This window comes from Streptomyces sp. NPDC111507 (assembly GCF_055638955.1).
This window is the reverse complement of the sequence record NZ_JBVKBU010000009.1, coordinates 304902-362154: the sequence shown is the minus strand read 5'-3', so window position 1 is coordinate 362154 and position 57253 is coordinate 304902. Positions and strand designations below refer to the sequence as shown.

Annotated in this window: 51 protein-coding genes and 1 tRNA gene (1 of these 52 running past the window's edge); 23 read left to right on the top strand and 29 right to left on the bottom strand. The window is 68.8% G+C overall.

From position 1 onward, the window contains the following. Nucleotides 1-705 precede the first annotated feature (705 nt). Nucleotides 706-1983 carry a serine--tRNA ligase gene (serS, locus tag ACZ7M2_RS32930; protein ID WP_452974499.1) on the top strand — a complete coding sequence of 426 codons (1278 nt, stop codon included), beginning with the start codon at nt 706-708 and terminating at the stop codon, nt 1981-1983. Continuing rightward, complete coding sequence (locus ACZ7M2_RS32925) at nt 1980-2831, top strand: HAD family hydrolase (protein WP_471598387.1); 852 nt, start codon at nt 1980-1982, stop codon at nt 2829-2831. The genes serS and ACZ7M2_RS32925 overlap by 4 nt, the downstream gene beginning before the upstream one ends. Before the next feature lie 14 nt (nt 2832-2845). Here the strand turns inward: ACZ7M2_RS32925 and ACZ7M2_RS32920 are convergent. The 6 genes from ACZ7M2_RS32920 to ACZ7M2_RS32895 form a co-directional block, all read right to left on the bottom strand. Continuing rightward, nucleotides 2846-2930: transfer RNA gene (locus tag ACZ7M2_RS32920), tRNA-Ser, on the bottom strand. A 283-nt stretch (nt 2931-3213) separates the two neighbouring features. Further along, on the bottom strand, nt 3214-3447 hold the full coding sequence (locus ACZ7M2_RS32915; protein WP_471598386.1) for an SGM_3592 family protein: 234 nt from the start codon (nt 3445-3447) through the stop codon (nt 3214-3216). Nucleotides 3448-3580: 133 nt separating this feature from the next. Next, entirely contained in the window at nt 3581-4300 is a 720-nt protein-coding gene (locus ACZ7M2_RS32910) for an ABC transporter permease (RefSeq protein WP_054236936.1), read from the bottom strand. A 9-nt stretch (nt 4301-4309) separates the two neighbouring features. Then, nucleotides 4310-5221 carry an ABC transporter ATP-binding protein gene (locus ACZ7M2_RS32905; protein ID WP_054236923.1) on the bottom strand — a complete coding sequence of 304 codons (912 nt, stop codon included), beginning with the start codon at nt 5219-5221 and terminating at the stop codon, nt 4310-4312. Next, the gene (locus ACZ7M2_RS32900) at nt 5218-6123 is read right to left on the bottom strand and encodes an ABC transporter permease subunit (protein WP_403700250.1); all 906 of its coding nucleotides are present in this window, start codon (nt 6121-6123) and stop codon (nt 5218-5220) included. The genes ACZ7M2_RS32905 and ACZ7M2_RS32900 overlap by 4 nt, the downstream gene beginning before the upstream one ends. Beyond that, complete coding sequence (locus ACZ7M2_RS32895; protein WP_352053063.1) at nt 6113-7096, bottom strand: ABC transporter ATP-binding protein; 984 nt, start codon at nt 7094-7096, stop codon at nt 6113-6115. Before ACZ7M2_RS32895 ends, ACZ7M2_RS32900 begins: the two co-directional genes overlap by 11 nt. Nucleotides 7097-7354: 258 nt before the next feature. On the opposite strand from ACZ7M2_RS32895, the gene ACZ7M2_RS32890 reads away from it, so the two are divergent. The 5 genes from ACZ7M2_RS32890 to ACZ7M2_RS32870 all read left to right on the top strand — a co-directional run bounded on the left by ACZ7M2_RS32890 (nt 7355) and on the right by ACZ7M2_RS32870 (nt 12897). After that, entirely contained in the window at nt 7355-9115 is a 1761-nt protein-coding gene (locus tag ACZ7M2_RS32890; protein WP_471598385.1) for an SDR family oxidoreductase, read from the top strand. A 167-nt stretch (nt 9116-9282) separates the two neighbouring features. Next, nucleotides 9283-10227 carry a MerR family transcriptional regulator gene (locus tag ACZ7M2_RS32885; RefSeq protein WP_471598384.1) on the top strand — a complete coding sequence of 315 codons (945 nt, stop codon included), beginning with the start codon at nt 9283-9285 and terminating at the stop codon, nt 10225-10227. A 134-nt stretch (nt 10228-10361) separates the two neighbouring features. Further along, entirely contained in the window at nt 10362-10910 is a 549-nt protein-coding gene (locus ACZ7M2_RS32880; protein WP_471598383.1) for an RNA 2'-phosphotransferase, read from the top strand. Nucleotides 10911-10998: 88 nt separating this feature from the next. Continuing rightward, complete coding sequence (locus ACZ7M2_RS32875; protein WP_351705942.1) at nt 10999-11910, top strand: LLM class flavin-dependent oxidoreductase; 912 nt, start codon at nt 10999-11001, stop codon at nt 11908-11910. A gap of 99 nt (nt 11911-12009) precedes the next feature. Beyond that, nucleotides 12010-12897 carry a Cof-type HAD-IIB family hydrolase gene (locus ACZ7M2_RS32870; RefSeq protein ID WP_471598382.1) on the top strand — a complete coding sequence of 296 codons (888 nt, stop codon included), beginning with the start codon at nt 12010-12012 and terminating at the stop codon, nt 12895-12897. 43 nt (nt 12898-12940) lie between these two features. On the opposite strand, the gene ACZ7M2_RS32865 is transcribed toward ACZ7M2_RS32870, so the two are convergent. From ACZ7M2_RS32865 to hisC, 5 genes are all read right to left on the bottom strand, one after another. Beyond that, on the bottom strand, nt 12941-14623 hold the full coding sequence (locus ACZ7M2_RS32865) for a sensor histidine kinase (RefSeq protein ID WP_471598381.1): 1683 nt from the start codon (nt 14621-14623) through the stop codon (nt 12941-12943). Between the two features lie 59 nt (nt 14624-14682). Continuing rightward, nucleotides 14683-18189, bottom strand: a complete 3507-nt coding sequence (gene cydD / locus ACZ7M2_RS32860; RefSeq protein WP_471598380.1) for a thiol reductant ABC exporter subunit CydD — start codon at nt 18187-18189, stop codon at nt 14683-14685. 98 nt (nt 18190-18287) lie between these two features. Beyond that, nucleotides 18288-19295, bottom strand: coding sequence for a cytochrome d ubiquinol oxidase subunit II (gene cydB, locus ACZ7M2_RS32855; RefSeq protein ID WP_471598379.1), 1008 nt, complete (start codon nt 19293-19295; stop codon nt 18288-18290). 20 nt (nt 19296-19315) lie between these two features. Beyond that, complete coding sequence (locus ACZ7M2_RS32850; protein ID WP_471598378.1) at nt 19316-20833, bottom strand: cytochrome ubiquinol oxidase subunit I; 1518 nt, start codon at nt 20831-20833, stop codon at nt 19316-19318. A gap of 296 nt (nt 20834-21129) precedes the next feature. Beyond that, on the bottom strand, nt 21130-22206 hold the full coding sequence (hisC, locus tag ACZ7M2_RS32845; RefSeq protein WP_471598377.1) for a histidinol-phosphate transaminase: 1077 nt from the start codon (nt 22204-22206) through the stop codon (nt 21130-21132). Nucleotides 22207-22694: 488 nt separating this feature from the next. Between hisC and ACZ7M2_RS32840 the strand changes: the two genes are divergently transcribed. The 3 genes from ACZ7M2_RS32840 to ACZ7M2_RS32830 all read left to right on the top strand — a co-directional run bounded on the left by ACZ7M2_RS32840 (nt 22695) and on the right by ACZ7M2_RS32830 (nt 26188). Continuing rightward, the gene (locus ACZ7M2_RS32840; RefSeq protein ID WP_403700219.1) at nt 22695-23807 is read left to right on the top strand and encodes a LacI family DNA-binding transcriptional regulator; all 1113 of its coding nucleotides are present in this window, start codon (nt 22695-22697) and stop codon (nt 23805-23807) included. A 259-nt stretch (nt 23808-24066) separates the two neighbouring features. After that, nucleotides 24067-25137 (top strand): metallophosphoesterase, encoded by a 1071-nt coding sequence (locus ACZ7M2_RS32835; protein WP_471598376.1) that lies wholly within the window; start codon nt 24067-24069, stop codon nt 25135-25137. Nucleotides 25138-25318: 181 nt separating this feature from the next. Continuing rightward, complete coding sequence (locus ACZ7M2_RS32830; RefSeq protein WP_471598375.1) at nt 25319-26188, top strand: hypothetical protein; 870 nt, start codon at nt 25319-25321, stop codon at nt 26186-26188. Between the two features lie 134 nt (nt 26189-26322). On the opposite strand, the gene ACZ7M2_RS32825 is transcribed toward ACZ7M2_RS32830, so the two are convergent. Further along, complete coding sequence (locus ACZ7M2_RS32825) at nt 26323-27792, bottom strand: VWA domain-containing protein (RefSeq protein WP_471598374.1); 1470 nt, start codon at nt 27790-27792, stop codon at nt 26323-26325. 96 nt (nt 27793-27888) lie between these two features. Beyond that, nucleotides 27889-29718, bottom strand: a complete 1830-nt coding sequence (gene thiC / locus ACZ7M2_RS32820; RefSeq protein ID WP_471598373.1) for a phosphomethylpyrimidine synthase ThiC — start codon at nt 29716-29718, stop codon at nt 27889-27891. Nucleotides 29719-29959: 241 nt separating this feature from the next. Between thiC and ACZ7M2_RS32815 the strand changes: the two genes are divergently transcribed. Then, nucleotides 29960-31564: a YibE/F family protein gene (locus tag ACZ7M2_RS32815; RefSeq protein ID WP_471598372.1), complete on the top strand. Its 1605-nt coding sequence runs from the start codon at nt 29960-29962 to the stop codon at nt 31562-31564. Between the two features lie 62 nt (nt 31565-31626). Here the strand turns inward: ACZ7M2_RS32815 and ACZ7M2_RS32810 are convergent, their stop codons facing one another. From ACZ7M2_RS32810 to ACZ7M2_RS32795, 4 genes are all read right to left on the bottom strand, one after another. After that, the gene (locus ACZ7M2_RS32810) at nt 31627-32064 is read right to left on the bottom strand and encodes an SsgA family sporulation/cell division regulator (protein ID WP_067376783.1); all 438 of its coding nucleotides are present in this window, start codon (nt 32062-32064) and stop codon (nt 31627-31629) included. Nucleotides 32065-32163: 99 nt separating this feature from the next. Beyond that, the gene (locus ACZ7M2_RS32805) at nt 32164-32928 is read right to left on the bottom strand and encodes an IclR family transcriptional regulator (protein WP_352052911.1); all 765 of its coding nucleotides are present in this window, start codon (nt 32926-32928) and stop codon (nt 32164-32166) included. 374 nt (nt 32929-33302) lie between these two features. Then, nucleotides 33303-33515, bottom strand: a complete 213-nt coding sequence (locus ACZ7M2_RS32800; RefSeq protein WP_054236469.1) for a DUF5326 family protein — start codon at nt 33513-33515, stop codon at nt 33303-33305. A 165-nt stretch (nt 33516-33680) separates the two neighbouring features. Beyond that, entirely contained in the window at nt 33681-33998 is a 318-nt protein-coding gene (locus ACZ7M2_RS32795) for a cupin domain-containing protein (RefSeq protein ID WP_266432725.1), read from the bottom strand. A gap of 81 nt (nt 33999-34079) precedes the next feature. Between ACZ7M2_RS32795 and ACZ7M2_RS32790 the strand changes: the two genes are divergently transcribed. From ACZ7M2_RS32790 to ACZ7M2_RS32770, 5 genes are all read left to right on the top strand, one after another. Then, complete coding sequence (locus ACZ7M2_RS32790; RefSeq protein ID WP_352052910.1) at nt 34080-34460, top strand: phage holin family protein; 381 nt, start codon at nt 34080-34082, stop codon at nt 34458-34460. 9 nt (nt 34461-34469) lie between these two features. Beyond that, complete coding sequence (locus tag ACZ7M2_RS32785) at nt 34470-34961, top strand: low molecular weight protein-tyrosine-phosphatase (protein ID WP_471598371.1); 492 nt, start codon at nt 34470-34472, stop codon at nt 34959-34961. Further along, nucleotides 34958-36103, top strand: a complete 1146-nt coding sequence (locus ACZ7M2_RS32780; protein ID WP_471598370.1) for a cystathionine gamma-lyase — start codon at nt 34958-34960, stop codon at nt 36101-36103. The genes ACZ7M2_RS32785 and ACZ7M2_RS32780 overlap by 4 nt, the downstream gene beginning before the upstream one ends. Nucleotides 36104-36352: 249 nt before the next feature. After that, nucleotides 36353-37258: a LysR family transcriptional regulator gene (locus ACZ7M2_RS32775; protein WP_352052907.1), complete on the top strand. Its 906-nt coding sequence runs from the start codon at nt 36353-36355 to the stop codon at nt 37256-37258. Between the two features lie 116 nt (nt 37259-37374). Then, the gene (locus ACZ7M2_RS32770) at nt 37375-37857 is read left to right on the top strand and encodes an NUDIX domain-containing protein (RefSeq protein WP_054236463.1); all 483 of its coding nucleotides are present in this window, start codon (nt 37375-37377) and stop codon (nt 37855-37857) included. A 46-nt stretch (nt 37858-37903) separates the two neighbouring features. Here ACZ7M2_RS32770 and ACZ7M2_RS32765 read toward each other — a convergent pair whose 3' ends face one another. Both ACZ7M2_RS32765 and ACZ7M2_RS32760 read right to left on the bottom strand, forming a co-directional pair. Further along, nucleotides 37904-39505 carry a globin domain-containing protein gene (locus tag ACZ7M2_RS32765; protein WP_471598369.1) on the bottom strand — a complete coding sequence of 534 codons (1602 nt, stop codon included), beginning with the start codon at nt 39503-39505 and terminating at the stop codon, nt 37904-37906. Between the two features lie 622 nt (nt 39506-40127). Beyond that, entirely contained in the window at nt 40128-40760 is a 633-nt protein-coding gene (locus ACZ7M2_RS32760) for an HAD family hydrolase (protein WP_471598368.1), read from the bottom strand. 179 nt (nt 40761-40939) lie between these two features. On the opposite strand from ACZ7M2_RS32760, the gene ACZ7M2_RS32755 reads away from it, so the two are divergent. Beyond that, on the top strand, nt 40940-41806 hold the full coding sequence (locus tag ACZ7M2_RS32755) for a GNAT family N-acetyltransferase (RefSeq protein ID WP_471598367.1): 867 nt from the start codon (nt 40940-40942) through the stop codon (nt 41804-41806). A 109-nt stretch (nt 41807-41915) separates the two neighbouring features. Here the strand turns inward: ACZ7M2_RS32755 and ACZ7M2_RS32750 are convergent, their stop codons facing one another. Further along, nucleotides 41916-42338, bottom strand: coding sequence for a GlcG/HbpS family heme-binding protein (locus ACZ7M2_RS32750; RefSeq protein ID WP_471598366.1), 423 nt, complete (start codon nt 42336-42338; stop codon nt 41916-41918). A gap of 94 nt (nt 42339-42432) precedes the next feature. Next, a complete protein-coding gene (locus tag ACZ7M2_RS32745) occupies nt 42433-43641 on the bottom strand; it encodes an MFS transporter (protein WP_471598365.1) in 1209 nt (402 codons plus the stop codon). Nucleotides 43642-43782: 141 nt separating this feature from the next. On the opposite strand from ACZ7M2_RS32745, the gene ACZ7M2_RS32740 reads away from it, so the two are divergent. Both ACZ7M2_RS32740 and ACZ7M2_RS32735 read left to right on the top strand, forming a co-directional pair. After that, nucleotides 43783-44241 (top strand): MarR family winged helix-turn-helix transcriptional regulator, encoded by a 459-nt coding sequence (locus ACZ7M2_RS32740; protein WP_060901667.1) that lies wholly within the window; start codon nt 43783-43785, stop codon nt 44239-44241. Nucleotides 44242-44312: 71 nt separating this feature from the next. Next, the gene (locus tag ACZ7M2_RS32735) at nt 44313-44765 is read left to right on the top strand and encodes a GNAT family N-acetyltransferase (protein WP_352052902.1); all 453 of its coding nucleotides are present in this window, start codon (nt 44313-44315) and stop codon (nt 44763-44765) included. A gap of 58 nt (nt 44766-44823) precedes the next feature. On the opposite strand, the gene ACZ7M2_RS32730 is transcribed toward ACZ7M2_RS32735, so the two are convergent. Both ACZ7M2_RS32730 and dnaB read right to left on the bottom strand, forming a co-directional pair. Beyond that, nucleotides 44824-46209, bottom strand: coding sequence for a serine hydrolase domain-containing protein (locus tag ACZ7M2_RS32730; protein WP_471598364.1), 1386 nt, complete (start codon nt 46207-46209; stop codon nt 44824-44826). A 93-nt stretch (nt 46210-46302) separates the two neighbouring features. Then, complete coding sequence (gene dnaB, locus ACZ7M2_RS32725) at nt 46303-47778, bottom strand: replicative DNA helicase (protein WP_054236456.1); 1476 nt, start codon at nt 47776-47778, stop codon at nt 46303-46305. A gap of 459 nt (nt 47779-48237) precedes the next feature. On the opposite strand from dnaB, the gene ACZ7M2_RS32720 reads away from it, so the two are divergent. Then, nucleotides 48238-49575 carry an MATE family efflux transporter gene (locus ACZ7M2_RS32720; protein ID WP_471598363.1) on the top strand — a complete coding sequence of 446 codons (1338 nt, stop codon included), beginning with the start codon at nt 48238-48240 and terminating at the stop codon, nt 49573-49575. Between the two features lie 260 nt (nt 49576-49835). Here the strand turns inward: ACZ7M2_RS32720 and rplI are convergent, their stop codons facing one another. The 4 genes from rplI to rpsF all read right to left on the bottom strand — a co-directional run bounded on the left by rplI (nt 49836) and on the right by rpsF (nt 51562). Then, entirely contained in the window at nt 49836-50282 is a 447-nt protein-coding gene (gene rplI / locus ACZ7M2_RS32715) for a 50S ribosomal protein L9 (RefSeq protein ID WP_054236454.1), read from the bottom strand. An 18-nt stretch (nt 50283-50300) separates the two neighbouring features. Further along, complete coding sequence (gene rpsR, locus ACZ7M2_RS32710) at nt 50301-50537, bottom strand: 30S ribosomal protein S18 (RefSeq protein WP_003949403.1); 237 nt, start codon at nt 50535-50537, stop codon at nt 50301-50303. Between the two features lie 57 nt (nt 50538-50594). Next, the gene (locus ACZ7M2_RS32705; RefSeq protein ID WP_403700167.1) at nt 50595-51194 is read right to left on the bottom strand and encodes a single-stranded DNA-binding protein; all 600 of its coding nucleotides are present in this window, start codon (nt 51192-51194) and stop codon (nt 50595-50597) included. 77 nt (nt 51195-51271) lie between these two features. Beyond that, nucleotides 51272-51562, bottom strand: coding sequence for a 30S ribosomal protein S6 (rpsF, locus tag ACZ7M2_RS32700; protein WP_004950685.1), 291 nt, complete (start codon nt 51560-51562; stop codon nt 51272-51274). A 312-nt stretch (nt 51563-51874) separates the two neighbouring features. Here rpsF and ACZ7M2_RS32695 point away from each other — a divergent pair, with 312 nt between their 5' ends. From ACZ7M2_RS32695 to ACZ7M2_RS32685, 3 genes are all read left to right on the top strand, one after another. Beyond that, on the top strand, nt 51875-52186 hold the full coding sequence (locus ACZ7M2_RS32695) for a hypothetical protein (protein ID WP_054236452.1): 312 nt from the start codon (nt 51875-51877) through the stop codon (nt 52184-52186). Nucleotides 52187-52424: 238 nt separating this feature from the next. After that, the gene (gene femX, locus ACZ7M2_RS32690) at nt 52425-53546 is read left to right on the top strand and encodes a peptidoglycan bridge formation glycyltransferase FemX (protein ID WP_266432684.1); all 1122 of its coding nucleotides are present in this window, start codon (nt 52425-52427) and stop codon (nt 53544-53546) included. A 147-nt stretch (nt 53547-53693) separates the two neighbouring features. Then, nucleotides 53694-54725 (top strand): alanine racemase, encoded by a 1032-nt coding sequence (locus tag ACZ7M2_RS32685; RefSeq protein ID WP_067376727.1) that lies wholly within the window; start codon nt 53694-53696, stop codon nt 54723-54725. Between the two features lie 114 nt (nt 54726-54839). On the opposite strand, the gene ACZ7M2_RS32680 is transcribed toward ACZ7M2_RS32685, so the two are convergent. Further along, on the bottom strand, nt 54840-56351 hold the full coding sequence (locus ACZ7M2_RS32680; protein ID WP_471598362.1) for a glycosyltransferase family 87 protein: 1512 nt from the start codon (nt 56349-56351) through the stop codon (nt 54840-54842). A 106-nt stretch (nt 56352-56457) separates the two neighbouring features. Beyond that, nucleotides 56458-57253, bottom strand: partial view of a transglycosylase domain-containing protein gene (locus ACZ7M2_RS32675; RefSeq protein WP_471598361.1) — the final stretch only. It continues 1820 nt past the right edge of the window; the window shows 796 of its 2616 coding nt (coding positions 1821-2616); the start codon falls outside the window, past its right edge; its stop codon occupies nt 56458-56460.

Genomic DNA, 57253 nt, shown 5'->3' with positions numbered 1-57253 from the left:
GGGACGGACAGTTCCAGGCCGGTTCCAGGCCAGATTCAGAACCAGAGCCTGATCCAGGCCGAATCCAGGCCGGATCAGGCCCGTTCGGGTTCCCGCGTCGGCGGCTCATCGGCCTGGGCTTTTCCACTGCCCTTCTCCGCATTCCATCAGTCCTACCTGCCGATTTTCGTCATCCACAGATGTTATCCACAGGTGTGCTTCTCGACCTGGGGACAAGTCGACAAGGAAGCACTACATCGTCGACAAATCGGCCCACAGGGCCCAAGTTCGTCCACAGCCCCGCACGTCACCCCTCGTCCACTCTTTTCCCTTGATCAATCCTTTGGAGCGAAGCATTTCCACTCGAACGTGGGTGTACAGATGGTTTGACCCGGGAATTCTTCGCCCCACATGCGGCTTTCGGAACGATCACCTCCGAAGTCCACAGATCTTCCGCACAGCCTGTGGATAACTCTGCGGAGGGGTGGATCCCTGTGGACAACCCTTCTCAAGTACCGCTCTCCACAAGGGAATCCAGTCAACCACCTGATTACCGTCTGCCCCGTTTCAGGGAGTACCGTCCCTTTTATTGACGCGGACCGGCACGCATGGGTGATCATTGGCGATCAAGGAATATCGATACGGCATTTCACTCATAACGTCACAGAAGTGACGGAGCGGAATATCGAGTCGATGGCCGGAAGCGCGCACCGGTAGCCTTGAGGGGTGATTGACCTTCGCCTGCTCCGTGAGGACCCCGACCGTGTTCGCGCCTCCCAGCGCGCCCGTGGAGAGGACGTCGCCCTCGTCGACTCCCTCCTCTCCGCCGACGAGCGGCGCAGGTCGTCCGGCGTCCGCTTCGACGAGCTCCGATCCGAGCAGAAGTCGCTCGGAAAGCTGATCCCCAAGGCGTCCGGCGACGAGAAGGCCGAGCTGCTGAAGAAGGCCGGGGAGCTCGCCGCCGCCGTCAAGACCGCCGACGCCGAACAGCACGAGGCGGACGAGGAGACCAAGCGTCTGCTCCTCCAGCTCGGCAACCTGGTCCACCCGGACGTCCCGGTCGGCGGCGAGGAGGACTTCGTCGTCCTGGAGACGCACGGCACGATCCGCGACTTCGGCGCCGAGGGCTTCGAGCCCAAGGACCACCTGGAGCTCGGCGAGGCGCTCGGCGCCATCGACGTCGAGCGGGGCGCCAAGGTCTCCGGCTCGCGCTTCTACTACCTGACGGGTGTCGGCGCACTCCTGGAGCTCGCCCTCGTCAACGCGGCGATCGCGCAGGCCACCGAGGCCGGCTTCACGCCGATGCTGACCCCGGCCCTGGTCCGCCCGCGCGCCATGGAGGGCACCGGCTTCCTCGGCCAGGCCGCGGAGAACGTGTACCACCTGGAGAAGGACGACTACTACCTGGTCGGCACCTCCGAGGTCCCCCTCGCGGCGTACCACATGGACGAGATCCTCGACGCCGACCAGCTGCCGATGCGCTACGCAGGCTTCTCGCCGTGCTTCCGCCGCGAGGCCGGCACCTACGGCAAGGACACCCGCGGCATCTTCCGTGTGCACCAGTTCGACAAGGTCGAGATGTTCTCGTACGTCGACCCCGCGGACGCGGAGAACGAGCACAAGCGGCTCCTGGACTGGGAGAAGCAGTGGCTGACCGGGCTCGAGCTGCCCTTCCAGGTCATCGACGTGGCCTCGGGCGACCTCGGTTCCTCCGCGTCCCGCAAGTTCGACTGCGAGGCGTGGATCCCGACCCAGGGCAAGTACCGCGAGCTGACCTCGGCCTCGAACTGTGACGGCTTCCAGGCCCGCCGCCTGTCCGTGCGCATGCGCGACGGCAAGAAGGTCCAGCCGCTCGCCACGCTGAACGGCACGCTGTGCGCCGTCCCGCGCACGATCGTGGCGATCCTGGAGAACCACCAGCTGGCCGACGGCTCCGTGCGGGTGCCCGAGGTGCTGCGTCCGTACCTGGGCGGCCGTGAGGTTCTGGAGCCGATCTCCAAGTGAGCGCCGCCGCCGGGTCGACCGGTCCGACCGGATCCACGGGTCCGACCGAATCGTTCCCCTACAGGCTCGTCGCGACCGATCTCGACGGCACGCTGCTGCGTTCCGACGAGACGGTCTCGGAGCGCACGCGTGAGGCACTCGCCGCGGTGACCACGGCGGGCGCCGCGCACATCGTCGTCACCGGGCGCGCGGTGCCCTGGACCCGGCACATCCTCGACGACCTCGGCTACGAGGGCCTCGCGGTGTGCGGACAGGGCGCGCAGGTGTACGACGCGGGGGAGCACCGGCTGCTCACCTCGGTGACGCTGGACCGGCAGCTGGCCGGGCTCGCGCTCGCCAAGATCGAGGCGGAGGTCGGACCGCTGCTGCTGGCCGCGAGCCGCGACGGGCTCGACGGCGAGGTACTGGTCGGCCCCGGCTACCGCAGGCAGGACGGCTCGCTCCCGGTCGTCCCGATCAGGGACGCGACGGACCTCTGGTCGGCCCCTCTGAACAAGGTGTACGTGCAGCACCCCACGCTCTCCGACGACGAACTGGCCGCGGTGGCTGCCAAGGTCGCGGGCGGCCTGGTCGGCGTCACCATGGCGGGCGCGGGGATAGTGGAACTCCTCCCCCTCGGCCTCTCCAAGGCCACGGGGCTGTCCCTCGCCGCCCGTCGGCTCGGTGTGAAGGCCGCGGACACGATCGCCTTCGGTGACATGCCCAACGACATCCCGATGTTCGCCTGGGCGGCCCACAGCGTGGCCATGGCGAACGCCCACGACGAGCTCAAGGCTGTCGCGGACGAGGTGACGTCCTCGAACGAGGAGGACGGCATCGCGGTGGTGCTGGAGCGGTTGCTGGGTTAGCGGGTGAGCGCTCGCGGAGGATGCGCGGATCGAACGCGCGCGGGGTTGACCCCGACCACGGCTTAGCAAGCCGGTGCCTTGCCTCTCGGCCAATCCTCCGGGTGGGCGGCCCGCGCGACGTACGCGCGCTCGAAGCGGCCGCCCCGGGCAGCCCCCCGTGCGGGCGGGCTCCACGGAGGGGTAACTACTCCTGAGCCTGCCGCGGGCTGCCCTGTAGGGAGCTCGACGGACTGCTACTCATGGGCATCGTCGCGCTCCTCTCCCAGAACGTGGCGCCGACTCGATGCGGCGACGTGGACATAACTACTGTGCCCGTACGCCGACTTGGACGCCACTGAATAAAGCCGCCCCTCAAAGGGGGTTGTCGACGGCTCGAAGAGGGTTACCGGCGGCGCCACTTGCGCCGACGCGCCTTGCTGAAGAACCACCCCGCGGGCGGCTCCTCGGAGCGCCAGGGCTGCGGGTCCGGTCCCCCCTCGCGCCAGCGGGCGGCGAGCATACGGGCGCGGGCGGACGGCTCGGTCGTCTCCGCCGACCGTATGAAGCTCTCGTCAAGTACGAGGCCGTCCCAGACGTCCTCGCTCTCCCTCTGTCCCTCACCTTGCGCTTCCGCCATCCCCGTTCCTCCTAGCCGCGCGTCCCCTCTGCCCAGTCTGCCGGGACAGAGGTGAAGCCACTGTCAAGAAAAAAAGGGGGCGCCACGCGCGCGTGCATGGCGACAACCGGCACGCGCGCGTGGAACCCCCGGCTCACTCCTCGCCGGCCAGCGTCAGCGACCGCAGCCGCTGCCCGGCGTACCAGGTGGCGAGCACGGTGACCACGACCAGGAGCACCGTGGCGGTGGGCAGGCCCACGTCCGAAGTGACGAGGTCGCCGCCGGTGACCTTGTGGCCCACGGCGAGCGCCCACTGCTGGACGCTGAGCGTGCGCGCGCCGGACACCAGTGACCCGAACAGGGCCTCCCAGACCAGCGCGTAGACGAGCCCGAACACCACCGCGTGCCGGGTGACCGTCCCCAGCAGCAGGAACAGCGCGGCGTACGCGATCGAGGCGACCAGCGCCGCCACGGTGTAGGCGACGGCCACCTGCTGGCCGTTGCCGTTCAGGATCATGCCCGCGATGAACGTCGGCAGGGCGGAGAACGCCATGGTGACGGCGATCGCGACGATCAGCTTGGTGAAGATGATCGTCGGCCGCTTCAGGGGCTTGGCCAGCAGATACACCACCGAGCCGTCGTCGATCTCGGGGCCGATCGCGCCGGTGCCGGCGATGACGCCGATGATCGGCACCATCGTGGCGAGCGCGAAGCCGCCGAGCAGGTCCGATGCCACCTGGTCGTCGGCTCCGGCGAAGCTGCGTACGGCCGCGGAGATCACGATGAGCAGGACGGGCAGCGCACAGAGGATGAGGGCCCGGCGGCGGCCGAGCAGGGCTCGATAGGTGAGCCGGGCGACTGTGGGGTCGTACATCTTGGCCTCCTACGCCGCGACGAGATACGAGAAGACGGACTCGAGGGACTCGTCGGACGGCGAGACCGTGAGCAGCCTGATGCCGTGCTCGCGCGCGACGCGCGGCAGCAGCGCCGTGAACCGGCCGAAGTCGACCGCCTGGATGCGCAACGCGCCCTCGGCCAGGTCCACTTCGATGCCGGACGTCGACGGATCGGCGATCAGCGCGGCGGCCAGTACCCGGTCGTCGCTGGAGCGCACCAGGTAGCGATGCGGGCGGTCGGTCATCAGGCGCCGGATGCGGCGGAAGTCGCCGCTGGCCGCGTGCCGTCCGGCGACGATCACCTCGATGTGGGCGGCGAGCTGTTCGACCTCTTCGAGGATGTGGGACGAGAACAGCACCGTGCGGCCCTCGTCGCCCATGCGGCGCAGCAGGTCCATGAGCTGCATGCGCTGGCGCGGGTCCATGCCGTTGAAGGGCTCGTCGAGCAGCAGCAGGGACGGGTCGTGGACGAGGGCGGAGGCCATCTTCACGCGCTGCCGCATGCCCTTGGAGTACGTGGAGATCTTGCGGTCCTGCGCGTACTCCATCTCGACCGTGGCGAGCGCCCGCTGGGCGGCCTTCGCTCCGAGGCCGTGCAACTCGGCGTTGGCGACGACGAATTCCTGGCCCGTGAGGAAGTCGTACATCGCCTCGCGCTCCGGGACGATGCCAATGTGCTTGTAGATCTGTTCGTTGCGCCAGACCTGCCGGCCGTCGAGGGTGACGGTGCCGGTGGAGGGGGCGAGGAAGCCGCCCATCATGTTGATGAGGGTGGACTTCCCGGCGCCGTTCGGGCCGAGCAGGCCGGTGACTCCGGGGCCGATCGTCATCGTGATGTCGTTGACCGCCACCACGTTGCCGAACCAGCGCGAGACATGGTCGATGTTGAGCGTGGTCACAGCCCGACCTTTCGGTAGCGGCGCAGCAGGAGGCCGTAGGAGCCCGCGATGAGCCCCAGGACGACGACGAGGTAGACGACTCCCTGCCCGGACGAGGGGCCCTCCCCGCCGGGGAAGGCGGAGGTGGCGCCGAGGAAGGCCGTCTGCACCCCGTCGATGAGCGTGATGGGAGAGAAGAGGCCGAGCCAGGGCACGGCCGAGGAGCTGGACTGCTCGAAGGCGATGGCCTGGACGGTCGACACGGCTCCGTAGGAGATGGTCAGCGCTGCGATGACGGCCGCGATGCCGAAGCCGCGGCGCGGGGTCACCGACGAGATGACCAGGCCGATCCCGGCGAAGAGAAGCGACAGCAGCGCCACGGAGACCAGCCCCTGTCCGAAGCCCTTCGTCTGGTCGGAGAAGTCGAGCTTCGCCAAAAGCGCCCCTACGTAGAGCACGATCAGCGGCGCGGCCGTCAGGACGAACAGCGCCGAGGCCAGCGCCGCGTACTTGGCGCGTACGTAGTCGACGGTCTCGATGGGACGTGAGAAGTACAGCGGCACGGTCTTGAAGCGCAGGTCGCGGGAGACGGACTGCGGTCCCTGGGAGGCGACGTACAGGCCGATGACGGCCTGCATGATGACCGCGTAGCGCGTGTAGTCGACCGGCAGGGCCTTCGCCTTGGTGGCGACCGCGACGGCCACCATGATGAGTGCGGGGACGCACATCACCACGAAGAGCAGCATCGGCAGCACCTTGGACTTGACCGAGCGGCCCAGGCCGTAGGAGCCGCGCAGGGACTGCGAGTACAGCGAGCGGCGGGCGTAGGCGCGGCCCAGGCGCGGGCCGTCGTAGTGGCGGTAGCCGATGTCGTGGATCCGGGTCTGCTCACCGCGGGGGGTGAGGGACTGCTCAACTGCCATGGCCCACTGCCTCCTTCCGTACGCCCTGCACGTCCGTCCCGTCCGTCTGTTCCTCGCGGAAGACCTCCGCGATGTGGTGGCGGCGCTGTTCCATCCGGATCAGGCCGAGGCCGAGGTCGGCGACGACGTCGCGGACGAGGTCGTAGGTCTCCTCGCCGTCGGCGGTCAGCAGCAGGATGTGGCCGGCGCCCGGCAGCCCGCTGCCGTCGTGGGTCTCGACCCCGCGCGCGTGGAGCGCCTCGCGGACCGCGCCGGTGCCGTCCGGGTGCTCGTCGGTGTCGGTGACCTCGATGGCGAGGGTCGTCGTGGTCTGGGTGAAGTCCGTGGTGGAGCTGGACCGCAGCAGCTTGCCGCCGTCGACGACCACGACGTGGTCGCAGGTGCGCTCCAGCTCGCCCAGCAGGTGCGAGGTGACCAGGACCGAGATCCCGAACTCGGTGTGGATACGTCGGATCAGGCCGAGCATCTCGTCGCGGCCGACCGGGTCGAGGCCGTTGGTCGGCTCGTCGAGGAAGACCAGCTGGGGGTCGTGGACGAGGGCCTGCGCGAGCTTGACGCGCTGCTTCATGCCCGTCGAGTAGCCACCGATGGGGCGGTAGCGCTCCTCGTACAGTCCGACGTGGCGCAGGGTGTCCGCGGTGCGCTCGCGGGCCGCGGCGGGCGGGAGCCCGGACATGCGCGCCATGTGGACGACGAACTCGGTGGCCGAGACGTCGGGGGGCAGGCAGTCGTGCTCGGGCATGTACCCGACCCGCTCGCGGATGGCGCCGCCTTGGGTGGCGACATCGAGTCCGAGCACTTCGGCGCGGCCCTCGGTGGCGGGGGAGAGACCCAGCAGGATCTTGATCAGTGTGGACTTGCCGGCTCCGTTGGCTCCGACGAGTCCGGTCACACCGGGTCCGACGTCCACGGAGAGCCGGTCAAGAGCGGTCACCCGGGGGTACCGCTTGCTCAGGCTTTCGGTCGCGATCACAGTCACGTTGTCGAAGGTAGTGGCGCACGCCACAGCGGTCGTCAACCCACGGAGCTGTATCCGCGTCAGACTCCAGTCGTACGGGCCCGTAGGGGTCCCCCTGAAGTCGAACAACCGGCGGGGATTTATCCACATCGGACCGGTTGTCCACAGGTGCCGCGCAGGCCTATTGACGCAGCCTCTAACAACTGTCACATTCGCCAGTGTCAAGTTACGGACACGTACCGTGCGGCGCTGGGCGAAGGAGAAGTGACTCTCGTGACTCTCGAAGGCGCGCGCGAGCGCCGGGTGCGGACGGGCGGGATCGATCTGTGCGTCGCCGAGCTGGGCGATCCGGCAAGGCCCACGGTGATGCTCGTGCACGGCTATCCGGACTCCAAGGAGGTGTGGTCCGAGGTCGCGACCCGCCTGGCGGAGCATTTCCACGTGGTGCTGTACGACGTCCGTGGCCACGGCGGATCGACGGCCCCGCGGCCACTGCGGGGCGGGTTCACCCTGGAGAAGCTGACGGACGACTTCCTGGCCGTCGTCGACGCGGTGAGCCCCGACCGTCCGGTGCACCTGGTGGGGCACGACTGGGGTTCGGTGCAGTCATGGGAGTTCGTCACGGTCGCGCGGACCCAGGGCCGCATCGCCTCCTTCACCTCCATGTCCGGGCCGTCCCTCGACCACTTCGGCCACTGGATCAAGCGGCGTGTGCGGCGGCCCACCCCACGCCGGGTCGGCCAGCTCCTCGGCCAGGGCGCCAAGTCCTGGTACGTGTACCTGCTCCACACGCCCGTGCTGCCGGAGCTCGCCTGGCGTGGCCCCCTGGGCAAGCAGTGGCCGAAGATCCTGCGGCGGGTCGAGAAGGTGCCCGCGGGTGACTATCCGACCCCCTCGCTGCCGACGGACGCGGCGCACGGCGCTTGGCTGTACCGCGACAACGTACGGGCCCGGCTGAGCAGGCCACGCCCGGACGCCTACGCGCACGCGCCCGTGCAGCTCATCACACCCCTGGGGGACGGGTTCCTCTCCGAGCGGCTCTACGACGATCTGGAGGAGTGGGCCCCGCAGCTGGTGCGCCGCACCCTCCCGGACAAACACTGGATCCCGCGTACGCGGCCCGACCAGCTGGCGTCCTGGATCACGGACTTCGTGCACGCCAACGAGGACGGCGTGCCGGTGCGGGACACCATCGCCCCGGGCAGGTACGCCGACCGGTTCGGCGGGCAGCTCGTGCTGGTCACCGGCGCGGGCAGCGGCATCGGGCGGGCCACCGCGCTGGCGTTCGCCGAGGCCGGCGCGCGCGTGGTGGCCGTCGACCGGGACGCGGAGAGCGCGGCGCGCACGGCGGAGATGTCCCGGCTGATCGGCTCCCCCGAAGCGTGGGCCGAGACCGTCGACGTCTCCGACGAGCAGGCCATGGAGAAGCTCGCCGAAAGGGTCGCCGGCGAGTACGGCGTGGTGGACGTGCTGGTGAACAACGCCGGGATCGGACTGTCCGGGTCCTTCTTCGACACCACTCCGGAGGACTGGAAGAAGGTTCTCGACGTCAACCTGTGGGGCGTGATCCACGGCTGCCGGCTCTTCGGCAGGCAGATGGCCGAGCGCGGGCAGGGCGGCCACATCGTCAACACCGCGTCGGCGGCGGCGTACCTGCCCTCGAAGGCGCTGCCCGCCTACAGCACCTCGAAGGCGGCCGTGCTGATGCTCAGCGAGTGCCTGCGCGCGGAGTTGGCCGGGCAGGGCATCGGCGTCTCGGCGATCTGCCCGGGATTCGTGAACACGAACATCACCTCGACCGCGCACTTCGCCGGGGTGGACGCGAGCGAGGAGAAGCGCCGCCAGAAGAAGTCGGCGCGGCTGTACGGGCTGCGCAACTACCCGCCGGAAAAGGTGGCCGGCGCGATCCTGCGCGCGGTCGTCCGCAACCAGGCGGTCGTACCCGTCACCCCCGAGGCGCGCGGCGGACGCCTGATGTCCCGGCTGGCGCCGAGGGCGCTGCGCGCGATCGCGCGGATGGAGCCACCGCTGTGAGGTTCGTGGCCGCGCGCAACGGGGTCGTGGGCAAAGGCCTGTTGCCCACTCCGGAGGAGCACGGCACGGCCATGTCCCGCTGTCCTCGGCGGTCGTACCATCCCTCGCAGGAGGGCTCGCCGCGCGGGGCCGTCGCGTAGTACCCAGGGGGTCGGGAGGCAGACAGCGTGAACGACGAGCCGGTCCGGGTCGCGTACCGCATCGAGGATCTGTCGCATCACAGCGGCGCCACGGTCCGGACGATCCGCGCCTACCAGGACCGCGGGCTGCTCCCCCGCCCCGAGCGACGCGGTCGCGCCAACGTGTACGCGGACGCGCATCTGGCCCGGCTGCGGCAGATCGCCGACCTCCTGGACCGCGGCTACACCCTGGCCTCCATCAAGGAACTCCTGGAGGCCTGGGACGCGGGCCGGGGGCTGGGCGGGATCCTCGGGCTGGTCGCGGAGGTCGACGGACCGTGGACCGACGAGGAGGCCGTGCGCATGTCGCGGGCCGAGCTGGACGAGCGGTTCGGCGGCAGCCCGGACGACGCGGCGGTGGCGGAGGCGGTGGAGCTCGGGGTGCTGGAGCGCCTCCCCGGCGAGAGCGAGGTGTACCTGGTCCCGAGCCCCCAAGAGCTCGCTGTGGCCGTGGAGTTGTACGCGGCGGGCGTGCCGCTGTCCGCGATCTCGGGCCATCTGCGGGAGTTGAGGGGCAAGGTCGAGCACATCGCCGCGCGTTTCCTGGAGTTCACGACCGAGCACGTCTTCGCGCGTTATCTCGGGGAGCATCCGCCGAGCGACGCGGAAGCGGTCGAGGCGGCCTCCCTGGTACGCCGTCTGCGACCGCTCGCGCAGCAGACGGTGGACGCGGAACTGGCCCGCGCCATGCGGCTGTTCGCGACCCGACACCTGCGTGAACGTCTTGGGGCGGGGCCGCCCCGAGACACCATGGAACAGACGCGTTCCGTTCAGCTCCCGGTCTCCACAATGCGCGCCGTGGAGACCTTGGTTGGTTCCGGGCAGGTGGCCGCCTTCATCGCGGCGGCAGCCGAACGGGAGGTCCAGGCCAGGGCATTGGACCATCTCACCTCAAATTACAACAATCACCATACCGTTGGCGAAACACCCTAAACCGCCTGCGCGTTGTCCACAGATTCGTCAATTCACCTGTGGATAACCGGACTTGCTTGTGGATCAAACCTCCGCACCAAAATCAAATGCGTGATCCGCCTCTCGCCAGGCACGCTGGCAGGATGAACGAACCGATGGATGAAAGACGCACCGTGAAGGTGTCGAAGTACCTCTCGAAGCATCTGCGGCATCAGCCCGAGCGGATCGGGCTCACGCTCGGCGAGGGAGGCTGGGTCGAGATCGACACGCTGATCGCGGCAGCGGCGGAGCACGGCTTCCGGATCACCCGCGAGGAGCTCGACCATGTGGTGGCGACGAACGACAAGCGGCGCTTCGCCGTGGAGGGCACCCGCATCCGCGCCAGCCAGGGCCACTCCGTCGAGGTCGACCTCGGACTGCCCCCGGCGACTCCGCCGGCGTACCTCTACCACGGGACCGTGGCCCGCAATCTGGACGCGATCCGGGCCGAGGGCCTGCGGCCCATGAACCGGCACGACGTGCATCTCTCGCCCGACCGCGAGACCGCAACCCGCGCCGGTGCCCGGCGCGGCCGGCCCGTCGTGCTCGGCGTGGACGCCGCCGCCATGCACCGCGACGGCCATGTCTTCCGGGTCAGCGCGAACGGGGTGTGGCTCACCGAGGCCGTACCGTCGAAGTACCTGCGCTTCCCCGGCCCGCACTGATCGTCCGCCGACCGGCCGGCCAAGGGGCACCGGTGGAGCGATCACACGGTGGCCACGACCACCCCGCGGCTCCGCTTACGCTCGATGCATGAGTCTGCGTCTGAGCACTGTGATCCTGCCGTACCTCCGCTGGCACGAGGGCGGGCGTGCCGCCTGGCAGCGTGCGGAGCAGCTCGGCTTCCACACCGCGTTCACGTACGACCACCTGTCGTGGCGGACCTTCCGGGACGGCCCCTGGTTCGGTGCCGTGCCCACGCTCACCGCCGCGGCCGCCGCCACCGACCGGCTCCGCCTGGGCACGCTCGTGACCTCGCCGAACTTCCGGCACCCGGTGACCCTCGCCAAGGAACTGATCTCCCTCGACGACATCTCGAACGGCCGGATCACCCTGGGCATCGGCGCGGGCGGCAACGGATTCGACGCCACGACGCTTCTGAAGAGCGGCCAGGAGCCCTGGACCCCGCGTGAGCGCGCCGACCGCTTCGGCGAGTTCGTACCACTGCTCGACCGCCTCCTCACCGAGGACTCGGTCTCCTACGACGGCGACTTCTACTCGGCACACGAGGCACGCAACATCCCGGGCTGTGTCCAGCGGCCCCGACTGCCCTTCGCGGTGGCCGCCACCGGCCCGCGCGGCATGAAGCTCGCCGCCCGCCACGGACAGGCTTGGGTGACGACCGGCGACCCCAAGCTGTACGAAACGGGCACCCCTGAACAGTCGGTTCAGGCCATTCACGGACAGGTGGAGAAGCTGGCCGCCGCCTGCGCCGCGGTCGGCCGTGACGTGTCCGGACTCGACAAGATCCTGCTCACCGGTTTCACCCCGGACCGGGGCCGCCCGCTGGAGTCCCTCGACGCGTTCGTCGACTTCGCGGGCCGGCACGCGGAGCTGGGCTTCACCGACATCGTGATCCACTGGCCCATCCCCGACTCGGACTTCGCCGCGGACGAGAAGGTCTTCGAGCGCATCGCCATGGAGGCCCCGGCCCAGCTGGCCTGACGGCCAGAGCCACCACGGATGGCGGCAACGGGGGGTAACGGTACTGGTGAGAGCGGTATCCACTCACATGTGCGGGCTTCCGCACGGCCGTGCGGGCATATGCGCGAGAATGGCCCGGTGACCTCAGCGACCCGACAGCCAGAGACCCCGGCAGCCGCCCTTCCGCCGCGCCTGATCGCCACGGACCTCGACGGCACCCTCCTGCGCGACGACAAGTCCGTATCCGAGCGCACGGTCGCCGCCCTCGCCGCCGCCGAGGAGGCCGGCATCGAGGTCTTCTTCGTGACCGGCCGCCCGGCCCGCTGGATGGACGTCGTCAGCGACCACGTCCACGGCCATGGCCTGGCGATCTGCGGCAACGGCGCCGCCGTGGTCGACCTGCACGGCGGCCCCGGCGCCCACCGGTTCGTCAAGGTCCGGGAGCTGGCGCGGGAGAACGCGCTCGACGCCGTACGACTGCTGCGGGAGGCCGCACCGGGCACGGTGTTCGCCGTCGAGCAGACGTACGGCTTCTACCAGGAGCCCGCGTACCCCAAGCTGCACATGGAGATCCCCGACACCCTCGCGCCCGCCGAGCGGCTCCTGGCCCCGGACGCCCCCGGCGCCGGCGAACCGGTGCTCAAGATCCTCGCCTTCCACCACGAGCTCGACCCCGACGCCTTCCTCACCGTGGCCCGTCACGCCGTCGGCGACCGCGCCACCATCACCCGCTCCAGCCCCAGCGCCCTGCTGGAGATCAGCGGCCCCGGCGTCTCCAAGGCCAGCACGCTCGAACTGTGCTGCGCCGAGCGCGGTATCTCCCCCGAGGAGGTCGTCGCCTTCGGAGACATGCCGAACGACGTCGAGATGCTGACCTGGGCCGGCACGTCGTACGCGATGGGCAACGCGCACCCCGCCGTAGTCGCCGCGGCCTCCGGTCGCACGGTCGCCAACAACGAGGACGGGGTGGCGGTCGTCATCGAGAAGATCCTCGCCGAGCGGCTGTAGGAGCGGCCGGGCAGGACCGGCGGTTCCACAGCGGCCCGGGGTTCTAAAGCGGTTCCGCCTGCGGAACGTGCGGGGCCTGCCACACCAGCGTCGTACCGCCGCCGTCGGCTCCGGGCCCCGGTCCGTACCAACTGTCGCCGCCCAGCGACTCGGCGCGCCGCCCGAGGTTGCGCAGGCCGCTGCGCCGGCCGCCCTCGGGGATGCCGACGCCGTTGTCCCCGACGGTCAGCCGGACACCCTGCCGACCGTCCGGCAGGACGACGGACGCGTCGACGACGACGTCGATGCGGGAGGCCCCGGCATGCCGGAAGGCGTTGGAGAGCGCCTCCCGCAGGGCCGCGATGAGGTTCTTGCCCGTGAGTTCACCGACCGCCGTGTCGACGGGCCCGACAAAGCGGTGCGTGGGCTTGAAGCCGAGCGGCACGGCGGCCATGTTGATCTCCCGCAGCACCCGGGTGCGCAGGCCGGACGGCACTTCGGCGGGTCCCTGTTGGAGCGCGAAGACGGCGGTGCGGATCTCCTGGATGGTGACGTCGAGTTCGCCGACCGCCTTCTCGACGCCCTGCCGCACCTCGGGCACGGCCGAGTTCCGCTGTGCGCTCTCCAACATCATCCCGGTGGCGAACAGCCGCTGGATGACGAGGTCGTGCAGATCACGGGCGATCCGGTCACGGTCCTCGTAGACCGCGAGCCGCTCCCGGTCGCGCTGTGCCTCGGCCATCATCAACGCGAGCGCGGCCTGTGAGGCAAAGTGCGCGGCGAGGGTGCGCTCGGTCTCGGTGAAAGGACGCCCGCCCCGTTCCCGGGGAGTGACGAGGGCTCCCAGGAGACGGCCGTCGCTCTGCAGGGGAAGCATCATCGTCGGCCCGTACTCGCGGGCGAAGTCGGTGACCATGCGCGGGTCGGTGGCCGCGTCGTCGAGGAACACGGCCTCTCCGTCGAGGAGTTCGGCGACCAGTTCGCTCTCCGGCGGGACGACGGCTCCCAGCACCTTGGACGGGCGGTCCTTGGCGACCGCGCTGATCTCCAGACCGCCCTCCGCGGCGGGCAGCAGCACGATCCCGGCCACCGATCCGGAGAGCCTGCGGGCCTGCTCCGCCACGACCTGGAGTGCGTCCTCGGCGTCGTCGGCCGACAGGAGTGCCCGGGTCACGGCCACCGAGCCGTCGATCCACCGTTCGCGCTGCTGGGCGGCCTCGTACAGCCGGGCGTTGCCGATCGCGATACCCGCCTCCGCGGCCAGCACACGGACCATGTTGAGGTTGTCGTCGGTGAACGGGCCACCGCCGCGTTTCTCGGCCAGGTACAGATTCCCGAAGATCTCCCCCTGCACCCGGATCGGCACCCCCAGGAAGCTGCGCATCGCCGGATGGTGCTCGGGAAATCCGCACGCGCGCGCGTCCTCGTCCAGCCGCGCGAGCCGGACCGGCGCCGGGTCGTGGATGAGCGTCCCGAGCAGCCCCTTGTGTCCGTCGGGCAGCCGCCCGATCCGCCGGGCGGTCTCGTCGTCGACGCCGTGGAAGACGAAGTCCGCGAGTCCCTCACCGTCTTCCCTCACGACCCCGATGGCGGCGTAGCGCGCGTTGGCCAGCTCGGCCGCCTTCTCGCAGATCCGGTCCAGCGTCGAGTGCAGCTCCAGCCCCGACCCGATCGACCGCACCGCCTCCAACAGCCGCGGCACGTCCGAGCCGCCGTCCGGACGAGGGGAGGCGGGGACCACTGACATGCCTCGAGAGTAGTGAGTCCCCTTTGGACCGGAAAGTCGAAGCGTGGCCCGGAGAGTCGCTAGCGCGCCGCCGCCCCGACCAGCAGATCCCCTGCCGCCTCCCGCTCCAGCATCTCCCGCAACGGCCCCTCCACCACCGACAGCTCCGCGTACGCACCCCGCTGCGCCACCCGTCCCGCCGCCAGCACGATCACCTCGTCCACCGCCGCGAGACCGGCCAGCCGATGCGTGATCAGCAACGTCGTACGGCCCTCCGTCGCGGTCAGGAGGTCCGCGGTGAGCGCGTCGGCCGTCGGCAGGTCGAGGTGTTCCGCGGGCTCGTCGAGGACGAGCACGGGGAAGTCGGCCAGCAGCGCGCGAGCAAGCGCCAGCCGCTGGCGCTGACCACCGGACAGCCGCGCCCCGTGCTCGCCGATGAGCGTGTCGAGCCCGTCGGGCAGTCCGTCCGCCCACTCCAGGAGCCGGGCCCGCGCGAGCGCGTCGCGCAGCTCGGCCTCCGTGGCGTTCTTCCTGGCCAGCAGGAGGTTCTCGCGCACCGTGCTGTCGAAGAGGTGCGCGTCCTGGGCGCAGAGCCCGACCAGTCGGCGCACGTCGTCCCCGTCCATCCCGTACGCGTCCGTGTCGCCCAGCGTGTACGTCCCCGCCTCCGCGTCCAGGAACCGCAGCAGCACCTGTGCGAGCGTGGTCTTGCCGGACCCGGAGGGGCCGACGACGGCGACTCTGCGGCCCTGTTCGAGGGTCAGGTCGAGGCCGGCGAGCGCGTCCCGGTCCTGTCCGGCATGACGCGCCCTGAGCCCCTGTACGCGCAACGGGAACGGTGCCGCGGGCGCCGGCTGCGGGAACTCCGGTTCGCGTACGGGATCGGGGGCGTCCAGCACCTCGTACACACGCTCCATGCTCCTGCGCACCCGCTGCCGGTACTGGACGGCGAGCGGCAGACCCAGGACGGACTCGAACGCCGCCAGCGGAGTGAGGACGACCACGGCCATCGCCACGCCGCTCAGGCGCCCGCCGGCGACCGCCTGGGCGCCCACGAGGGCGGTCGCCGCGACGGTCAGTCCGGTGGCCAGGGCGGTGAGCCCATCGCCGAGCGCGGTCGCGGTGGCAGCCCGCGAGGCGATGCGGGTCAACGCGGTGTCGGCCCACCGCGCCTCGGCTGTACGGGTGGGCAGCGCGCCCGCGACCGTCAGCTCGGCCGTCCCGGTGAGGAGGTCGGTCACCCGGGTCGCCAGGGCGCCGCGAGCGGGGGACAGCCGGTGCTCAGCGCGGCGCGCCACGGCGCCGGTCAGGAGCGGGACGCCGACCCCGGCCGCCAGCAACCCGGCGGCGAGGGCGGCCCCGGCCTCGGGGAGGAGCCAGGCGGTGAAGCCGACGGAGGCGGCGGACACGAGGAGCGCCGCCCCGGCCGGCAGCAGCCACCGCAGCCAGTAGTCCTGCAGGGCGTCCACATCGGCCACGAGCCGCGACAGCAGGTCGCCCCGCCGGGCCGTCCGCAGTCCGGCGGGGGCCAGGCGCTCGAGGCGTCGGTAGACGGCGACTCGGGTGTCGGCCAGCATCCGCAGCACCGCGTCGTGCGACACGAGCCGCTCGGCGTACCGGAAGACGGCCCGGCCGATCCCGAACGCCCGCGTGGCGGTCACGGCCAGCATCAGATACATCACCGGCGGCTGCTGCGACGCCCTCGAGATCAGCCACCCGGAGGTGGCCATCAGTCCGACGGCACTTCCGAGTGCGAGGCTCCCGAGGAGGAGGGCGAGTGCGAAACGGCCGTTCCGGGGGCCGGCCGTCGCGCGGACCCGGGCGAGCACGCCTCCGCGCCGCGGAGGGGCCGCGTGGGCCTCTTCCGCGGCGGCCGCGGGCACGCCCTCCGGCTCGACCGTCGGGAGCTCCTTCGCGCCCTCGCCGTGGACGGAACCGGTCGCGACGACCGACGCCGCGGCCTCGAGCCGCACCACCCGGTCGGCCACCTCCAGCAGCGCGGGCCGGTGCACCACCAGCAGCACCGTCCGGCCGACCGCGAGCCTGCGTACCGCCGCCACGACCTCCGCCTCCGTCGCCCCGTCCAGCGAGGCCGTCGGCTCGTCGAGCAGCAGGACGGGCCGGTCCGCGAGAAACGCCCGGGCCAGCGCGAGACGTTGACGCTGCCCGGCGGAGAGTCCGCTGCCGTCCTCGCCGAGGACCGTCCCGACCCCGTCGGGCAGGGCGTCCACGAACTCCAGCGCCCCCGCGTCAGCTAGCGCCCGCCGCACCGCCGCGTCGTCGGCGTCGAACCGGGCGAGCCGTACGTTCTCGGCGATCGAGCCGGCGTAGAGGTGCGGCCGCTGAGGCACCCACGCCACCCGGGACCGCCACTCCTCCACATCGGCCTCGGCGAGATCGACTCCTCCGATCCGCACTCGCCCCGCGACGGGCTCCACGAACCCCAGCAGCACGTTCAGCAGCGTGGACTTCCCCACACCGCTCGGTCCGACGAGAGCCACCGTCTCACCGGGCCCGACCACGAAGGAGACATCGGAGACCGCGTCCCCGGAGCGCCCCGGATACCGGACCGTCACTCCCTCGAAGCCGATCTCCTCCGCCGTCGGCGCGACGAGCGAACCGGTGGCCGGCACCGGGGTCTCCAGCACCGAGAAGATCTCCTCCGCCGCCGCGAGCCCCTCGGCGGCAGCGTGGTACTGCGCCCCCACCTGCCTCAGCGGCAGATACGCCTCGGGAGCGAGGACAAGGATGACGAGCCCGACGTACAGATCCATGTCGCCGTGGACGAGCCGCATCCCGATGGTCACCGCGACCAGGGCGACCGAGATCGTGGCGAGCAGCTCCAGCGCGAAGGACGAAAGGAAGGCGATCCGCAGTGTCCGCATGGTCGCCTGGCGGTACTCGCCGGTGATCCGCCGAATCGACTCGGCCTGCGCCTTGGCCCGTCCGAAGACCTTCAGCGTGGGCAGACCGGCGACCACATCCAGGAAGTGCCCCGAGAGCCGGGACAGCAGTCTCCACTGACGATCCATCTGGGACCGGGTCGCCCAGCCGATCAGCGCCATGAAGACGGGGATGAGCGGCAGGGTGACGACGATGATCGCCGCCGATACCCAGTCCTCGGTGACGATCCGCGCGAGCACCGCCACGGGCACCACAACCGCGAGTCCCAACTGGGGGAGATAGCGCGAGAAGTAGTCGTCGAGCGCGTCCACTCCCCGCGTGGCGAGGGCGACGAGCGACCCGGTTCGCTGCCCGCTCAGCCACCCGGGGCCGAGCGCGGCGGCCCGCTCCAGCAACCGTCCCCGCAACTCCGACTTGACCGCCGCGCTCGCCCGGTGCGCGGCGAGTTCGGTGAGCCAGGAGACAACCGCCCGCCCGATGGCGACCGCGACCAGCAGGATCAGGGGCGTCCGGAGTTCGGAAGCCGAGTGACCGTGCTGAAAAGCTCCGACGACCACGTCGGCGATGAGCATCGCTTGGGCAATGACCAGCGCCGCCCCGGCCGCGCCCAGCCCCACGACCGCCATGAGGAAGAAGCGAGTGGCGCGGGCGTACCGCAGCAGACGCGGGTCGATTGGTTTCACGTGAAACACACCCTTGGCTCATCCGGCATGTTTCACGTGAAACATGCCCTTGGGGCGGACTTGGTCCATGAGGTCGGATTCAGCCCATAAGGCCGGGCTCAGTGCGCACCATCCGCGGCGATGTGATGCGTACCGATCCTCTTGCGGAACACCCAGTACGTCCATGACTGGTACAGCAGGACCATCGGTGTGGCGATTCCCGCACACCAGGTCATGATCCTCAGGGTGTAGGGAGACGACGAGGCGTTGCTGACCGTCAGGCTCCAGTCCGCGTTGAGCGAGGACGGCATGACGTTCGGGAAGAGCGTCAGGAAGAGCATCGCGACGGCCGCCACGATGGTGAGCCCCGACAGCGCGAACGCCCAGCCCTCGCGCCCCGTCTGGGCCACCGCGATCGCGGCGACGAGGGCGACCACGGCCACGATCAACGCGACCAGGGACTTCGCGTCGCCGTTGTCGGCCTGGGTCCAGATCAGGAAGACGAGCGCCATCGCGGCGGCCACCAACCCGACCCCGAGCGAAAGCTTGCGCGCCCGCTCCCGTATGTCCCCGACGGTCTTGAGCCCCACGAACACGGTCCCGTGGAAGGTGAACAGCGTCAGCGTGACCAGACCGCCCAGGAGCGCGTACGGGTTGAGCAGGTCACCGAAGTTGCCCACGTACTCGAAGTTCTTGTCGATCTTCACTCCGTGCACGATGTTGCCGAAGGCCACGCCCCACATGAACGCGGGGACGAGCGAGGTCCAGAAGATCGCCGTCTCCCAGTTGCGCTGCCAGTTCTCTTCGGGCCGCTTCACCCGGTACTCGAAGGCGACTCCGCGCACGATCAGGCAGACCAGGATGAGCAGCAGTGGCAGATAGAAGCCGGAGAAGAGCGTGGCGTACCACTCCGGGAAGGCGGCGAAGGTGGCGCCGCCCGCCGAGAGCAGCCACACCTCGTTGCCGTCCCAGACGGGTCCGATGGTGTTGATGAGGACCCGCTTCTCGGTGCGGTCGCGGGCCAGCAGCTTGGTGAGGACGCCGACCCCGAAGTCGAAGCCCTCCAGGAAGAAGTAGCCGGTCCACAGGACCGCGATGATGACGAACCAGACGTCGTGGAGTTCCATGACTCAGCAGCTCCCTGGGCCTAGTAGGAGAAGGCCATCGGCTTGTCGGCGTCATGGGGGTCGCCGCCGATCTTGGTGGGCGGGTTGAGGTCGGCCTCGGTGAGCTCCGGCGGACCCTGCTTCACGTACTTGAGCATCAGCTTCACCTCGATGACGGCGAGGATTGCGTAGATGAGGGTGAACGCGATCAGCGAGGTCAGCACCTCCGCCTGGGAGACCCCGGGCGAGACCGCGTCCCTGGTCCTCAGCAGGCCGTACACCACCCAGGGCTGACGCCCTGTCTCGGTGAAGATCCAGCCCCAGGAGATGCCGATGAGCGGGAAGATCAACGTCCACTGGGACAGCCGCCACCACCAGATGCCGAGCTTCGGTGTCAGCTCCATGTTCTTGGTGAGCATGAGCTTCGGGACGTCCTCGTCCCCGGTGCGGTGTTCCGGCCCCAGCCAGAACTTCCGCCTGGTCAGCCAGAGGCCGGCGGTGCACAGGGCCATCGAAACCCCGCCGAAGCCGATCATCCAGCGGTACGCCCAGTAGGCGGTGGGGATGTTGGGCCGGTAGTCACCGGGCCCGAACTTCTCCTGTTCGGACTTGTTGATGTCGTTGATGCCGGGGATCTTGGCGTTGAAGTCGTTCTTGGCGAGGAAGGAGAGTATCCCCGGGATCTCGATGGCGACGGTGTTGTGGCCCTTGGCGACATCGCCGTATGCGAAGAGCGAGAAGGGCGCGGGCTGCTGCGAGTCCCACAGGGCCTCGGCAGCCGACATCTTCATCGGCTGCTGCTCGTACATCACCTTGCCGAGGGTGTCGGCGCTGACGACGGTGAGGAGCGTGCCCACCAGCGCGGTGATCAGGCCGAGCCGCAGCGACATCCTCATGGTGCGGACGTGGCGCTTCTTGCGCAGGTGGAAGACGGCGATGCCGGTCATGAAGGCGCCGCCGACCAGGATGGACGCGCTGATCACATGCCAGAAGTTGACGAGCGCCGTCTCCTGGAAGAGCACCTTGGGAAAGTCGGTCAGCTCGGCGCGCATCGTGCCGTCCGCCTTCTTCACCAGCCGGTAGCCGACCGGATGCTGCATGAAGGAGTTGGCCGCCATGATGAAGTAGGCCGACAGAATCGTGCCGATGGAGACCACCCAGATACAGGCGAGGTGCACCTTCTTCGGCAGCTTGTCCCAGCCGAAGATCCACAGCCCGATGAAGGTGGACTCGAAGAAGAAGGCGATCAGTGCCTCGAAGGCAAGCGGGGCACCGAACACGTCACCGACGAAGCGCGAGTAGTCGGACCAGTTCATGCCGAACTGGAACTCCTGCACGATGCCGGTCACGACACCCATGGCGATGTTGATCAGGAACAGCTTTCCCCAGAACTTGGTCGCCCTGAGGTAGTGCTCCTTGCCCGTCCGCACCCAGGCGGTCTCCAGAATCGCCGTGAGAGCGGCGAGCGAGATCGTCAGAGGGACGAAAAGGAAGTGGTAGACGGTGGTGATGCCGAACTGCCACCGAGCCAGAGTCTCCGGTGCCAAAGCCAGTTCCACGTCGTCAGTCTCCTTACGCCGCCGTGGTTACAGCGGCAGTTTGCCCCTTTTGCTACATACATCACGGGACAATCGGGACACGCTTGTGAACGCGTTCACATTCACAAGCAATTATGACGCACCGGCTTTCGACCCTCGAAGGGGGGTCCCCCTTTGCGTCAACCCCTCGGAAGGTCTCGAACACACCAAGGTGTCCTCCGGAGCACACCACGGTGTCCTCCGGACCGACGACAACAACCCCGCCGCTCCGGCGCCGCGAGGCACTGGAGCAGCGGGGTTGTCAGCGGGATGTGACGTCAGAGCTCCTTGCGGAACCCGTCGGTCGCCTTGAGGAAGATGTCGTTCGCCTCGGTCTCGCCGATCGTCACGCGCACCCCTTCGCCGGCGAAGGGCCGCACGACGACCCCGGCCTGCTCGCAGTGGGCGGCGAATTCGAGCGTGCGCTCCCCCAGCCTGAGCCATACGAAGTTGGCCTGCGTCTCGGGCACCGTCCAGCCCTGACCACGCAACGCCTCGACCACGCGGTTGCGCTCGCACACCAGAGCGCCGACCCGGCCGAGCAGCTCGTCCTCGGCACGCAGCGAGGCGACCGCCGCGTCCTGCGCGAGCTGGCTGACCCCGAAGGGCACCGCGGTCTTGCGCAGCGCCGCAGCCACCGGCTCGTGCGCGATCGCGAAACCGACCCTCAGGCCCGCGAGCCCGTACGCCTTGGAGAAGGTACGCAGCACAGCGACGTTGGGACGGTCACGGTAGATCGAAACGCCGTCCGGCACCTCGACGTCCCGGATGAACTCGCGGTACGCCTCGTCCAGAACCACCAGGACATCGCCAGGCACCCGGTCGAGGAATCGCTCCAGCTCGGCCCGGCGCACCACGGTGCCGGTCGGGTTGTTCGGGTTGCAGACGAAAATCAGCCGCGTTTTGTCGGTGATCGCGTCGGCCATGGCGTCCAGGTCGTGCACCTCGTCCGAGGTCAGCGGCACCCGTACCGAGGTCGCCCCGCTGATCTGCGTGATGATCGGGTACGCCTCGAAGGACCGCCAGGCGTAGATCACCTCGTCGCCCGGTCCGCTGGTCGCCTGCAGCAGCTGCTGGGCCACCCCGACCGAACCGGTGCCGGTCGCCAAGTGCGAGAGGGGGACCCCGAAGCGGTCCGACAGCTCGCTCATCAGCCCCGTGCACGCCATGTCCGGGTAGCGGTTGAACGTACCGGCCGCGGCGGTCACGCTCTCCATCACCCCGGGCAGCGGCGGGTAGGGGTTCTCATTGGAGGACAGCTTGTACGCCACCGCGCCGGCCGCGGCGGGCTTGCCCGGCTTGTAGCTGGGGACACCCTCCAGCTCGGCACGCAGCTTGGGGCTCGTCTCGCTCACCGCAGTCCTCCTCGCGACCACCGCTGGCTCATGACCACCAGCGGCTACCAATGCTTCTCACCTTATGAGGATTCGGCGCCGCTGCGAATGGGCCGGGGACAACCATGCGACACCCCTGGCCCTGGCCCACGACCCGCCGCGTACGCCTTGGTGATCATCGTCATACTCCCCGGTGACCCTCTCCGTGCGGACTCCGCGGTCATCCTCGTACGAAGGCGTACGAATCGGGGGCGCGTTTCCTTCAAGGCTGTGCGCTGGTGGCTCACGCCGTAGCGCGCATCACCCGTGCAGGTGAGTTGAGACCTCTTCGAAACATGACCCACTTGGCAGGCCCATGCGCGCCGACGCGTCACGTAATGCCATTGGATCGTTTAACTGACTTGGTTTCAAAGGGAGTAGGGCCTTATTGATCATGCAGAAACGTGCCTGTCAACGCGTGCATATGCGTCCGCACTACCCCACCGCATGAGCCCTACTATCGGCTCGCCATGACAGCAGCAGGGAAGCACCAGGTGAGCCGGGCGGAGACTACCCGCCGAGGCGGTCGACCGGGCCGGGCGGGAATCAGAGACGTCGCCGCGGCCGCAGGCGTCTCCATCACAACCGTCTCCGACGCCCTCAACGGCAAGGGCCGGCTCCCGGACGCCACCCGACGCCACGTCCGCGAAGTCGCCGACCGGCTGGGCTATCGCCCGTCGGCCGCCGCCCGCACCCTCCGTACCGGCAAGTCCGGCCTCATCGGCCTGACCGTGACCACCTACGGGGATGAACCTTTCACCTTCACCGAATTCGCCTACTTCGCCGAGATGGCCAGAGCCGCCACCTCCGCCGCACTCGCCCGCGGCTACGCCCTGGTCATCCTCCCCGCCACCTCACGCCACGACGTCTGGTCCAACGTCGCCCTCGACGGAACCGTCGTCATCGACCCCTCCGACCAGGACCCCGTGGTCAGCGAGCTCGTCCGGCAGGGCTTACCCGTCGTCTCCGACGGCCGCCCCGCCGGCACCCTGCCCGTCACCGCCTGGGTCGACAACGACCACGAAGCCGCCGTCCTGGACATCCTCGACCATCTCGCCGACGCCGGCGCCCGCCGCATCGGCCTCCTCACCGGCACCTCCACCGACACCTATACCCACCTGTCCACCACCGCGTATCTCCACTGGTGCGAGCGGGTCGGACAGGATCCGGTGTACGAGGCCTACCCGGCCCACGACCCGTGTGCGGGCGCCGTCGCTGCGGACCGGCTGCTGGCCCGGCCCGACCGCCCCGACGCGGTCTACGGCCTCTTCGACCCCAACGGCACCGATCTGCTGGCCGCCGCCCGGCGCTACGGACTGCGCGTCCCGGACGACCTGCTGCTGGTCTGCTGCAGCGAGTCCACCGTCTACGCCAGCACCGAGCCGCCCATCACCACCCTCTCGCTCAAACCCCGCCGCATCGGCACCGCCGTCGTCCAGCTCCTCATCGACGCCATCGAGGGAGCGGAAACCGACCAACCCGTCGAACAGGTCATACCGACGGAGCTGATCGTGCGGACCTCCTCCGAGCGACGTCCACCCCGTACGACGGTCAGCCCGCCCCGGTCACCCGAGCAGGGGTAGTCCGGGTCACCCGGGGAGGAGTGGTCCGGCGTACGCTGAGGTTGACGTCCGTCATGTCGGCGGCGGGGCATCCACCAGGGAAAGCCCCGCCCAATTCGGGCGAAAACCGTGGTGAACAGGGCTCCTGCTCCGATTCACCACCCCTGGGTCATCACATGGCGCGATCCGCATTCCTATGATGGGCCCACGACACCGCGGGCCGCTGCGACCAGGCAGTCCGAACCGGTGCAGATGCGGCGCGATGGTGGTGGAGGGGTCGATGACTCAGGGGGCCGGTCAGGGACCCGAGGGTGTGCGGACGGAGACGTTGCGCGACTTCCGGGTGCCCGCGTACATCCACGAGACCGGTCCGTACCCGCCGAGCGCAGCTCCCGGCGAGGCGGCCGGAGTCGGCGAGGAGCCCGAGGGCTACACGCCCACCCGGCGCGACCTGCCCGTCATCAACCGGGGCGACACGGTGCAGGTCGCCGTGGACCCCGCCGCCGTGGCGGCCCCCCAGCCCGCCGACGGGCCGGGTCCGCTGTACGTCGTGGGCGACGTGCACGGCTACCTCGACCAGCTGGTCGCCGCGCTCCAGGAGCAGGGCCTCCTCGACGCCGCGGGCAACTGGTCCGCCGGGACCGCGCGCCTGTGGTTCCTCGGCGACTTCACCGACCGCGGCCCCGACGGCATCGGCGTGATCGACCTCGTGATGCGGCTGTCCGCCGAGGCAGCCGCGGTCGGCGGCTACTGCAAGGCACTCATGGGCAACCACGAGCTGCTGCTGCTCGGCGCCAAGCGGTTCGGCGACACCCCCGTCAACTCCGGCGCGGGCACCGCCACCTTCCAGGCCGCATGGCTGCTCAACGGCGGCCAGAAGACCGACATGGACCGCCTCCAGGACCACCACCTGCAGTGGATGGCCCGCCTGGACGCCATGGAGCAGGTCGACGGGCACCTCCTCGTGCACTCCGACACCACCGCCTACCTCGACTACGGCGACTCGATCGAGGCGGTCAACGACACCATCCGAGAAACCCTCACGCGCAACGACGCGGACGAGTGCTGGGACCTCTTCCGGAAGTTCACCAGACGCTTCGCCTTCCGCGACGAGGGTGGCGCCGAGGCGGCGCAGTCGCTGCTGGACACCTACGGTGGCACCCGTGTCGTCCATGGCCACAGCCCCATCCCGTACCTCCTGGGCGAGGTCGGCTCGGAGGACAGCGAGGACGCCGCGAGCCCCGTGGTCGAGGGACCACATCTTTACGCCGACGGACTGGCCATCGCGATGGACGGCGGAGTGACCATGGCCGGAAAACTGCTGGTCCAGCAACTGCCCCTGGATAGCTGAGGGTTCTTCGGGCAGGCATCCCCCACGAAGGACAGCGCTGGCCAGGGGGCAATTTCTGGAAACCCCCTGTCACGGCGTGCCGTCACCGCTCTACCATCGGCTTATCCGTAGCAGGCTCCCCTCCGTTTCTGCCCGACGGCTCGTCAGCGTGCGAGCCACCAGCCCTACGGAGCATCGGGGGATGCACATGAACAGCGTTCCGCAGCACCTGCTGAGCGAGGACCGCCAGGAATACGAGCGGATCCTCGATGAGGCGCTGCGCTCCGCCCCACACCGCCCGGAACTCGCCGCTGTCGGCCAGCGGCTCAATGCCGAACAGCTGCGCACCATGGCGCTCAACGCCACCGCACTCATCACGGTGGCCGCGGCGACCGAGTACGCGCACTACGTGAAGGTCCGCGAGGAACTGCGCCGCCCGGCGCCGTCCACCCCAACCGTGAGCGAAGGAGCGGGCTCCGCGGAGCCCGGCTCGACCGCGATGGGGCTCGCCGCCACCATGGGCGAGGTCACCGAGCCCGCCGGAGCCGGCGCGATCGCCGTCGTCGCGGTGCTCGCGCCCGTCCTCGCCGGAACAGCCGCGGCGATCTTCCTGCTCGTGGGATTCATCCTGAAGGTCCTCACCCCCGAGCTGGCGTTCGCCCAGACCCTGCTGACCACCGGTTGGGTCTTCGGCGCGGTCACGGCGGCCGCAATCCTGGTCGCCGCGGTCGGGCTGCTGCTCACCGCTCTGCGCAACAGCTCGTCCTCGCTCCAGGCCGGAGCACCCGGCGAGCTCAACGCGGAGGTGGCCCGGGCCAGGGAAGCCTGGCGCGAGGCCCTGCTGGAGCGCGGCATCATGCCGTTCCTCCGGGAGGCCCTCACCGATCCGGGCACGGCGGCACTGACCCGTCCGTCACCGACACCGACCACCGGCCGCATGCCGCACCTCGGCTACAACCGGCCGGGGTTCAGCAGCCCCGACGGCGGCCCCGCGGCGGGTCCGCGCCCGAGCTTCACCAGCCCGGACTTCACCAGCCCGGACTTCGGGGGGCCCGAGCACCAGCCGGAGTGACACCCGGCGGGCCGACACCGGGGTGACGGGAACGAGGGGCCTGCGCCGATACGGCGCGGGCCCTTTTGCCGCTGCCCGCCCCTTCACCGGCGCCCGTCCCGCCCGTCCCGCTCGTACGGTCCCGGCGCGCCCCGTCAGATGATGCCGAGCCCCCGGGCGGCCCTCATCCAGGCTGGGAACTGGGAGAGCAGCCGGTCGTACAACTCCGGGTCCGGTACGCCGCTGATGTCGTCCACCGCGAAGAACCCCACGTTGTCGACGCGCCGACCGGGCAGCGTGTCGAACCGCTCCAGCACGCCGTAGTTCGACCGCCCCAGGCCCACGAACTGCCAGAAGATCGGCTCCTCCACCGCGTCCCTCAGCTCCTGCTCGATCTCCTTGTTCCGATAGACACCTCCGTCGGAGAAGAACAACACCAGCGTGGGATCGACAGCCGGGTGCTCTCGTACATACGTACGCACCTCGGCGATCGCCTTCTGCTCCTCGTTCTGGATACCGACCGCCCGCATGTCCACCTGCCCCGGCAGCAGGCCCTTCCGCGGCTTCTTGCTCCGCCGGAACAGGCTCAGCTCACCGACCCGGACATGGAGCTGCAGCCACTCGGGCAGCTCGCCCGGACTCAGGTCCGGCAGCCGGGCGGCATGGGAGGCGAACGTCCACGCCTGCATCACCCCGTCGTCGTCCAACTGCGCCGCCACCGCGGCCATCCGCTCCACCACATCGGCCACGACGCCCTTCGAGTACAGGAACGACATGGAACCGGAGGCGTCGAGGATCAACACGACGCGCGCCGTGACCCCCTCCGCACCATGCTTCCGCAGGCTGACCGCCACCTGCTCCTTGCGCAACGAGAGCCGCTTGCGCATGTCCACCGGCAACCGCTCCTCGCCCTTGCTGAGACGCGGAGAGGAAGCCGGGGACACTGGGGGTGCCGGAGATGCCGGGGGTGCCGGCGGGGTGCCCGCAACGCTGGAAGCGGCTGTCCGCGAGCCCGCCGGCGGGAGCGCGGTCGAAACCGCCGGTGTGCCCCCGGACGAAACCGCCGACTCCGGCCCGGACGCACCGGCCCCGTCGGACTCCACGCTGATACCGAAGTCGGTGGCGAGACCGGCCAGCCCGGACGCATAGCCCTGCCCGACCGCCCGGAACTTCCACTGACCTCCCCGCAGATACAGCTCGCCCCCGATGAACGCCGTCTCCGTCGTGGCCTCCATCTCAAAGCGCGCGATCTCCTGCTGAGTCCCGGCATCGAGCAGCCGCAGCGTCAGTCCGGACAGCCCGCCGAAGGTGCCACCATCGGCCGAGGCGCACAGGACGACCCGCTCGATCTCCGGTTCCAGGGCATGCAGGTCCACCTCGACGGTGTCCGTCGTGGCAGCGCCGTCCCGCTGCTTCCCGAGATGCCGTACGGCGCCGGAGGCGTGCTGCGGCTGGTTGTAGAAGACGAAGTCCCCGTCGTCCCGCACGCGTCCGCCCTGGCCAAGCAGCAGCGCCGAGGCATCCGCGTCCGGCGCACCGGCCCCTCCTCTCCAGCCGAGCACCGCCCGCACCGTCCCGGCGGCGACGGGAAGGTTGGCGCCCTTGCTCATGGATGTCGATGTCATGGGCCCAGTCTGCCGAGAGAACGCGGCCCGGGAGCCGTTCGTTGCGCCTGATGTACGCGGCGAACGGCTCCGGTCACGACTGCGCGTGCGTGCGAATCAGTCCACGAGCGGCAGATAGACCCGGTTGCCCGCGGCGGCGAACTCCCGAGACTTCTGCAGCATCCCCTCGGCGACCTCTTCAGCCGACGCCCCCGCGGCTGCCGTACCGCCGAACTGCTCGGTGATGCTCTGGCTGATCTTCATCGAGCAGAACTTCGGGCCGCACATGGAGCAGAAGTGCGCCGTCTTGGCGGGTTCGGCTGGCAGGGTCTCGTCGTGGAACTCCCGTGCCGTGTCCGGGTCGAGGGCCAGGTTGAACTGGTCCTCCCACCGGAACTCGAAGCGGGCGTCGGACAGCGCGTCGTCCCATTCCTGTGCACCTGGGTGCCCCTTGGCGAGGTCGGCTGCGTGGGCGGCGATCTTGTAGGTGATGACGCCGGTCTTGACGTCGTCACGATTGGGCAGGCCCAAGTGCTCCTTGGGCGTGACATAGCAGAGCATGGCCGTGCCCCACCAGGCGATCATCGCGGCACCGATGCCGGAGGTGATGTGGTCGTACGCCGGCGCGACGTCCGTCGTCAGCGGGCCGAGCGTATAGAACGGAGCTTCATCGCAGATCTCCTGCTGAAGGTCGATATTCTCCTTGATCTTGTGCATCGGGACATGTCCCGGGCCCTCGATCATCGTCTGTACATGAAAACGCTTCGCGATCGTGTTGAGTTCCCCAAGCGTCCTCAACTCCGCGAACTGAGCCGCGTCGTTGGCGTCCGCAATCGACCCGGGCCGCAGCCCGTCGCCGAGCGAGTACGTGACGTCGTACGCCGCGAGGATCTCGCAGAGTTCCTCGAAGTTCTCGTAGAGGAACGATTCCTTGTGGTGGGCGAGGCACCAGGCCGCCATGATCGAGCCGCCGCGCGAGACGATGCCGGTCTTGCGGTTCGCGGTGAGCGGCACGTACGGCAGCCGCACGCCCGCGTGGACCGTCATGTAGTCCACGCCCTGCTCGGCCTGCTCGATGACCGTGTCCTTGTAGATCTCCCAGGTCAGCTCCTCGGCGCGGCCGTCCACCTTCTCCAGAGCCTGGTAGAGCGGCACCGTGCCGATGGGGACAGGGGAGTTGCGCAGAACCCATTCCCGCGTGGTGTGGATATTGCGGCCGGTGGACAGGTCCATGACCGTGTCCGCGCCCCAGCGGGTCGCCCAGGTCATCTTCTCGACCTCCTCCTCGATGGAGGAGGTGACGGCGGAGTTGCCGATGTTGGCGTTGACCTTCACCAGGAACCGCTTGCCGATGATCATCGGCTCGATCTCCGGGTGGTTGACGTTCGCGGGCAGCACCGCGCGACCGGCGGCGATCTCCTCGCGTACGACCTCGGGGTCGACGTTCTCGCGGACCGCCACGAACTCCATCTCGGGCGTGATCTCGCCCCGCCGGGCGTACGCGAGCTGCGTGACCGCCTCTCCGGGACGGCCTCGACGCGGCTGACGCGGCCGCCCCGGGAAGACCGCGTCGAGGTTGCGCAGGCCCCCGCGCGGTGAGGTGTGCTTGATTCCGTCGTCCTCGGGACGGACGGGACGGCCCGCGTACTCCTCGGTGTCACCGCGGGCGATGATCCAGTTCTCGCGCAGTGGCGCGAGGCCCCTGCGCACGTCGGTGTCGACGATCGGATCGGTGTACGGGCCGGAGGTGTCGTACAGCGTGACGGACTGCCCGTTGGTGAGGTGCACTTGACGGACCGGCACCCGCAGATCGGGGCGCGAACCACCGACGTATCCCTTGTGCCAGCCGATGGACTTCCCGGCCTCCCGCGGCTGTTCGCCCTCGGGCGCGGCAGGCGCCTCGCCCATCTGGCTGGAGGCAGGCGTGCGTACGTCCTTGTTGGTCATGAGACCTACTCCCTACGCCGGCATTACCCGGTAACAGGTTCGGCGGTCGACGCAGCGGATTCCGTCTGCCGACGTCCCTTGTGAAACATCACTCGTTCCACGTGAAACATCGCTAAGACGGAGGTCAGCGCCCTCTCAGCCCGGTGCTCCGAGCTCCCGCGTGTGCAAAGGTGACTCCACGCTAGCGTCATATCTGGCGCGGTGAACAGAGGGCCCTCGCCGTTCTTGCGATGATCGGTCGGTGACCACAACGCAGCAGCCCCCGTTCCCGCCGTCCGAGCCGCCGCGCCGACGCGGTCCCGGAGACGGCTATGGACCTGGCTCCGGAGACGGCCGCGGGCACGGGCCGGGTGGTGGCCCCGGCCCCGGTCCCGGTCCAGGAGTCGGGCATGGGCACGGACCGGGTGAGGGACACGGGCACGGCCCCGGGGGCGGACACGGACATGGGTCCGGGTCTGGGGACGGGCCTGGGAAGGGACCTGGACCGGGGAACGGGCACGGCCCTGGAGACGGGCACAGCCCCGGGGAAGGGCACGGGTCTGGGCACTCGCACAGTCACAGCCATGGGCCCGCCACGCCCGTCTCCAAGCATCTGCGCAAGGTCATCGCGGCCATCCTGATCCCCTTCGCCGCCGCGGTCGTCGTAGGTCTCGCGGTGCTCTGGCCCGGTGGCGCCCCTTCCCACGAACGCACCGGCGTCGGCTTCGACCGGCAGACCCAGCAGGCCACGGTCACCAAGGTCGACAAGGTCAGCTGCAAGTCCGTGAACGCGTCGGGGGAGACCCCGACCGGCGACACGTCCACCGCCGAGGGCTCCTCCGCGCAACAAGAGGCGACGGGCGACTGCAAAAAGGCGACGATCCGGATCGATACCGGCAAGGACAAGAACCGTACGTTCACGGAGATCATCCAGCCTGACCAGTCACGGCAGTTGCACGAGGGCGAGAAGGTCGTGGCCGCCTACGAGCCCTCCGCGCCCAGGGACCTGCAGTACTCGGTCACCGATGTGAACCGGAAGTTCCCGATGGCGCTGCTCGCCGGGATCTTCGCGCTGGCCGTCGTGGTGGTGGGCCGGATGCGCGGTGTCATGGCGCTGGTAGCACTGGCCATCAGCTTCGTGATCCTGACCTTCTTCATCCTGCCCGCGATCCTTCAGGGCTCGAATCCGCTGGTCGTGGCCGTAGTCGGGGCGAGCGCGATCATGCTGATCGCGCTCTACATGTGCCATGGCCTCTCGGCCCGTACGTCGGTGGCGGTGCTGGGCACCCTGCTCTCCCTGGTGCTGATCGGCATCCTCGGCTCGGAGTTCATCGGCTGGGCGGCGCTGACCGGCAACACTGACGACAACACCGGTCTGATCCATGGCCTGTATCCGTCCATCGACATGAGCGGTCTGCTGCTCGCGGGCGTCATCATCGGTTCGCTCGGTGTGCTTGACGATGTGACGGTGACGCAGACCTCGGCGGTCTGGGAACTGCACGAGGCCAGCCCGACGATGGGCTGGCGCGATCTGTACCGTGCGGGCATCCGGATCGGCCGTGACCACATCGCATCGGTCGTCAACACGCTCGTCCTGGCGTACGCGGGCGCCGCGCTTCCCCTGCTGCTGCTCTTCTCGATCGCGCAGAGCAGTGTGGGCACGGTCGCGAACAGCGAACTGGTCGCCGAAGAGATCGTGCGCACCCTGGTCGGCTCGATCGGCCTGGTCGCCTCGGTGCCGGTGACCACGCTGCTGGCCGCCCTGGTGGTCTCCGCGGACCGTCCGGCCATCCCGGCCGCCGCCACCGAGCCTGTCGAGAGCCGGGCGCCGACACGCGGCGGGAAGGGCCGTCGCCGCAAGCACTGAAGCCTCCCCGCGCCCTCGTCCCCGGTGAGGAAGCGTTACTCCGCTTGGGGGGTGCCGGGGGCTCAGCCCGCGCTCTGCTCCTCCGCCAGGATGCGGTCCAGCGCCTCGTCGAGATGGGCGTCGAAGTCCGCGAGGGAACGCTCCTGCCCCAGCGGCACCAGCTTGTCCGTGCGGTCGAGGAAGGCCACGAGCGGCGCCGCCCCGGACCGGAACAGCGCGTGGTCGCCACCCACCTGGAGCCGGATCAGCACCTCACCGAACGCCTCCGGGTCGGCGGGCGCGATGTGCACATCCCCGTCACCGCACGGCCGTCCCACGCCGTCGATCAGCAACTCCCGCCCGAACGCCCAGGTCACGGGCGCGTCGCCGGGCAAGTGGAAGGTCAGCCGCACGGCGTAGGGATCACAGGTCTCGTATCGCAGCTCCACCGGAATGCGGAAAGAGAGCTCCTCCGAAACGAGGAAGCTCATCATGACCTCTGCCTGGACCGACTCGCGCATCGCCTACCCCGTCGTTTGCCGTCGACTGGCCAGGAATCATCCCCCTGACTCTGCTGAAATATTGCTCAACGTGCACAAGAGATCACAAGGAGTGAGTTTTCAGATGCTGATAGAGATCGAGAGTGTCCCCAGTAGTCTGCCGATCTCACCTTGCAATTGTCGTGCCGCAGGCAGCAGTCGATCGGCCTGGTGAAGAGGGAGAGAAATGGCCATTGCGGCGGCAGTTGTGCCGACCGTGATGGGAAGGGCCGCGCAGACCGTGCCCAGCGCGTACTCCTGGCGCTCGACGACGGGTTCCATCCGTCCCGTCCGCTCCAGTCGCCGCAGCAGACTGACGTTGTCACGCACCGTATAAGGAGTGATCGACTGCACGGGGTAGCGGTCGAGATGATCCCGACGGGCCTTCTCGTCGAGCTGGGACAGCAGACACTGGCCGATCGCGTGGGCGTGTCCGGTTTCCCGGAAGTCCGCCCACTCCTCCACCGCCGGATTCCCTGGGGTGTCGGCGACACACATGACCTCGATCTCGCCGTCACGGTAGACCGCGTAGTACACGGGTGCACCGATCGAATCGCGCCACTGGGCAAGCGTCGCGCTCACCGTGCTGCGACGTTTCTGCTGCGCTCCGCTACTGCCCAACCGCTCGGCGGCCTCACCGAGGAAGAACAGCCCCTTGTCACGGCGCAGATAGCCCTCGTGGACCAGGGTCCGCAGCAGGTGGTAGGCCGTCGGCAGCGCAAGCCCGGCCTCCCGGGCGAGCTGCTTCGCGGGCGCCCCGTGCTGGCGCGCGGCAACGGCCTCCAGCAGGCGCATCGCCCGCTGCACGGAGCCGATCAGAGTCGTGGGATGCGGCTCCGGCGACACGGCTTCCAGGGGAGGAGTACGCGCCTCCGGCAGAGGGGTACGCGCCTCGGCGGGCGAGGTGCGCGGTTGGGTGGGCGGGAGACATGTCCCCGCGGAAGCGCTGGACCGCTGGAGAGGCGGAACGGGTGATTGTGCGGGTGCGGTGTCAACCGTGGCCAAGGGGCACTCCCGAAGCGCGAGGGGAACCGCCCGTGCGGGGGGACACGGGAGGGGGCTGTGCGCTGCCCGCGGGGGGTCGGCCCCGCGTGGAATTCCGGACTGTAACCGCCCATCACCGCATGCAGACGGCCTCGCCGGAAAACTTCCCTCGGCCGAGGGAACCTTGAGTTCCCTTTCCCGACCCGCCCGTTACCCGTTACTCACCCGGTTGTGTCTCACCAGTCGCTGCGTGACGACGAACTCGACATGAACTTCCGTACTACGTAGATCAATCCGCCGACGAGAGCGACGAAGATCAGGACCTTGAAAAGCAGGCCGATCAGCACACTGAGCACGCTGACTATCACCGTGCCGAACACGACCAGAGCGATGACCGGCACCGCGATCCACTTCACCCACCACGGCATCCCGCCGAAGATCTCTCGCATCGCCCTTGTCCTTAGCCTCTCTACGCCCGTGGCCCCGAGTCCGGGACTCTGATTCCGGGTTCTGTGATGTCCTGCGTTCGATGCTAGAGCCGCGAAGGTGCCGACGGGGGCCCCGCACCCCTTGTCCTCCCCTGACCGTCCCCCTAGGGAACCCTGAGGTCCCCGTCAGCTCTCGGGCGGAGAGAACACCACCAGAACCCGCAGGTCCTCGGTGACGTGGTGGAACTTGTGGGCGACCCCCGCGGGCACGTAGACGACGCTGCCGCGTGCGACCTGGGTGGTCTCCAGGCCGACCGTGATCGAAGCGCGGCCGCTCACGACGAAGTACACCTCGTCCTGCTGGTGCGGCTTCTGCGGGTCGGGCGCACCCGCGTCGAGCGCGTACAGGCCGACCGACATGTTCCGTTCGCGTAGAAACTGCAGGTAAGCACCGTCGTTGGCGGCCCGTTCCGCCTCCAGTTCGTCCAGCCGGAATGCCTTCATCGCCCTCGTCCGCTCCCGTGCTCCGAAAGCTGTGTCCACAGCCTTGCTCGCCAGTCGATCTCTTCTGCCACGATCAGACACATGAAGAATTTCGTAGTCAAGACGATCGCCAACGCGGGGGCCCTGGCCGTCGCGGTGTGGCTGCTCGACAAGATCACCCTGACAGGGACCAGCACCGGCAAGAAGGTCGGCACGCTGCTGGTGGTCGCCCTGGTCTTCGGTCTGGTGAACTTCCTGGTCAAGCCGGTGGTGAAGGTGCTGACCTTCCCGCTCTTCATTCTGACGCTCGGCCTGATCACCCTCGTGGTCAACGCCCTGATGCTGCTCCTCACCTCGTGGGTGGCCGGCAAGCTCGACCTCAGTTTCCATGTGGAGGGCTTCTGGACCGCCGTGGTGGGCGGCCTGATCGTTTCGGTCGTGTCCTGGGCGCTCAATGTCGTGCTGCCCGACGGCGAGGACTGAGAGCGTCCGATGTCCTATCGCGTCTGTTTCGTCTGTACCGGCAACATCTGCCGCTCGCCGATGGCCGAGTCCGTCTTCCGTGCCCGCATAGAAGAGGCCGGACTCGATGGCCTGGTAGAGGTCGACAGCGCGGGCACGGGCGGCTGGCACGAGGGCGACGGTGCGGATTCGCGCACCGTCGCCGTCCTCGAGGCGGCCGGCTACGAGAGCGGGCATGCGGCCCGCCAGTTCCACGCCTCGTGGTTCTCCCGCCTCGACCTCGTGATCGCCCTCGACTCCGGCCACCTCAGGGCCCTGCGCCGGCTCGCGCCCACTCCCGAGGACGCGGCGAAGGTCCGGCTGCTGCGGTCGTACGACCCCGACGCGGGAGACGACCTGGAGGTTCCCGATCCGTATTACGGACCCATGGACGGCTTCGAGGAATGTCTTGAGATGGTGGAGGCGGCGAGCCCCGGACTGCTCGCCGCTGTACAGCAAGAACTGGAGGAACGGGCAGCATGACGTCAGGGGATTTCGTCACGGGAAGCGGCGACGGCACGCGAGCGGTACGGGCGGGGCTGCCCGACCCCGTCAAATACGAGCCGACGCTTCCTGGCCCGGTCTTCGCCGCGCATTTCCATCTGCCGGGCGATCCGACCGGCCCGTACACCTACGGTCGTGACCAGAACCCGACCTGGACGCTCCTGGAGCGTGCCATCGGCGAGCTGGAGGCACCCGGGCAGGACGGTGTCACGACGCTCGCTTTCCCCTCCGGGATGGCCGCCATCTCGGCGGTGCTCTTCTCCCAGTTGAAGGCCGGAGACGTGGTGGTCCTGCCCGCCGACGGCTACCAGGTGCTGCCACTGGTGCGCGAGCAGCTCACCTCGTACGGCATCGAGGTACGCACCGCCCCGACCGGCGGCGACGCCCAGCTCGAGGTGCTCGACGGAGCGAAGCTGCTGTGGATCGAGACCCCGTCGAACCCGGGGCTCGACGTCTGCGACGTACGACGCCTCGTCGCGGCGGCCCACGCGCAGGGCACACTCGTCGCGGTCGACAACACCCTGGCGACCCCGCTCGGGCAGCGCCCGCTGGAGCTGGGTGCCGACTTCTCGGTCGCCAGCGGCACCAAGATGCTCACCGGACACGGCGACATCCTCCTCGGATACGTCACCGCGCTGGACGCCGACCTGATGGCGCCCGTGCAGCGCTGGCGGAAGATCGTCGGAGCGATTCCCGGGCCCATGGAGGCCTGGCTGGCCCATCGCTCCCTGGCCACGCTCCAGCTGCGTGCCGACCGGCAGAACGCCAACGCCCTGGTGATCGCCGAGGCGCTGCGCGGTCGGCCCGAGGTGACCGGGCTGCGTTATCCGGGACTGCCCGACGATCCTTCGCACGAGATCGCCTCGCAGCAGATGCGGCGCTTCGGATGCGTGGTGTCCTTCACGCTGCCCACGCGCGCGCGTGCCGACCGTTTCCTCGACGCGCTGCGTCTGGTGGACGACGCGACGAGCTTCGGCGGGGTGCGGTCCACCGCCGAACGGCGCGGCCGGTGGGGCGGCGACGCGGTGCCGGAGGGCTTCATCCGTTTCTCGGCCGGCGCCGAGGACCCCGAGGACCTGGTGGCGGACGTACTGCGCGCGCTCGACGAATCCGCGCAGTGACCCCTGCCTGAACGACCGGTGAGTATCCTGCGGCATACATCCAGGCTGTCCGCTTAGTACCTCGCTACGTACAACGGACGGTCCGAGCCTCCCCCCTCGTGGCTCGGACCGTCCCGGTTCTTTGCGCGAAGAACCGCGCGAACAAGGCTAGTTGACTCTGTGTCAGTGTCCAATCACAGTAGCGACAGAGACCTATCGACTTATTTATAGTTGAGGCTCGGTCGGGGGTGCTGAGAGGGGAGGGGCACCATGGATTTGGCCCTGCTGCGCACTTTTGTGACCGTGCACCGGGCCGGTTCCTTCACTCGCGCCGCCGCGCTGCTCGGTCTCTCGCAGCCTGCCGTCACCTCACAGATCCGCACGTTGGAGCGGCAGTTGGGGCGGCCGCTCTTCCTTCGCCAGGCCCGTGGGGTGACCCCCACGACGATCGGTGACGAGCTCGCCCACAAGGCCGCGCCGCATCTCGACGCCCTGGTGGAGATCGCCGAGACCGGGCTCGACGAGGACTCGTCACTGCGCACCCTGCATCTGGCCGGGCCACCGGAGTTCACCGCCGAGCGGGCGCTGCCCGCGCTCACGGAGCTCACGGGCGAGGACGGCCAGGGTTTCGCGCTGCGCGCCTCCTTCGGCAACGCCGAGGAGACACTGGAAGGGCTCGCCGCCGGACACCATGATCTGGCCATCACCACGGCCCGCCCCCGTGGCACCCTGCTCACCGCGACTCCGCTCTGCGACGAGGAGCACGTGCTGGTCGCTGCCCCACGCTGGGCCGCCCGTATAGGTGCCGGAAAGCTCCGCCGAAAGGGCTCGCCGGCACTGGAGAACTTCCCCGTGGTCGAAGTGCACGAGTCGCTGCCACTCGTCGCTCGCTACTGGGCATCCGTCTTCGACTCCCACCCGGCCACTTCAGGCACCGTCGTCGTCCCCGATCTGCGCGCCGTGCTCGCCTGCGCCGCCACGGGCGCGGGCCTGGCGGTGCTGCCCCGGTATCTGTGCGCCGGAGCCCTGGAACGGGGTGACGTGGTCGCGCTTCTCGACCCGGCGGTGCCTCCGCTGCGTACGTACTTCCTAGTGGTCCGCACCGGCACACTGGCCATGCCGCACATCGCACGGGCGCACGACTGGCTGCTCCATGCCGCGGCCGACTGGTCCTGATGCCCTCCGAGCCTCCCCGGGCTCCCTGAGCCTCCCAGGGGGCTTTCTGAGCCCTTCCTGAGTTCCTTGGGGCTTCGCGATGTTTCACGTGGAACCAGCCGGGCCACATTTCTCCCATGACCGTCCGACCCGTGGTCAAGCGCACCGCCCGCGCCATCCTGCTCGATGGCAACGACTTGATCTTGATCAAGCGCACCAAACCCGGCGTCGATCCCTACTGGCTGACACCGGGTGGCGGGGTCGAACCGGAAGACACGACTGTCGTCGACGCACTCCATCGTGAGGTGCACGAGGAACTCGGCGCCAAGATCACCGATGTGGTGCCCTGCTTCGTCGACACCGTCGAGCACATCGGTGATGACGGCGGCGCGACCGGCGTGAAAGTGCAGCACTTCTTCGTCTGCCGTCTGGAGTCCATGGATCCGTCCCAACGGCACGGCCCCGAGGTGGACGAGCCCTGCGGCGAGTACGAGATCGTGCGGGTGCCGTTCACTCGGGTCGGCATCGCCTCCGTCCACCTCGTACCGCTGTCCCTGCGGCACTATCTCGACGGGAACATCGAAGGCGTACGGGCGATGCACGCACCGGACCTGGGCTGAGGCTCTTCGGGCCGGGGTCGTGGCCCCGTCTGCCGGATAGGCCCGGTCAGTCCCCGGCCGCGACGAGTTCCTCGACCGAGTCGTGGCGTATGCGGTCCGACGGGATGCCCGCTTCCCTCAGAGCGTCCACCCCGCTGCGGATCATGCCGGGTGGCCCCGAGAGATAGGCGTCGTACTCGTTCCACGGGCCGTACTCACGTACGGCGTCGGGCAGATGGAGATGCGCACGCTGGTCGACGACCGGGCGCACGGCAAGCCATGGGTGGCTCTGCTGCAGCCGGAGCATCGTGTCGATGTCGTACAGGTCGTGATCGGTGCGCGCACCGTAGAAGACCTCGACCGGCCGCCGCTCCCCGTGCTCGGCGACGTCCTCGACCAGCGCCTTGATGGGCGCGATGCCGGTGCCGCCGCCGAGGCAGAGCAGTCCGCTGTCGGTGGTGTGGTCGACGGTCATCGAGCCGGCCGGCGGGCCCAGCCGGATGATGTCACCGGGACGGGCACGGTGCACCAGCGCGTTGGAAACCCAGCCCGCCGGGACCGCCTTCACATGGAAAGACAGCAGTCCGTCGGACCGGGGCGCCGAGGCGAAGGAGTAGTGCCGCCATATACGCGGCCACCACGGTGTCTCCAGGCTCGTGTACTGCCCGGCGAGGAAAGGGTACGGCTGGTCGGGGCGGACCGTGATGACAGCGATGTCCGGCGTCCTGAGGTCGTGCGCGACGACTTCGGCGTACCACCAGGCCGGGGCGCGCAGCTCGTCCGCGGCCGCCGCGTCGATCATCACCTGAGAGATCGTTGTGTACGCGCGCACCCAGGCCGCCTCGGTCTCGGCGTCCCAGATCGCCGAGGCGAACCGGCTGAGCGAGCCGATGAGGCACTCACCGACGGCCGGGTAGTGCTCGGGCCGGGTGCCGTACTTACGGTGGCCACGGCCGAGGTTCTGCAGGTAGTCGACGAGAACCGGAGTGTTGTCGATGTGTTCCGCGGCGGTCAGCAGCGCCTTGAGCAGTCGGTCTCGCTGGGTGTCCATCGCCGCGGGGAACAGCGGCCGTAGATCCGGGTGGCGCACGAAGAGGAGTGCGTAGAAGTAAGAAGTGACCTTGTCGGCGACGGGGCCGACCTCGGCCATGGTCCGGCGGATGAGCACGGCGTCCGGAGACGGCTGCGGAGTGGGGGCGGACCTCTGGACGGACAACCGCGGCTCCGGGCCGGACCGTCCCGGCTCGGGCAGTGGGGGCACCTGAAGGGAGACGGGAGGCTCGGGCGACCTCGGTTTCTGAAAGGGCTCGGGCGGCTCCGGCAACCGCGACCTGTCAAAGGGAGCGGGAGGTTCAGGCAACCGAGGCCCGTCGAAGGGCGCAGGAGGCTCGCGGAACCGCTGCTCCTGGACCGGGCCCCGAGGCTCGGCAAGACGCTGCTCCTGGACAGGTACACGCGGCTGCGAGCCGGGGCCGGACTGCTCACGCCCGGGATCCGTCCGCTCCCGCCCGAACACGGACTGCTCCGGGCCGGCATCGGACGGCGCAGAGGGGCGGTGGTCGGGCCCGGCCGGACCTGACCACGGCCGAGCGGATGCGCGGGCGGGCTCCGGCTCGGGGCGTGGGGCCTCAGTGGGTGCGGCCTGCTGGGGAGCCGACTCTGTCTCCACGGCGGAGGATATTCGTTCCTGCTGTGTCGTTCCCCGATCCGCGGCGGGTCGGCCGACCGGGCGCATCGCTGCCAGACGGCGGCCGTCGGCGGGCTCCCTCTCCCCATCGGACGGCAGTGGTTCCTTGCGTGGCGTGAACCAGCCGCCCCCGCCATTGCCTCCGGAAGTGCCGTTGTCGGCCGACGTGGTGGTCGGAGCGTCCATGGTGTGCCTCGCCTCGAACATCTTTCGGTCGGTCTGCGCACTTCCGCGGTCGGAAGATGCCTACTTTCCCCCGTAGACGACTTGCTTTCCTGCCCCGTTCAGTCCCCACCGGCCAATGCGGCCACATTCAACCCGGATTCCCACTCTGTACGGACAAGTAAGCCAAGAATGTGACATTGGCCGCACTACCCTCACTGCAGCATCCCACTCCGAGTCAACACCCGGCCGCATAACGGAAAATACGGGTCTTCGATCTCTCCGTCCCGTTACGCTGCATTGGCCTGCGTTCGCGCCCCATGAGACGTGCGTACATCACGATGGACGCGAACCGGAGTCGACCATACCGGCAGCCGCCCCACAAACAAGTACCCCCCGCCTTCCGCCCGAAGAGGCGGTGCCCCACTCTCAACTGCCTTAATTACAAGGTGCGTCGGACCAATTCATAGGCATCCCACAGGTCCCGTCCCACGTAGGAGTGCGTGGCAAGGCCTGCCAGATGCCGATCCGCATTGACGGCGACGGAGACCGGCACCGTCTCGAACAGGTCCTTGTCGGACAGCGAGTCGCCGTAGGCAACACAATCGGCCCACATCACCCCGAATTCTTCACAGAGCCGGTCCGCGATCTGCACCTTCGCCGCGGCACTGAGAACGCCCGCGAGATCAACGGGCTCGCTGAACGGCAGAGCGGGAAAACGCGAACCGTATGCCGCATGCGCACCCCACGCCATCAATCGCTCGACGAAGAACGAGGGCGAGAGGGAGACGACAGCGCAGTAGTCGCCGTTGCCTCTGATCTCCGCCCAGACGTCCTCGATGCCGGACAGCGACGGCGCGCCCTCAAAGGCCGCCGCCACATGTTCCTCCCTGAGATCCGCCCACAAGGCGTGCACCTGTACGGCGTACTCCGGCGGACCGATCCGTCCTGCCGAGATCGCTTGGTCAAGCGCGACAGTCTCGGCCTCCAGACCGATCTGCCGCGAGATCTCCTGGGGCGCGGAACTCCCGTACAGCAACGTTCCGTCAAGGTCGAAGAGGTGAAGTCGTGGCATGGAGCCCGAGGCTAGCGGCCCGAGCACCTTTCGCTGTTTCACGTGAAACATCTGTCCGTGCGCTGTGGGAAGCGACGCTGCCTCCATGCCCTCACCCGGGACATGACATCGCCAAAAGCGCATAGATCCCTGGGCAAACAGGTGGACGTCAGGGGTGTATGTCAGACAGCCTGACCTGCGTGTCGACACCTTCCCCCGCCCTTCTGCCCATCCGCCGACTGACGCCTCGCGACCTCACCGCCTGCGCCGATTTGTCAGAGAACCGGGGGTGGCCCCGTGAGGAACACAAGTGGGGTCTGCTCCTCACCGCCGGGACGGGCTACGGCATCGACGACCCCGACGGCGGTCTCGTCACCGCCTGCGTCGTGACCAAGTACGGAACGCCGAAGAGGCTTGAACTGGGAGCGATCGGAATGGTGCTGGTCGCCGAGCGGCATGCCCGCCAGGGTGTCGGCCGACGCCTGATGCGGCATGTCGTGGCAGAGATGGGCACCACCCCGCTGACCCTGCACGCGACTCCTTATGGCCGACCGCTCTACGAGGAGTTGGGCTTCAAGGTCACAGGCCGCGCCGAGATGGTCCGTGGACACTTCGTTCCTGACGGGCCGGACCCGAAGGTGTCCACGCGCCCGGCCACCGCCGAGGACCTCGCCACGATTCTTCGGCTCGACGCCGAGGTCTTCGGCTCCGACCGCACCCATGTGATCACGCGGCTGCCCGCCTTCTCCGACCAATTGCGTGTCGCCGTGGAGAACGGCCGGATCATCGGCTACGCGGCGGCCTGGCCCAACATGGACACCCATGTGGTGGGTCCACTGATCGCCCGTGACACCGAAACGGCGAAGGCACTCATCGCCTCACTCGCCGCCCACACCGACCGCCCGCTGCGCACCGACATCGACGTACGGCACGAAAGGCTGCTGTCCTGGGCGAAGGAGCACGGCCTGGAACCCACGAGCTTCAACGCAGTCATGACGTACGGGATCAAGGAGCTGCCCGGGGACTGGACGCGACGCTTCGCTCCGCTCACGGTGGCGGCAGGGTGAGAGCCGCCGGGGTGCAGCCGCATCCACCGCCCGGAGAACCACTCACCGCGTAGAGAAGCGCCGGTCCCCGTCGTCTGTGGGGGACCGGCGCCTGTCTACGGGGGTGCGGTCAGACGAGCTTCTCCACCGCCGCGACGGCGAAGTCGTGGTCCTGGTCGGGCGCTCCGCCACCGACCCCGATCGCCCCGATCAGACGACCGTCGCGACGGACCGGAACACCGCCCGCGATGAACAGGAGCGGACGGTCGAGCGCGGTGGGCAGGGTGTGGAAGAGGCCGCCGGGCTGGACGGCGTCAACCAGTTCCCTGGTGGCGGAGTCCAGCTGGAGGGCCGTGTAGGCCTTACGTGTGCTGGTCTCGCCGGAAATCAGTACGGCGCGGTCGTCGCGCCGGAAGGCGAGCAGATGGCCGCCCGCGTCGAGGACGGTGACGCTGACCGTGACTCCGGCGGCCTCGGCGGCACGGCGGGCCGCAGAGACGAGAACCTCGGCGTCCTGGATGGTCAGCGGAGCAACGGCGACGGTGGTGGTCATGAGGGACTTTCTCCTTGAGATGCTGTCGGGCGTGGCCGATCAGGGTGGTGGGCTCAGCCGTGAGGGGCCGGCTGCTACTCGGTGGCTCAGTAGCTCAGAGGTGGACGGCGGTCCGCTGCTCGGTGGGCGCGCTCGCGGCGGCGACGGTGTCGGCCGCATCGGCTCGGCGCTCCAGGGCTGCCGAGACGACGGCGAGAACCAGAGCTCCCGCGGCGAGCGCCGCACCGACCCAGTTGGGGGCGGTGTAACCGAGGCCGGCTGCGATGACGAGGCCACCGAGCCAGGCCGAGAGGGCGTTGCCGAGGTTGAAGGCACCGATGTTCACCGCTGAGGCCAGGGTGGGGGCACCGTGCGCCTGGTCGAGGACGCGCTTCTGCAGCGGCGGCACGGTCGCGAACCCGAGGGCGCCGATCAGCGCGATCGTCAAGGCCGCCAGGATCTTGTTGTGCGCAGCCACCGTGAACAGGGCGAGCACGATGGCGAGGCCGCCCAGAGACACGTACAGCATCGGCATCAGGGCGCGGTCGGCGAACCTGCCGCCGATGAGGTTTCCGGCGACCATGCCGAGGCCGAAGAGGACCAGCAGCCAGGTGACGGACGTGTCGGCGAAGCCGGCGACGTGGGTCATCATCGGCGCGATGTAGGTGATGGCCGCAAAGACACCTCCGAAGCCGAGCACGGTCATCGCCATGGCCAGCAGGACCTGGACGTTCTTGAAGGCGGCGAGCTCGTGGCGGAGATGCACACCCTCGGGCTTCGGCATCTCGGGGACCAGCTTGGCGATACCGAGCAGACCGATCACTCCGAGCGCGGCGACTCCGGCGAAGGTGAACCGCCAGCCCGCGGACTGCCCGATCAACGTACCCAGGGGGACACCGACCACATTGGCGATGGTGAGACCGCTGAACATCATGGCGATCGCACCGGCCTTCTTCTCCGGCGCGACAAGCTCGGCGGCGACGACCGATCCGATACCGAAGAACGCGCCGTGGGCGAGAGAGGCGACAACTCGGCCCGCCAGCATCAGCCCGAAGGCCGGAGCGACGGCGGAGAGCAGGTTGCCGACGACGAACAACCCCATCAGCAGCATCAACATCCGTTTGCGGGACACCTTCGTTCCGAGCGCGGTCATGATCGGGGCGCCGATCACCACACCGAGGGCATAGCCGGTCACCAACAGTCCGGCCGTGGGGATGGAGACACCGAAGTCACCGGCGACCTCAGGCAGCACACCCATGATCACGAACTCGGTGGTTCCGATTCCGAAGGCCCCGATCGCGAGGGCCAGAAGCGCGAGAGGCATGGTGGGGACACCTTCCCAAACGATTGCAGGAGCGCTTTGCGTGCGTTCACAATAGTTGCATACGCGGGCTAAGTGCAAGCGCGGACTATTGCGCTCGTGCTCTACCCTGGTGTCAGCCGCTCCGGGACGGAGGAACACGCCATGACAGCCACGGACCCCGCGCTCACCGCCCTTGCTCAGGGGTGGTGCGCCCTCTCCCTGCTGCACGGGAGGATCGAGGCCCACATCGAGCGCGCCCTGCAGACCAAGCACGACCTCAGCGTGAGGGAGTACTCCCTGCTCGACGTGCTCAGTCGGCAGCACGACGGTGAGGGTGGTCACTTGCAGATGAAGCAGGTCGCGGACGCGGTCGTGCTCAGTCAGAGCGCCACCACACGGCTCGTCACCCGGCTCGAGGACCGTGGTCTGCTTGCCCGCTATCTGTGCCCGACCGACCGCCGTGGCATCTACACGAATGTCAGCGAGGCCGGGCTCAAGCTCCTCGAAGAGGCACGGCCCACCAACGACACCGCCCTGCGCGAGGCGCTCGACGAAGCGGCCAAGTCCCCCGAACTGGCCCCACTGGTCCGCGTCGTGGAATCGGCGAGCGTGTCCGCATAGGCAGGGACGGCCTCCCGCCCCTCCGCCGGGTGTCCACACAGCCCGAACGAGTGCCTGGATACGCTGTGACCATGGGAGATCTTGAGATTCGACCGGCCGTTTCGGACGATGTCCCCGCCATCGTCGCGATGCTCGCCGATGATCCGCTCGGCGCCCAGCGGGAGTCACCCGATGACCTGACCCCCTACCTGGCCGCGCTCGAGCGGCTGAGCGCCGACCCGAATCAGCACCTGGTGGTCGCGGTGCGCGAGGGACGCGTCGTCGGCACCCTGCAGCTCACGGTCCTTCCCGGGCTGTCCCGCAAGGGCTCGACCCGCTCCCTCATCGAGGGCGTGCGCATCCACTCCGACGAGCGCGGCAGCGGTCTCGGCACCCGGTTCATCGAGTGGGCGATCGAGGAATCCCGGCGCCAGGGATGCCAGTTGGTCGAGCTGACCTCCGACGCCACCCGCACCGACGCCCACCGCTTCTACGAACGGCTCGGCTTCACGGCCTCACACGTGGGCTTCAAGCTGGCGCTCTGAGCCACCTGTGTGCGCCGGGTGTCTGTTTCACGTGAAACAGACACCCGCATGACAGCGGCTACTTAATCCCTCGCCAGCCCTCGGGGTCCACTCCGCCCGGCACAGGAGCGCCCTCGTCGTACGGCTCACGCGTGAAGACGAACGAACCGAGGTCGAGGTGGCTCAGGGCCCCGTCCGGGCGCCGTACGGCCCGTAGCGGCTCCCCCGTGTAGTAGCCGTCGAGTCCCGTCCAGGTCCCGTCCTCGTTCGCCCGGAAGCGCGACCCGCGTCCACCCCCTGCCAGCGGGACCAGCTCGACCATGCCGTCGGCCCTCAGACGAAACGCGCACGCCTGGGTGCCCCAGTACCAGGGGCCGGCCAACTCCAGGACGGACTGATCGACGTCGGCGGCCGGACGCCATGGGTCGGGAATGCGCGGCTCGGCCTCGGCGACGATCCGTACGAGATCGGCGGCCACGGTCAGCGCCCGCGGACCGGAGGTGCAGTTGGACAGCACCACCGCCGCCACGTCGTCCTCCACACCGATCGCGAGCGCCGCAAGGAAGCCGGGCAGAGACCCCGAGTGACCCACCAGGATCCGGCCCGACCGATGCAGCACCTGCAGTCCCAACCCGTAGGAGTCTCCCGAGGCGAGCTGGTCGGCTTCCAAGGGGGCCGCGGGCGTACGCATCTCCCGTAGGGACTCCACGCTGAGCACCGCCGCGTGCCCCGTGGCCAGGAAGACGGCGAACCGCGCCAAGTCTCCTGTGGTGGACCACAGTTGCCCGGCGGGAGCCATCCGGCCGAGGTCCTCGGCGGGCTCCGGCATCATGACGTCCGCCCACGGATGCACGGCCCAGCCCCCCGCATGGGGTGCCTGCGGCTGCCCGCTCGTACGGTGCAGGCCCAGCGGGTCGAGCACCTCACGCCGCAGGACCTCTTCCCAGGGGACTCCCCGCAGTTCCTCGATCAGTGCGCCCAGCAGGGTGTAGCCGGGGTTCGAGTAGTGATGCAGCCGCCCGGCCGGATGCAGGAAGGGCTGCTCACCGAGCACGTCCGAGAGCTCGGGGCGCAGCGAACCGGGTGTCCGTTCCCACCAGGGGCCGGGCGTCTCGGCCGCCAGCCCGGCGGTGTGCGCGAGGAGTTGGGCGATGGTGGCCTCCCCCGCGCCGGTGCCCGGAAGATGCTTCTCCAGCGGGTCGCCCAAGTCGAGCAGCCCCTCGTCGCGCAGCCGCAGCACCAGCACGGCCGTGAAGGTCTTGGTGATCGAACCGATCCGGTACTGCACGTTCTCGTCCGGCCCGTGCCCGTCCACCGAGGTGCGCGACCCGTGCCACACCGGCTCCCCGCCCCGGACGACCGCCGCGACCAGTGACGGCGCCCGCCCCTCGGCCTGAGCGACGGCGATGCGGTGCAACAGAGCCCGGCGCGTGCCGGGAAGGAGCTTTTCCTGGGATGTCGTCATGCCCTCAGTCCACCCGGCCCGGCACCGCACGTCGAGTGCATTTCCCCGAAGACCGGGCGCATGTCTTCCGCACCGCGCCCAGGGGGGGGTGGATCAGGTCTGTGCCATGTCCACGAAACGCGAGTAGTGGCCCTGGAAGGCCACGGTGATCGTGGCCGTCGGGCCGTTACGGTGCTTGCCGACGATGATGTCCGCCTCGCCCGCGCGCGGTGACTCCTTCTCGTAGGCATCCTCGCGGTGCAGCAGGATCACCATGTCCGCGTCCTGCTCGATCGATCCGGATTCACGCAGGTCGGACACCATGGGCTTCTTGTCCGTGCGCTGTTCGGGACCACGGTTGAGCTGCGACAGCGCGATCACCGGCAGCTCCAGCTCCTTGGCCAGCAGCTTCAGGTTTCGCGACATGTCGGAGACCTCCTGCTGCCGACTCTCGGACCGTTTACCGCCCGACTGCATCAGTTGCAGATAGTCGATGACGACGAGCTTCAGATCGGCGCGCTGCTTGAGGCGCCGGCACTTGGCGCGGATCTCCATCATGGACAGGTTCGGGGAGTCGTCGATGTAGAGCGGCGCGGCCGAGACGTCGGGCATCCGGCGCGCGAGTCGCGTCCAGTCCTCGTCGGTCATCGTGCCGGATCGCATGTGGTGCAGGGCCACGCGTGCTTCGGCTGACAGCAGGCGCATCGCGATCTCGTTGCGCCCCATTTCGAGCGAGAAGATCACGCTGGGCATGTTGTGCTTGATCGAACAGGCCCGCGCGAAGTCCAGCGCCAGCGTCGACTTACCCATGGCGGGACGAGCCGCGATGATGATCATCTGGCCCGGGTGCAGACCGTTCGTGAGCGAGTCGAGGTCGGTGAAGCCGGTCGGCACACCGGTCATCTCCCCCGATCGTGAACCGATCGCCTCGATCTCGTCGAGCGCACCCTCCATGATGTCGCCCAGCGGCAGGTAGTCCTCGGTGGTGCGCTGCTCGGTGACCGCGTAGATCTCGGCCTGGGCGGTGTTGACGATCTCGTCCACGTCGCCGTCGGCCGCGTATCCCATCTGTGTGATGCGCGTGCCGGCCTCGACCAGGCGGCGCAGGACCGCGCGCTCATGGACGATCTCCGCGTAGTACTCGGCGTTCGCCGCCGTGGGGACCGTCTGGACGAGGGTGTGCAGATACGAGGCACCACCGACCTTGGTGATCTCACCCCGCTTGGTGAGCTCGGCCGCGACCGTGATCGGGTCGGCCGGCTCGCCCTTCGCGTACAGATCGAGGATCGCGGTGTAGATGGTCTCGTGCGCGGGCCGGTAGAAGTCGTGGCCCTTGATGACCTCGACGACGTCGGCGATGGCGTCCTTGGACAGGAGCATGCCACCGAGAACGGACTGCTCCGCGTCGAGGTCCTGGGGAGGCACGCGCTCGAAGGAAGATCCTCCGCCTTCCCACGGCCCGTTGTCCCGGTCGCGGTCGTGCTGTTCGTCGCGGCCCCGACCACCCTCGCGGCCTCGGCGGGAAGCGGGCAGACGATCACTGGGACCGCTGTCGGCCCACGGGTCGTCCAAGGGCTCGGAAATACTCACCGAGCCACCTCCTCCCGTCCGCCGAGCGGACCTAACCGTGCCCCTCATTTCTACGGCACGGCACTGACAAATAAGAGGCCCAACTCCGGTTCTGACGTGTCGGTTTTGCGAGGCTTCCGAGGGCAGAAAAGAGGGCGGGCGACGCACCACGTTAGGCCCGCGGGCACCGTCAGCCAATCTGGTTATCCACAGGCCATGTGGACGACGGCCCCGATGCTGTGGAGAACTCCACAAAACCTGTGCACGACCCGGTGGACAGGCCTGTGAACAAGCCCTCAACCACTCGAAAGAAACCGCTCTGACCTGCTCTTTAACCATCCACCGGCTGTGCAGAAGAAAAACTTTCCCGGTCAGACCAAGATCGCTGCAAACGGTACGCGGCGACACGCCCGACAAGCGCATAGGTAATGGGCACTATCACGTTGCATCTCTTACCTGTGGAAGATTAGATTGGCGCCCATGACACAGGCTCCCCCGGCACCCGAGGCCGCCCGACACCGGCACGACCGAGAGATCGTCGCGCTGGCCGTTCCGGCCTTCGGCGCACTTGTCGCAGAGCCTCTTTTCGTGATGGCCGACAGCGCCATCGTCGGACACCTCGGCACCGCGCAACTGGCCGGCCTCGGTGTCGCCTCTGCCCTCCTCACGACCGCCGTCAGTGTTTTCGTCTTCCTCGCGTACGCCACCACGGCCGCCGTCGCCCGACGGGTCGGCGCCGGTGATCTGCGGGCCGCTATACGTCAGGGCATGGACGGCATCTGGCTCGCGCTGCTGCTCGGCGCGGTCGTCATAGCCGCGGTCCTGCCCACGGCACCCGCCCTCGTGGAACTCTTCGGCGCCTCGCACACCGCGGCCCCGTACGCGACGACCTACCTGCGCATCTCCTCGCTCGGTATCCCCGCGATGCTCATCGTGCTCGCGTCCACCGGGGTCCTACGCGGACTGCAGGACACGAAGACCCCCCTCTATGTCGGCGTCGGGGGCTTCGTCGCCAACGCCGCGCTCAACGCGGGCCTCGTCTACGGCGCCGGACTGGGTATCGCCGGCTCCGCCTGGGGCACCGTCATCGCCCAGTTCGGTATGGCAGCGGTGTATCTCTTCGTCGTCGTCCGCGGAGCCCGGAAACACGGGGCCTCGCTGCGTCCGGACGGCGCCGGGATACGGGCCTGCGCTCAGGCCGGTGCGCCCCTGCTCGTGCGCACGCTGTCGCTGAGGACGATCCTCATGATCGCCACGGCTGTCGCCGCAGGCCTCGGGGACGCCGACATGGCCGCACACCAGATCATCCTGTCCCTGTGGAGTCTGCTCGCCTTCGCGCTCGACGCGATCGCCATCGCCGGACAGGCCATCATCGGCCGCTATCTCGGTGCGAACGACGCTCAGGGTGCTCGCGAGGCCTGCCGCCGCATGGTCCAGTGGGGCATCGCTTCCGGTGTCGTCCTCGGCCTGCTGGTGATCGCCGCCCGCCCGATCTTCCTCCCCTTGTTCACCAGCGACTCGGCCGTCCAGAACACGGCGCTTCCCGCCCTGGTTCTGGTGGCCGTCTCACAACCGATCAGCGGAGTCGTCTTCGTCCTGGACGGAGTTTTGATGGGCGCGGGAGACGGACCCTACCTGGCGTGGGCCATGCTGCTCACCCTGGCCCTCTTCACTCCCGTCGCGCTGTTGGTGCCCACGCTCGGGGGCGGGCTCACCGCGCTCTGGGGAGCGATGACGCTGATGATGACGGTGAGGATGCTGACCCTGTGGCTGCGCTCCCACTCGGGACGCTGGGTCGTCACGGGCGCGACGCGCTGAACCAGCACACTGGCCGTTTCACGTGAAACAGCCAGTGCGGCCGGCCATCCCGACCTGGCCCTGACCCTCGCCCAGGCCGTCGCCATCGCCATCGCTGTCGTCCTCGCCATCGCGGTCGTCCTCGCCGTCACCCTCAGGCCCGTTTCACGTGAAACACAGAGCAGCTCGCCCTGCTGGACGAACTCGCCTCGGCCGAACGAAGAAGGGCCGTACCCCAGCGGGTACGGCCCTTCTCTCAGCAGCTATGCCGAGCGCAGCGGTCAGGCCGCGACGACCTCGATGTTGACCTTGGCGGCAACCTCGGGGTGCAGACGCACGGACGTCTCGTGGGCGCCCAGAGTCTTGATCGGCGAGCCCAGCTCGATGCGGCGCTTGTCGACCTCGGGGCCACCGGAAGCCTTGATCGCCGAAGCGATGTCGGCCGGGGTGACGGAACCGAAGAGACGACCGGCGTCGCCGGAGCGGACGGCCAGACGGACCTTCACGCCTTCGAGGCGGGCCTTGATCTCGTTGGCCTGCTCGATGGTCGCGATCTCGTGGATCTTGCGAGCACGACGGATCTGCTCGACGTCCTTCTCGCCACCCTTGGTCCAGCGGATCGCAAAGTTCCGCGGGATCAGGTAGTTGCGAGCGTAACCGTCCTTGACGTCGACGACGTCGCCCGCGGCACCGAGGCCGGAGACCTCGTGGGTGAGGATGATCTTCATTAGTCGGTCACCCTTCCCTTATCGCGCGGTGGAGGTGTAGGGCAGCAGCGCCATCTCACGGCTGTTCTTCACGGCCGTGGCGACGTCACGCTGGTGCTGCGTGCAGTTGCCGGTCACGCGGCGGGCACGGATCTTGCCACGGTCGGAAATGAACTTCCGCAGCATGTTCGTGTCCTTGTAGTCCACGTACGTGACCTTGTCCTTGCAGAAAGCGCAGACCTTCTTCTTCGGCTTGCGCACAGGCGGCTTCGCCATGGTGTATCTCCTGTGTGATCAAGAAGTGGGGGTACGGCCCACCCTCGGCCCGAGGGCCTAGAAGGGGGGCTCGTCCGAGTAGCCGCCGCCAGAGCCGCCGGAGCCGCCGGAGTTTCCACCCCAGCCGCCACCGCCGCCGCCCTGGTTGCCACCGGCAGGAGCGCTGGTCGCCCAGGGGTCGTCCGCGGGAGCTCCGCCGCCGCCCTGCTGGCCGCCGCCGGAGCCTCCGCCCCAGCCGCCGCCCTGCTGGCCGCCGCCACCGCCGCCGCCGTAACCGCCCTGGCCACCTCGACCGGTGGTCTTGGTGACCTTGGCCGTGGCGTTCTTCAGGCTGGCGCCGACTTCCTCGACGTCCAGCTCGTAGACCGTGCGCTTGACGCCCTCACGGTCCTCGTAGGACCGCTGCTTCAGCCGGCCCTGCACGATGACGCGCATGCCTCGCTGGAGCGACTCGGCGACGTTCTCCGCCGCCTGACGCCAGACCGAGCAGGTCAGGAACAGGCTCTCGCCGTCCTTCCACTCATTGGTCTGACGGTCGAAGGTGCGGGGAGTGGACGCGACACGGAACTTCGCGACCGCCGCACCGGAAGGGGTGAAGCGCAGCTCGGGGTCGTCGACAAGATTGCCGACGACCGTGATGACGGTCTCGCCTGCCATGGGGGAACCTCTCGGCGGGTTTGCTGCTGGCTGCTAGTGCTGCTACTCGATGCCCGAGATCAGCTGAGCTACAGAGCTCAGTGGGTCTCGGGACGGAGGACCTTGGTCCGGAGGACCGACTCGTTCAGGTTCATCTGGCGGTCGAGCTCCTTGACGACCGCAGGCTCGGCCTGCAGGTCGATGACCGAGTAGATGCCCTCGGGCTTCTTCTTGATCTCGTACGCGAGACGACGACGGCCCCAGGTGTCGACCTTCTCGACCTTTCCGTTGCCCTCACGGACGACGGAGAGGAAGTTCTCGATCAGCGGGGAGACAGCGCGCTCCTCGAGATCGGGGTCGAGGATGACCATCACCTCGTAGTGACGCATGTGGAACCCACCTCCTTTGGACTCAACGGCCACGGCGGTTCCGTGGCAGGAGGGTTGTGATGCGTTCGCAACGGTATCCGCCGCCACTGACAACGCCACTGACAAGAGGACTCCGTCGATGAACCGAGTGATCGGTGAACCGAAGGGGAATCCTTGTCGTGACCTGGCCATGGCCTGGGCAGACACCGGTGCAGAGGGTACAGAGTACCTGCACACCCGCTTCCGGTTGAAATCCGGCCGGGGTCACCGTCAATCTGTACACATCGGGTGTGTATGGCGCTACGATGCGCCGCCTTCCGCAGGAGGTGCCCTATGGCACAGACGCGACCCACCGTTGCCGGCTCTCTGTTCGCGACGGACCACAAACCCCACCCCCTCCAAGACACGCTGCTCGCGGTGACTCTGGTGCTCGGAGTCACCGCTCTCATCACGGCAGCCTTCAACAGCCTGCACCTCATCAGCTCGTGGGCAGGCCTGATCGGGATCATCACCGGCGCCTCCGGGCAGTTCATCTCGGAGACGACCCGGGAACGCTTCGGCCTGATCCTGGGTCTCGGTGCCTCGGCCGTCGGCTTCTTCCTCGGCATGGCGCACGGCGGCCTCTTCGGCGGCATCATCGGCTGAGGCAACCGGACCCGTTCCGCGGGCCGGACAGCCGGACACAACCTGGTCCGGGCGGCCGGAGACACCACCGCCTGCCGATACAGCCGGACACATCACCTCAGAACGTCCTGACCACGCTTCGGTCGGGACGTAGGTTCAGTACGGCCCAGTCGGGGCGCTCCCGGGGCGCAGTAGGCTTCGGCGCGAGAGCCGGAGCCCCTGTACCCATGGGGACACACCAGCCCGAGGAGCGCCCCGAATGAGCCTGACCCTGAGGACCATCAGCCGAGAGCAGCATCTGGCCTACATCCAGAGCCTGCCCGCGGCCAGCCACATGCAGGTTCCGGCATGGGCCGATGTCAAGGCGGAGTGGCGCTCCGAGAGCCTGGGCTGGTTCGACGAGCGGACCGGCGAGATGGTGGGCGCCGGGCTGGTGCTGTACCGCCAGCTGCCCAAGATCAAGCGCTACCTCGCCTACCTCCCCGAGGGCCCGGTCATCAACTGGTACGCGCCGAACCTCGACGAGTGGCTGCAGCCGATGCTCGCGCACCTCAAGCAGCAGGGCGCCTTCTCCGTGAAGATGGGCCCGCCGGTGATCATCCGGCGCTGGGAGGCCACGTCCATCAAGGGCGGCATCCAGAACCCGGACGTGAAGCGCCTGCGCGACATCGAGGCGGACTTCATCGAACCGCGCGCGTTCGAGGTCGCCGACAAGCTGCGCCGCATGGGCTGGCAGCAGGGTGAGGACGGCGGCGCCGGCTTCGGCGACGTACAGCCCCGCTACGTCTTCCAGGTGCCGCTGGCCAACCGCTCCCTGGAAGAGGTCCACAAGAACTTCAACCAGCTGTGGCGGCGCAACATCAAGAAGGCCGAGAAGGAGGGGGTCGAGGTCGTCCAGGGCGGCTACCACGACCTCGAGGAGTGGCAGCGGCTGTACGAGATCACGGCGATCCGCGACCATTTCCGGCCGCGCCCGCTGTCGTACTTCCAGCGCATGTGGTCGGCCCTCAACACCGAGGACCCCAACCGGATGCGGCTCTACTTCGCCCGGCGCGACGGCGTGAACCTGTCCGCGGCCACGATGCTGGTCGTCGGCGGGCACGTCTGGTATTCGTACGGCGCATCGGACAACATCGGGCGTGAGTTCCGGCCCTCGAACGCGATGCAGTGGCGGATGCTGCGCGACTCGTACGCCCTGGGTGCGACCGTCTACGACCTGCGCGGCATCTCCGACTCGCTGGACGAGACGGACCACCTCTTCGGTCTGATCCAGTTCAAGGTGGGCACGGGCGGGCAGGCCGCCGAGTACCTCGGCGAGTGGGACTTCCCGCTCAACAAGCTGCTCCACAAGGCGCTCGACATCTACATGTCACGCCGCTGAGCCCGTACGCGTCGCGCCGCTGAGCCGACCCGGAGCGCATGCCGAGCCGCCCATCCGGCCCGGCGTGGCCCCGTCGGTCCGGCGGATCCGCCACAATTTCCCTACCTCTGATTCACCGCAGCCACGAGAAAGGTTCCGGGACCGGCCATGGCGCTCACGCTCTACGTCGACACCGCGCGCTGGCGGGCACACCACAAGCAGGTGTCCGAGCAGTTTCCGGGGCTCGTCCCCGTCTGCAAGGGCAACGGCTACGGCTTCGGCCACGAGCGGCTCGCCGACGAGGCCACCCGCCTCGGCTCGGACATCCTGGCCGTCGGCACCACGTACGAGGCCGCCCGGATCAAGGACTGGTTCGGCGGCGATCTGCTGGTCCTGACGCCGTTCAGGCGGGGCGAGGAGCCCGTACCGCTGCCCGACCGTGTCATCCGCTCGGTGTCGTCCATCGACGGCGTGTACGGCCTCGTGGGCGCCCGTGTCGTCATCGAGGTGATGTCCTCGATGAAGCGGCACGGTGTCAGCGAGCAGGATCTGCCGCATCTGCACTCCGCCATAGAGAACGTCCGGCTGGAGGGCTTCGCCATCCACCTGCCGCTGGACCGCACCGACGGCTCGGACGCCGTCGAGGAGGTCATCGGCTGGATGGACCGTCTGCGCGCGGCCCGGCTGCCGCTGCACACGATGTTCGTCAGCCACCTCAAGGCCGATGAGCTCGCACGGCTGCAGCAGCAGTTCCCGCAGACCCGTTTCCGCGCCCGTATCGGCACCCGGCTGTGGCTGGGGGACCACGACGCGACCGAGTACCGCGGAGCCGTCCTGGACGTCACCCGTGTCTCCAAGGGCGACCGCTTCGGCTACCGCCAGCAGAAGACGGCCTCCGACGGCTGGCTCGTCGTCGTGGCGGGCGGTACGTCACACGGAGTGGGCCTGGAGGCCCCGAAGGCTCTGCACGGCGTCATGCCGCGCGCCAAGGGCGTCGCCCGGGCCGGCCTGGCGACGGTCAACCGGAACCTTTCTCCGTTCGTGTGGGCCGGCAAGCAGCGCTGGTTCGCCGAGCCGCCGCACATGCAGGTGTCGATCCTCTTCGTGCCGTCGGACGCCACGGAGCCGCGGGTCGGCGACGAGCTGGTGGCCCATCTGCGGCACACCACCACGCAGTTCGACCGCATCGTGGAGCGCTGATCCCGGGACACGGACACCTGTCTCTGCCCTCCGGGGAGCAGCAAAAAGGCCGTACACACGTACCGTGTACGGCCTTTCGCGTTGCTCGTCAGAGCCGGGCCGAGCCCTGTTCGCTCAGAGCGAACTGTCCTCTCGGGCCGACCCCTCGCCGTTGCCGCCCCATTCCACCTGAGGCCCGTCGAAGTACGCCGCGTGCCGCGCTGGATGGGCCGCCGCGCCGAGCACGAAGACATCCTCCGCGCCGTCCAGGACGCCTCCCGAAGGATCGTCCTCGCCCGCCCTGCGCACGACGTCACGCTCCGGCATGAGGATGTCGCGTACGACCACGGCGCACAGGTACAGCGTGCCCAGAAGGTGGGCGGCGATCGCGAACTGGTACCCGTGGGAGGAGAGGCCCTTGTGGGCCTCCCCGCTGGTCGTGTACGCGAGGTACATCCAGATCCCCAGGAAGTACGCGACCTCGCACGCCTGCCAGATCAGGAAGTCCCGCCACTTCGGCCGGGCCAGCGCGGCCAGGGGGATCAGCCACAGCACGTACTGGGGCGAGTAGACCTTGTTGGTGAGGATGAAGGCCGCGACGATCAGGAAGGCCAGCTGGGCGAAGCGGGGGCGGCGCGGGGCGGTGAGCGCGAGCGCGGCCATGGCCACGCAGACGAGCACCATCAGGACCAGCGCCCACGCGTTCGCCGTCTGGTAGCTGATCGGGACCTTCCACCAGGTGGAGATGAACAGAAAGACCGAACCGAAGTCGATCCCCCTGGTCTGGCTGAAGCTGTAGAACTTCGCCCAGCCTTCCGGCGCGAGGTACATCACGGGAAGGTTCACCACGAGCCAGGCTCCGACCGCGCCCATGAGCGCGGTCCCGAACTCCCGCCACTTGCCCGCCCGCCAGCACAGCACGAGCAGCGGTCCCATGAGCAGGAACGGGTAGAACTTGGCGGCCGTGGCGAGCCCGAGCAGGACACCGAAGGCGAGGGAACGGCCACGCGACCACATGAGCATCGCGGCGGCCAGCAGGGCCACCGCGAGGAGGTCCCAGTTGATGGTGGCCGTGAGCGCGAAGGCGGGCGCGAGGGCGACCAGGAGGCCGTCCCAGGGGCGCAGGCGGTGGGTGCGCACGGTGCATACGGCGATGACCGCCGCGCACACCATGAGCATCCCGGCGTTGACCATCCAGTAGATCTGCTCCTGGTGCTGGATGCTGCCGCCGCCCGGCGTGAGCCAGGCCGCGACCTCCATGAACAGACCGGTCAGGACCGGGTACTCGAGGTAGTCCATGTCGCCGGGGAGCTTGTCGAAGTACGGCACGAGCCCGTCGGCGAAACCGCGTCCCTGGTAGAGGTGCGGGATGTCCGAGTAGCACGCGTGCGTGTACTGGGTGCTGGCCCCGAAGAACCAGCCGCTGTCGTAGCAGGGCAGTTTCTGCACCATCCCGAGGGCGAACATGCCGATCGCGACGAGCGCGATCACCCGTACCGGGGTCCACCAGGACGCCCCCAGCAGCGCTCTCCGTCCGATGGGGCCGCCGATCAGCTCGCTTCCGGCCGCGGCGATCTCGTCGTCCTTGGTCGGCCGCACCGGCTCCGGCTCGCGCACGCTCGTTCGCGTCGTCTCTGCACTGGGCATGGCGCACATCCTGCCGTACGCGTCTGAGAATGGCCGCAGGGGCGGTAAGAGAACAGGGGCCGTCAGCCACAGCTGACAGCCCCTGTTCCTCGGGTTACGCGTCTATCTATCCGCCATTTTGTCCGGCGAAGATACCGCCGTTGCCATTACCTCTGGTACTCCCGTTGGTATTGGTGTCCGTCGGCGTGGGTGAGGTGGTTCCGGTCGCACCGCCGGTACTCCCCGCGTCCGTCCCACCGTTGTTCCCACAGTTCCAGCTGAATCTGCCGCAGGTGTCGGTCGGCGAGGCCGTGGGAGAACTGCTGAGGGACGGGCTGGGCGAGTTGCTCAGCGTCGGGCTGGCCGAGGGCGACGGCGTGGTCGACGGGCTCGGACTCGGGCTGGGGCTGGCGTTGAGGATCTCGCCGAGCGGTTCGGCCTTCGGGAAGTCCTCGTGCTTGGAGTTCTTCAGGGCCACGGCCATGTAGTCCTTCCAGACCTGGGCCGGGATGTCACCACCGTGGACGGACGCCACACCGCCGGTGCCGTTCATCGATTCCAGCTTGCTCGTCTTCGGGTCGGACCTGAACAGGGTGACCGCCGTGGACAGCTCCCTGGTGTAGCCGACGAACCACGCCGACTTGTTCTTGTCGGTCGTACCCGTCTTGCCGGCCACGGGGAAGCCCATGTCGGCGACCTTCTTGCCGGTTCCGTTCTGGACCACGTTCTGCAGGACGTCGGTGACGTTGTTCGCCACGTTCTCGTCCATCGCCTCCTGCTTGGCAGGCGGCGTGAACTTCGGGAGCGCCGTGCCGTCCTTGAGCACCTTGGAGACCGAGTACGGCTCGTAGTGCGAGCCCGACGCGGCGAAGGTGCCGTACGCGTCGGCCATGCGAATGGCGCTCGGGGTCGAGGTACCGAGG

Bases quoted from the DNA above. Each gene is read 5' to 3' on its own strand.
- ACZ7M2_RS32915 (WP_471598386.1), bottom strand. From the start codon at position 3,447: ATGGCGGAAGCGCAAGGTGAGGGACAGAGGGAGAGCGAGGACGTCTGG.
- ACZ7M2_RS32910 (WP_054236936.1), bottom strand. From the start codon at position 4,300: ATGTACGACCCCACAGTCGCCCGGCTCACCTATCGAGCCCTGCTCGGC.
- ACZ7M2_RS32900 (WP_403700250.1), bottom strand. From the start codon at position 6,123: ATGGCAGTTGAGCAGTCCCTCACCCCCCGCGGTGAGCAGACCCGGATC.
- ACZ7M2_RS32880 (WP_471598383.1), top strand. From the start codon at position 10,362: ATGGATGAAAGACGCACCGTGAAGGTGTCGAAGTACCTCTCGAAGCAT.
- ACZ7M2_RS32875 (WP_351705942.1), top strand. From the start codon at position 10,999: ATGAGTCTGCGTCTGAGCACTGTGATCCTGCCGTACCTCCGCTGGCAC.
- ACZ7M2_RS32870 (WP_471598382.1), top strand. From the start codon at position 12,010: ATGCGCGAGAATGGCCCGGTGACCTCAGCGACCCGACAGCCAGAGACC.
- ACZ7M2_RS32865 (WP_471598381.1), bottom strand. From the start codon at position 14,623: ATGTCAGTGGTCCCCGCCTCCCCTCGTCCGGACGGCGGCTCGGACGTG.
- cydB (WP_471598379.1), bottom strand. From the start codon at position 19,295: ATGGAACTCCACGACGTCTGGTTCGTCATCATCGCGGTCCTGTGGACC.
- ACZ7M2_RS32840 (WP_403700219.1), top strand. From the start codon at position 22,695: ATGACAGCAGCAGGGAAGCACCAGGTGAGCCGGGCGGAGACTACCCGC.
- ACZ7M2_RS32835 (WP_471598376.1), top strand. From the start codon at position 24,067: ATGACTCAGGGGGCCGGTCAGGGACCCGAGGGTGTGCGGACGGAGACG.
- ACZ7M2_RS32830 (WP_471598375.1), top strand. From the start codon at position 25,319: ATGCACATGAACAGCGTTCCGCAGCACCTGCTGAGCGAGGACCGCCAG.
- ACZ7M2_RS32825 (WP_471598374.1), bottom strand. From the start codon at position 27,792: ATGACATCGACATCCATGAGCAAGGGCGCCAACCTTCCCGTCGCCGCC.
- thiC (WP_471598373.1), bottom strand. From the start codon at position 29,718: ATGACCAACAAGGACGTACGCACGCCTGCCTCCAGCCAGATGGGCGAG.
- ACZ7M2_RS32810 (WP_067376783.1), bottom strand. From the start codon at position 32,064: ATGCGCGAGTCGGTCCAGGCAGAGGTCATGATGAGCTTCCTCGTTTCG.
- ACZ7M2_RS32800 (WP_054236469.1), bottom strand. From the start codon at position 33,515: ATGCGAGAGATCTTCGGCGGGATGCCGTGGTGGGTGAAGTGGATCGCG.
- ACZ7M2_RS32795 (WP_266432725.1), bottom strand. From the start codon at position 33,998: ATGAAGGCATTCCGGCTGGACGAACTGGAGGCGGAACGGGCCGCCAAC.
- ACZ7M2_RS32790 (WP_352052910.1), top strand. From the start codon at position 34,080: ATGAAGAATTTCGTAGTCAAGACGATCGCCAACGCGGGGGCCCTGGCC.
- ACZ7M2_RS32785 (WP_471598371.1), top strand. From the start codon at position 34,470: ATGTCCTATCGCGTCTGTTTCGTCTGTACCGGCAACATCTGCCGCTCG.
- ACZ7M2_RS32780 (WP_471598370.1), top strand. From the start codon at position 34,958: ATGACGTCAGGGGATTTCGTCACGGGAAGCGGCGACGGCACGCGAGCG.
- ACZ7M2_RS32775 (WP_352052907.1), top strand. From the start codon at position 36,353: ATGGATTTGGCCCTGCTGCGCACTTTTGTGACCGTGCACCGGGCCGGT.
- ACZ7M2_RS32770 (WP_054236463.1), top strand. From the start codon at position 37,375: ATGACCGTCCGACCCGTGGTCAAGCGCACCGCCCGCGCCATCCTGCTC.
- ACZ7M2_RS32760 (WP_471598368.1), bottom strand. From the start codon at position 40,760: ATGCCACGACTTCACCTCTTCGACCTTGACGGAACGTTGCTGTACGGG.
- ACZ7M2_RS32750 (WP_471598366.1), bottom strand. From the start codon at position 42,338: ATGACCACCACCGTCGCCGTTGCTCCGCTGACCATCCAGGACGCCGAG.
- ACZ7M2_RS32745 (WP_471598365.1), bottom strand. From the start codon at position 43,641: ATGCCTCTCGCGCTTCTGGCCCTCGCGATCGGGGCCTTCGGAATCGGA.
- ACZ7M2_RS32740 (WP_060901667.1), top strand. From the start codon at position 43,783: ATGACAGCCACGGACCCCGCGCTCACCGCCCTTGCTCAGGGGTGGTGC.
- ACZ7M2_RS32735 (WP_352052902.1), top strand. From the start codon at position 44,313: ATGGGAGATCTTGAGATTCGACCGGCCGTTTCGGACGATGTCCCCGCC.
- ACZ7M2_RS32730 (WP_471598364.1), bottom strand. From the start codon at position 46,209: ATGACGACATCCCAGGAAAAGCTCCTTCCCGGCACGCGCCGGGCTCTG.
- ACZ7M2_RS32720 (WP_471598363.1), top strand. From the start codon at position 48,238: ATGACACAGGCTCCCCCGGCACCCGAGGCCGCCCGACACCGGCACGAC.
- rplI (WP_054236454.1), bottom strand. From the start codon at position 50,282: ATGAAGATCATCCTCACCCACGAGGTCTCCGGCCTCGGTGCCGCGGGC.
- rpsR (WP_003949403.1), bottom strand. From the start codon at position 50,537: ATGGCGAAGCCGCCTGTGCGCAAGCCGAAGAAGAAGGTCTGCGCTTTC.
- ACZ7M2_RS32705 (WP_403700167.1), bottom strand. From the start codon at position 51,194: ATGGCAGGCGAGACCGTCATCACGGTCGTCGGCAATCTTGTCGACGAC.
- rpsF (WP_004950685.1), bottom strand. From the start codon at position 51,562: ATGCGTCACTACGAGGTGATGGTCATCCTCGACCCCGATCTCGAGGAG.
- ACZ7M2_RS32695 (WP_054236452.1), top strand. From the start codon at position 51,875: ATGGCACAGACGCGACCCACCGTTGCCGGCTCTCTGTTCGCGACGGAC.
- femX (WP_266432684.1), top strand. From the start codon at position 52,425: ATGAGCCTGACCCTGAGGACCATCAGCCGAGAGCAGCATCTGGCCTAC.
- ACZ7M2_RS32685 (WP_067376727.1), top strand. From the start codon at position 53,694: ATGGCGCTCACGCTCTACGTCGACACCGCGCGCTGGCGGGCACACCAC.
- ACZ7M2_RS32680 (WP_471598362.1), bottom strand. From the start codon at position 56,351: ATGCCCAGTGCAGAGACGACGCGAACGAGCGTGCGCGAGCCGGAGCCG.